General features: G+C 68.7%; 48 protein-coding genes (1 of these 48 cut by a window edge). 23 read left to right on the forward strand and 25 right to left on the reverse strand.

The annotated features are described in order from the left end of the window. Together aspS and ACGFI6_RS38825 are read right to left on the reverse strand one after the other, a co-directional pair. Positions 1–1,196: the 5' portion of an aspartate--tRNA(Asn) ligase gene (aspS, locus tag ACGFI6_RS38820; protein ID WP_393127670.1), read on the reverse strand. The gene continues 88 nt to the left of window position 1, outside the view; 1,196 of the gene's 1,284 nt are visible here — the first part of the coding sequence; it begins with the start codon at positions 1,194–1,196; its stop codon lies off the left edge, out of view. Positions 1,197–1,457: 261 nt separating this feature from the next. Continuing rightward, complete coding sequence (locus tag ACGFI6_RS38825) at positions 1,458–3,776, reverse strand: sigma-70 family RNA polymerase sigma factor (RefSeq protein WP_393127671.1); 2,319 nt, start codon at positions 3,774–3,776, stop codon at positions 1,458–1,460. Positions 3,777–4,061: 285 nt separating this feature from the next. On the opposite strand from ACGFI6_RS38825, the gene ACGFI6_RS38830 reads away from it, so the two are divergent. Beyond that, positions 4,062–4,877: a hypothetical protein gene (locus tag ACGFI6_RS38830; RefSeq protein WP_393127672.1), complete on the forward strand. Its 816-nt coding sequence runs from the start codon at positions 4,062–4,064 to the stop codon at positions 4,875–4,877. A gap of 86 nt (positions 4,878–4,963) precedes the next feature. Here ACGFI6_RS38830 and ACGFI6_RS38835 read toward each other — a convergent pair whose 3' ends face one another. The 4 genes from ACGFI6_RS38835 to ACGFI6_RS38850 all read right to left on the reverse strand — a co-directional run bounded on the left by ACGFI6_RS38835 (position 4,964) and on the right by ACGFI6_RS38850 (position 8,794). Further along, positions 4,964–5,962 carry a hypothetical protein gene (locus tag ACGFI6_RS38835; RefSeq protein ID WP_393127673.1) on the reverse strand — a complete coding sequence of 333 codons (999 nt, stop codon included), beginning with the start codon at positions 5,960–5,962 and terminating at the stop codon, positions 4,964–4,966. Positions 5,963–6,017: 55 nt separating this feature from the next. Beyond that, on the reverse strand, positions 6,018–7,754 hold the full coding sequence (locus tag ACGFI6_RS38840; protein ID WP_393127674.1) for an MFS transporter: 1,737 nt from the start codon (positions 7,752–7,754) through the stop codon (positions 6,018–6,020). A gap of 93 nt (positions 7,755–7,847) precedes the next feature. Further along, the gene (locus tag ACGFI6_RS38845; RefSeq protein ID WP_393127675.1) at positions 7,848–8,336 is read right to left on the reverse strand and encodes a universal stress protein; all 489 of its coding nucleotides are present in this window, start codon (positions 8,334–8,336) and stop codon (positions 7,848–7,850) included. 5 nt (positions 8,337–8,341) lie between these two features. After that, positions 8,342–8,794: a MarR family winged helix-turn-helix transcriptional regulator gene (locus ACGFI6_RS38850; RefSeq protein WP_393127676.1), complete on the reverse strand. Its 453-nt coding sequence runs from the start codon at positions 8,792–8,794 to the stop codon at positions 8,342–8,344. A 78-nt stretch (positions 8,795–8,872) separates the two neighbouring features. Here ACGFI6_RS38850 and ACGFI6_RS38855 point away from each other — a divergent pair, with 78 nt between their 5' ends. From ACGFI6_RS38855 to rsrA, 4 genes are all read left to right on the forward strand, one after another. Next, on the forward strand, positions 8,873–9,658 hold the full coding sequence (locus ACGFI6_RS38855) for an SOS response-associated peptidase (RefSeq protein ID WP_393127678.1): 786 nt from the start codon (positions 8,873–8,875) through the stop codon (positions 9,656–9,658). 46 nt (positions 9,659–9,704) lie between these two features. Next, on the forward strand, positions 9,705–10,346 hold the full coding sequence (locus ACGFI6_RS38860) for an alpha/beta family hydrolase (RefSeq protein WP_393127679.1): 642 nt from the start codon (positions 9,705–9,707) through the stop codon (positions 10,344–10,346). Between the two features lie 123 nt (positions 10,347–10,469). Continuing rightward, positions 10,470–11,132, forward strand: coding sequence for a sigma-70 family RNA polymerase sigma factor (locus ACGFI6_RS38865; RefSeq protein WP_393127680.1), 663 nt, complete (start codon positions 10,470–10,472; stop codon positions 11,130–11,132). Next, the gene (gene rsrA, locus ACGFI6_RS38870) at positions 11,129–11,407 is read left to right on the forward strand and encodes a mycothiol system anti-sigma-R factor (RefSeq protein WP_393127681.1); all 279 of its coding nucleotides are present in this window, start codon (positions 11,129–11,131) and stop codon (positions 11,405–11,407) included. The genes ACGFI6_RS38865 and rsrA overlap by 4 nt, the downstream gene beginning before the upstream one ends. A 12-nt stretch (positions 11,408–11,419) precedes the next feature. On the opposite strand, the gene ACGFI6_RS38875 is transcribed toward rsrA, so the two are convergent. Further along, positions 11,420–13,888, reverse strand: a complete 2,469-nt coding sequence (locus tag ACGFI6_RS38875; RefSeq protein ID WP_393127682.1) for an NB-ARC domain-containing protein — start codon at positions 13,886–13,888, stop codon at positions 11,420–11,422. 257 nt (positions 13,889–14,145) lie between these two features. Next, the gene (locus ACGFI6_RS38880) at positions 14,146–14,220 is read right to left on the reverse strand and encodes a 50S ribosomal protein bL37 (protein WP_369759046.1); all 75 of its coding nucleotides are present in this window, start codon (positions 14,218–14,220) and stop codon (positions 14,146–14,148) included. Between the two features lie 352 nt (positions 14,221–14,572). On the opposite strand from ACGFI6_RS38880, the gene ACGFI6_RS38885 reads away from it, so the two are divergent. Together ACGFI6_RS38885 and ACGFI6_RS38890 are read left to right on the forward strand one after the other, a co-directional pair. Further along, positions 14,573–15,850 carry an HD-GYP domain-containing protein gene (locus ACGFI6_RS38885; protein WP_393127683.1) on the forward strand — a complete coding sequence of 426 codons (1,278 nt, stop codon included), beginning with the start codon at positions 14,573–14,575 and terminating at the stop codon, positions 15,848–15,850. After that, the gene (locus ACGFI6_RS38890) at positions 15,847–17,130 is read left to right on the forward strand and encodes an HD-GYP domain-containing protein (protein ID WP_393127684.1); all 1,284 of its coding nucleotides are present in this window, start codon (positions 15,847–15,849) and stop codon (positions 17,128–17,130) included. Before ACGFI6_RS38885 ends, ACGFI6_RS38890 begins: the two co-directional genes overlap by 4 nt. On the opposite strand, the gene ACGFI6_RS38895 is transcribed toward ACGFI6_RS38890, so the two are convergent. The 3 genes from ACGFI6_RS38895 to ACGFI6_RS38905 form a co-directional block, all read right to left on the reverse strand. Beyond that, complete coding sequence (locus ACGFI6_RS38895) at positions 17,092–17,775, reverse strand: DUF5317 domain-containing protein (protein WP_393127685.1); 684 nt, start codon at positions 17,773–17,775, stop codon at positions 17,092–17,094. The genes ACGFI6_RS38890 and ACGFI6_RS38895 overlap by 39 nt on opposite strands. A 136-nt stretch (positions 17,776–17,911) precedes the next feature. Continuing rightward, positions 17,912–19,492 carry a monocarboxylate uptake permease MctP gene (gene mctP, locus ACGFI6_RS38900; RefSeq protein ID WP_393127854.1) on the reverse strand — a complete coding sequence of 527 codons (1,581 nt, stop codon included), beginning with the start codon at positions 19,490–19,492 and terminating at the stop codon, positions 17,912–17,914. A gap of 62 nt (positions 19,493–19,554) precedes the next feature. Further along, positions 19,555–19,821 (reverse strand): DUF3311 domain-containing protein, encoded by a 267-nt coding sequence (locus tag ACGFI6_RS38905; protein WP_393127686.1) that lies wholly within the window; start codon positions 19,819–19,821, stop codon positions 19,555–19,557. Positions 19,822–19,904: 83 nt separating this feature from the next. On the opposite strand from ACGFI6_RS38905, the gene ACGFI6_RS38910 reads away from it, so the two are divergent. Further along, a complete protein-coding gene (locus ACGFI6_RS38910) occupies positions 19,905–20,873 on the forward strand; it encodes an endonuclease/exonuclease/phosphatase family protein (RefSeq protein WP_393127687.1) in 969 nt (322 codons plus the stop codon). On the opposite strand, the gene ACGFI6_RS38915 is transcribed toward ACGFI6_RS38910, so the two are convergent. Next, a complete protein-coding gene (locus ACGFI6_RS38915) occupies positions 20,870–21,772 on the reverse strand; it encodes a DUF2785 domain-containing protein (RefSeq protein WP_393127689.1) in 903 nt (300 codons plus the stop codon). The two genes, ACGFI6_RS38910 and ACGFI6_RS38915, sit on opposite strands and share 4 nt — an antisense overlap. A 105-nt stretch (positions 21,773–21,877) precedes the next feature. On the opposite strand from ACGFI6_RS38915, the gene ACGFI6_RS38920 reads away from it, so the two are divergent. Then, the gene (locus ACGFI6_RS38920; RefSeq protein ID WP_393127690.1) at positions 21,878–23,356 is read left to right on the forward strand and encodes a sensor histidine kinase; all 1,479 of its coding nucleotides are present in this window, start codon (positions 21,878–21,880) and stop codon (positions 23,354–23,356) included. Between the two features lie 843 nt (positions 23,357–24,199). On the opposite strand, the gene ACGFI6_RS38925 is transcribed toward ACGFI6_RS38920, so the two are convergent. Further along, positions 24,200–24,451, reverse strand: coding sequence for a WhiB family transcriptional regulator (locus ACGFI6_RS38925; RefSeq protein WP_130383822.1), 252 nt, complete (start codon positions 24,449–24,451; stop codon positions 24,200–24,202). Between the two features lie 463 nt (positions 24,452–24,914). Between ACGFI6_RS38925 and ACGFI6_RS38930 the strand changes: the two genes are divergently transcribed. Continuing rightward, on the forward strand, positions 24,915–25,250 hold the full coding sequence (locus ACGFI6_RS38930; RefSeq protein ID WP_393127691.1) for a hypothetical protein: 336 nt from the start codon (positions 24,915–24,917) through the stop codon (positions 25,248–25,250). A 2-nt stretch (positions 25,251–25,252) separates the two neighbouring features. Here ACGFI6_RS38930 and ACGFI6_RS38935 read toward each other — a convergent pair whose 3' ends face one another. The 8 genes from ACGFI6_RS38935 to ACGFI6_RS38970 all read right to left on the reverse strand — a co-directional run bounded on the left by ACGFI6_RS38935 (position 25,253) and on the right by ACGFI6_RS38970 (position 31,777). Next, a complete protein-coding gene (locus ACGFI6_RS38935; RefSeq protein ID WP_393127692.1) occupies positions 25,253–26,032 on the reverse strand; it encodes an RNA polymerase sigma factor SigF in 780 nt (259 codons plus the stop codon). Next, positions 26,029–26,421, reverse strand: coding sequence for an anti-sigma regulatory factor (locus ACGFI6_RS38940; protein ID WP_393127693.1), 393 nt, complete (start codon positions 26,419–26,421; stop codon positions 26,029–26,031). The genes ACGFI6_RS38935 and ACGFI6_RS38940 overlap by 4 nt, the downstream gene beginning before the upstream one ends. Before the next feature lie 96 nt (positions 26,422–26,517). Next, positions 26,518–27,294 carry an amino acid ABC transporter ATP-binding protein gene (locus tag ACGFI6_RS38945; protein ID WP_393127694.1) on the reverse strand — a complete coding sequence of 259 codons (777 nt, stop codon included), beginning with the start codon at positions 27,292–27,294 and terminating at the stop codon, positions 26,518–26,520. Continuing rightward, entirely contained in the window at positions 27,294–28,265 is a 972-nt protein-coding gene (locus ACGFI6_RS38950) for an amino acid ABC transporter permease (RefSeq protein WP_393127696.1), read from the reverse strand. The genes ACGFI6_RS38945 and ACGFI6_RS38950 overlap by 1 nt, the downstream gene beginning before the upstream one ends. 6 nt (positions 28,266–28,271) lie before the next feature. Next, a complete protein-coding gene (locus tag ACGFI6_RS38955; RefSeq protein WP_393127697.1) occupies positions 28,272–29,186 on the reverse strand; it encodes an ABC transporter substrate-binding protein in 915 nt (304 codons plus the stop codon). Between the two features lie 175 nt (positions 29,187–29,361). After that, on the reverse strand, positions 29,362–30,117 hold the full coding sequence (locus ACGFI6_RS38960; RefSeq protein ID WP_393127698.1) for an amino acid ABC transporter ATP-binding protein: 756 nt from the start codon (positions 30,115–30,117) through the stop codon (positions 29,362–29,364). Beyond that, positions 30,117–30,941 (reverse strand): amino acid ABC transporter permease, encoded by an 825-nt coding sequence (locus ACGFI6_RS38965; RefSeq protein ID WP_393127699.1) that lies wholly within the window; start codon positions 30,939–30,941, stop codon positions 30,117–30,119. The genes ACGFI6_RS38960 and ACGFI6_RS38965 overlap by 1 nt, the downstream gene beginning before the upstream one ends. Then, the gene (locus ACGFI6_RS38970) at positions 30,938–31,777 is read right to left on the reverse strand and encodes an ABC transporter substrate-binding protein (protein ID WP_393127700.1); all 840 of its coding nucleotides are present in this window, start codon (positions 31,775–31,777) and stop codon (positions 30,938–30,940) included. Before ACGFI6_RS38970 ends, ACGFI6_RS38965 begins: the two co-directional genes overlap by 4 nt. Before the next feature lie 199 nt (positions 31,778–31,976). Here ACGFI6_RS38970 and ACGFI6_RS38975 point away from each other — a divergent pair, with 199 nt between their 5' ends. The 9 genes from ACGFI6_RS38975 (at position 31,977) to ACGFI6_RS39015 (ending at position 40,763) form a co-directional block, all read left to right on the forward strand. Continuing rightward, the gene (locus ACGFI6_RS38975) at positions 31,977–33,188 is read left to right on the forward strand and encodes an NADP-dependent malic enzyme (protein ID WP_393127701.1); all 1,212 of its coding nucleotides are present in this window, start codon (positions 31,977–31,979) and stop codon (positions 33,186–33,188) included. Positions 33,189–33,366: 178 nt separating this feature from the next. After that, on the forward strand, positions 33,367–34,521 hold the full coding sequence (locus ACGFI6_RS38980) for an extracellular solute-binding protein (protein ID WP_393127702.1): 1,155 nt from the start codon (positions 33,367–33,369) through the stop codon (positions 34,519–34,521). Then, positions 34,518–35,462 (forward strand): ABC transporter permease, encoded by a 945-nt coding sequence (locus ACGFI6_RS38985; protein WP_393127704.1) that lies wholly within the window; start codon positions 34,518–34,520, stop codon positions 35,460–35,462. The genes ACGFI6_RS38980 and ACGFI6_RS38985 overlap by 4 nt, the downstream gene beginning before the upstream one ends. Further along, the gene (locus ACGFI6_RS38990; protein ID WP_393127705.1) at positions 35,462–36,271 is read left to right on the forward strand and encodes an ABC transporter permease; all 810 of its coding nucleotides are present in this window, start codon (positions 35,462–35,464) and stop codon (positions 36,269–36,271) included. The genes ACGFI6_RS38985 and ACGFI6_RS38990 overlap by 1 nt, the downstream gene beginning before the upstream one ends. A gap of 7 nt (positions 36,272–36,278) precedes the next feature. Further along, a complete protein-coding gene (locus tag ACGFI6_RS38995) occupies positions 36,279–37,304 on the forward strand; it encodes an ABC transporter ATP-binding protein (RefSeq protein WP_393127706.1) in 1,026 nt (341 codons plus the stop codon). Continuing rightward, entirely contained in the window at positions 37,301–38,848 is a 1,548-nt protein-coding gene (locus ACGFI6_RS39000; RefSeq protein ID WP_393127707.1) for an inositol monophosphatase family protein, read from the forward strand. Before ACGFI6_RS38995 ends, ACGFI6_RS39000 begins: the two co-directional genes overlap by 4 nt. 46 nt (positions 38,849–38,894) lie before the next feature. After that, entirely contained in the window at positions 38,895–39,863 is a 969-nt protein-coding gene (locus tag ACGFI6_RS39005) for a zinc-binding dehydrogenase (RefSeq protein ID WP_393127708.1), read from the forward strand. Then, positions 39,864–40,367, forward strand: coding sequence for a GNAT family N-acetyltransferase (locus ACGFI6_RS39010; RefSeq protein ID WP_393127709.1), 504 nt, complete (start codon positions 39,864–39,866; stop codon positions 40,365–40,367). Between the two features lie 96 nt (positions 40,368–40,463). Then, on the forward strand, positions 40,464–40,763 hold the full coding sequence (locus ACGFI6_RS39015; RefSeq protein WP_393127710.1) for a WhiB family transcriptional regulator: 300 nt from the start codon (positions 40,464–40,466) through the stop codon (positions 40,761–40,763). A 47-nt stretch (positions 40,764–40,810) separates the two neighbouring features. On the opposite strand, the gene ACGFI6_RS39020 is transcribed toward ACGFI6_RS39015, so the two are convergent. Beyond that, positions 40,811–42,037 carry a sodium:proton exchanger gene (locus ACGFI6_RS39020; protein ID WP_393127711.1) on the reverse strand — a complete coding sequence of 409 codons (1,227 nt, stop codon included), beginning with the start codon at positions 42,035–42,037 and terminating at the stop codon, positions 40,811–40,813. 114 nt (positions 42,038–42,151) lie between these two features. On the opposite strand from ACGFI6_RS39020, the gene ACGFI6_RS39025 reads away from it, so the two are divergent. Continuing rightward, entirely contained in the window at positions 42,152–42,502 is a 351-nt protein-coding gene (locus ACGFI6_RS39025) for a helix-turn-helix transcriptional regulator (protein ID WP_134109011.1), read from the forward strand. On the opposite strand, the gene ACGFI6_RS39030 is transcribed toward ACGFI6_RS39025, so the two are convergent. Genes ACGFI6_RS39030 through ACGFI6_RS39040 form a run of 3 tightly spaced genes read right to left on the reverse strand, consistent with a single transcriptional unit; the run spans position 42,499 to position 47,193 of the window. Continuing rightward, positions 42,499–43,215, reverse strand: coding sequence for an AAA family ATPase (locus tag ACGFI6_RS39030; RefSeq protein ID WP_393127712.1), 717 nt, complete (start codon positions 43,213–43,215; stop codon positions 42,499–42,501). The two genes, ACGFI6_RS39025 and ACGFI6_RS39030, sit on opposite strands and share 4 nt — an antisense overlap. A gap of 14 nt (positions 43,216–43,229) precedes the next feature. Then, entirely contained in the window at positions 43,230–43,406 is a 177-nt protein-coding gene (locus tag ACGFI6_RS39035) for a DUF6104 family protein (protein ID WP_393127713.1), read from the reverse strand. A 1-nt stretch (position 43,407) separates the two neighbouring features. Then, complete coding sequence (locus ACGFI6_RS39040) at positions 43,408–47,193, reverse strand: multifunctional oxoglutarate decarboxylase/oxoglutarate dehydrogenase thiamine pyrophosphate-binding subunit/dihydrolipoyllysine-residue succinyltransferase subunit (protein WP_393127714.1); 3,786 nt, start codon at positions 47,191–47,193, stop codon at positions 43,408–43,410. 471 nt (positions 47,194–47,664) lie between these two features. On the opposite strand from ACGFI6_RS39040, the gene ACGFI6_RS39045 reads away from it, so the two are divergent. From ACGFI6_RS39045 to ACGFI6_RS39055, 3 genes are all read left to right on the forward strand, one after another. Beyond that, the gene (locus ACGFI6_RS39045) at positions 47,665–48,336 is read left to right on the forward strand and encodes a FadR/GntR family transcriptional regulator (RefSeq protein ID WP_393127715.1); all 672 of its coding nucleotides are present in this window, start codon (positions 47,665–47,667) and stop codon (positions 48,334–48,336) included. A 16-nt stretch (positions 48,337–48,352) separates the two neighbouring features. Beyond that, on the forward strand, positions 48,353–48,559 hold the full coding sequence (locus ACGFI6_RS39050) for a DUF6343 family protein (protein ID WP_393127716.1): 207 nt from the start codon (positions 48,353–48,355) through the stop codon (positions 48,557–48,559). A gap of 150 nt (positions 48,560–48,709) precedes the next feature. Further along, entirely contained in the window at positions 48,710–50,290 is a 1,581-nt protein-coding gene (locus ACGFI6_RS39055) for an ABC-F family ATP-binding cassette domain-containing protein (RefSeq protein WP_393127717.1), read from the forward strand. The last annotated feature ends 179 nt before the right edge of the window (positions 50,291–50,469 follow it).

Here is a 50,469-nt window from a genome sequence, read left to right on the forward strand (position 1 = left end):
AGCCCGATCGCGAACCCGCCGTGCGGCGGCATCCCGTGCTTGAACGCCTGCAGGTACGAGCTGTACGCCGGAGCGTCCGCCGACTCGCCCCGCGCCGCCAGTGCCGCCGCGTATTCGGAGTATCGATGCAGGCGCTGGCCGCCCGTGACCAACTCGACGCCGCGGAACAGCAGGTCGAACGAGTTCGACCAGCGGGGGTCCGACGGCTGCGGATGCGTGTAGAACGGCCGCTTCACCATCGGGTAGCCCTCGACCGCGACGAAGTCGCTGCCGTGCTCGCGCAGCGCCCACTCGCCGATCGCACGCTCGTCCGCGGGCGCCAGGTCCGGCTCGTCCGGGTCCGCACCGGCGATCTTCAGGGCTTCGCTGAAGTGCACCACCGGTACGTCGACCGGGATCGACGGCACCTCGACGCCGAGCCGCTCCAACGCACCGCCGGCCCGCGAACCCACCGCCGACAGCATCTCGGCGATCGTGGACCGCAGGACGGCGAGCACGTCGCGATGGTCGCTGATGAACCCGAACTCGGCGTCCAGCGACACGTACTCCGCCAGGTGCCGAACGGTGTCGTGCGGCTCGGCACGGAACACCGGACCGACCTCGAAGACCCGCTCGAACACGCCGACCATCTGCTGCTTGTAGAACTGCGGCGACTGCGCCAGGTACGCGGGCCCGCCGAAGTAGTCCAGCGCGAACACGTTCGCCCCCGACTCGGTCGCCGTACCGACGATCTTCGGCGTCTGGATCTCCGTGAACCCCTGACCGTCCAACGCACTCCGGAACCCGTGCAGCGCGGCCGCGGCAATCTCCCAGCCGGCCCGTACCACCGGATGCCGCAGCGCGACCGGTGCGTTGTCGAGCACGACGGGCAGTCCGGCCGAAACGGTCGGACGCCACAACTCGATCGGCGGGGTCTCCGCCGGTTCCGTCAGAAGCGAGATCACCGGGTCGACGATCTCCGCGCCACCAGGAGCCTGCGGGTTCGCGGCGACCGTACCGGTCACCTGAACCACTGTCTCCTCGGTCAGCTCGTCCAGCTGCTCCTGCGGACCCTTGACGACGATCTGCGCCAGGCCGGAACGGTCTCGCAGGATCAGGAAACTGACGGCTGCGAGCCGTCGTCTTCGGTGCACCCAGCCGGCCACCGTGACGGACTGGCCTACTGCTGAGGGGATCTCATGGCTGAGAATGCGCATCTGCTGTTTCACCTCCAGGTCATTTCTCGAACCCCGGAGGTGTGGGCGAAGGGGAATCTCGCGGTGCCACCACACCTTCACCAGACCTGCACAGCTCAGGTCGGTCTGGCCTCTTGCACAGCAGTCGCTCGGGAGTGTCTTCGCCACCGCTGCACGTATCGCCTTCTCAGCTACCGGCGACTCTCTCGGACGTGCAGTACGGGACTACTTGGTTCCGTCAACGCGAACAACAACCAGGATAGGCGATCCTGCAACCCGGTTTCACCGCCGGGACTGCGAGGGTGGGATCTGCGCCGTGTCGGTGTCCTCGCGGCCGCCCACCCTGGCGTGCACGGTGAACTGGTTGTTGGACCCGGTCCCGGGCAGCCACGCATTCCACTCCGAGTTGAGCGGCTTCTTGTAGTTGTTCGTCCAGCAGGTCGCGCGGCGGATGTCGCTGGTCCGGTCGCAGGTCCAGCCCAGGTCCCACGACGGCAGGAAGGTCAGGTTGCGGCCCCAGGAGATGTCGAGCTCGACCCGCCGGCCTTGGGCGCCGTTCACCTTCAGGAACCTGTTGTAGACGAAGGGGTTCGGGTCGGTGTGCGGGGTCGGCGTGAGGATCTGCAGCAGCGACTCGTCCTGCTGCAGCGCCGGCAGCACCTCGGAGTCGACGTCGCTGACCAGGTCGGCCTTCGCCGTCACAGTGAACGTCCGCGCCGCGGCCGACGACTTGTCCGGTACGTCGAAGCTCGCGGGCAGCGGAGCCGGCTTGTCGGGGTTGGCCGCCGTACAGGTCGCGGTGGATCGCGAGCACTTCCACCCGGCCGGGCTGGCCGCGATCGGCCACTCCAGTGCGGAACCGTACGCGAGCTTCAACGTCACGCTGGTCCGGCCGGTGCGCGGGGCAACGGTCAGGATCCGGTGGTGTACGTCCGGGTCGGCCTTGCCGTCCACGATCTTGAGCAGGTTCTCGTCGGTGCTGGCCGCGGCGTTCACGGTCGCCGAGTCGTCGTCGTACAGCCGGCCGGTGCGGGCCGAGACGGTGAACGTCCGTTGCGCGGCGGTGCCGCCGGTCGGCGCGGCGAACGTGACCGCCATCGGCTGCGGGTTCGTGGTGCTGCTCGCCGTGCATTTGCCGGTCGACTGCACACAGGTCCAGCCCGGCGGGTTGCCGGCCAGCGGCCACTCGAGCTCGCTGCCGTACTTGAGGCCGATCACCACCGGGTTCTTGTTCCCGGCGGGGGTCTTGATCGTGATCGTGAACCGGACGCCGCCGGCCTGCGCACCGTCGGCCCGCGCGGACCGGGTTGTTGGCCGGTCCGCCGGAGCGGGGCCGCCGCCGCTGTGCGGGATGCTGATCGTCACCAGGCCCTCGTCGAGAACCGGCGTCGTCGGGGTCGGCTTCGGCGGCGTACTCGGCGGAGGTGTCGGCGTCGGCACGGGCGTGGTCGGTGCCGGAGTTGTGGGCGCGGTCGTCGGGGGCGCGGTCGTGGGGGCCGTGGTCGGTGCCGTCGTCGGCTTGGTCGACGGCGGCTTCACGGTCGGCGGCTGCACTGTGGGTGGTTTCACCGTCGGTGGCTTGACCGGCGGTTGCGTCGGGTTGGTCCCCGGCGGTTGCGCCGACTGGGTCGGCTTGGGCGGCTGGTCGATCGCGGCCGGGGGAGTGTCGTTGCCGGTGAGCGCCATCGCCGCCAGCACCGCCGCGACTGCGACGACCACAACGGCGCCGGCGCCGACCGCGGTGCGGGTGCTGTTCTCGGTGACCTTGCGCCAGCCGGTGACGAAGAAGCCGACCAGGCCGATCTTCGCCCCCGAGGCAGCGGCCAGGTAGCCGAGGCCCGCGGTGCCCAGCAGGGCCGGGGCGAGCAGCGCCGGCAGCGCACTGTTGACCTCGACGAGCTCGAGGTACACCGCGGTGCACTTGGCGCAGTCGTCCAGGTGCTCGCGGACGTTCTTGTTCTCGCGCTTGGTGAGGCCGCCGCGGACGTACGCGCCGAGGCGCTCGGTCGTCCAGCGGCAGCGGTCGCCCGCGACGTCGGCCAGGTGCTGCTGCAGGTACGCCTGCCGCAGGCCCTCGCGGGCCCGGTAGGCGAGCGCGGACACGCCGTTCGCGGTCATGCCGAGCAGCGGCGCGATCGCGGCCGGCTTCTCGCCCTCGACCTCGGTGTGCCACAGCACGGCCTGCCAGCGCTCCGGCAGGCTCGCGAACGCCTTCGCCGCCGCACCGCTCTCGAAGCCGGTGACGGTCGGGTCGTCGAACGTCTCCGGCTCCCGCTCGTACGCGGCGATGTCGCCGGTGGACTGCACCTTCTTGCCGGAGCGGATCCGGTCGACGTGCACCCGCCGGACCGTCGTCAGCAGGTAGGCCCGGAACGAGACGTCCGGGCCGCCGCCGGCGCGGAGCGCGTCCAGGACCTTCGAGAACGCGTCACTGGCCAGGTCGTCGGCGTCGTTGGCCGGTACGAGCTGGCGGGCCATCCGTTCGGCGGCATGGTGGTGCCGCGCGTACAGCTCGCCGTACGCGTCCAGGTCGCCGTTGCGGACACGCGCGATCAGCTCGGCGTCGCTCGGTGCATCCGGCTGACCGTCCGGCGTCTCCATCCGTCTCCCCGTGGCTCTGTGACAACTCTCCGTGCGGCAACGTGACGGTGCGTCACTTTTAGTTGCCGAGGACAAGGCTCCCACGTGTGACGCCCGAACGCATCATCTCTGACGCGGGAACTGTGCCTCTTTCCTTACGACAGCGCCAGTCCCGAAGTTACGCGAAAAAAAGTGCCGAGAAATTTCTGCGAATCCGCGTCATGAACCGGCACCGGGTCTGTCTCATCGCCGTACGACGCTTCCGGCCGGCCGGTCGGGAGACTGACGGGACACCTGAGGAGGGCCATGTCGCTGTTCGCGGACATCCGCCGACGGCTCGACCTGCGTCCGAGCAAACCGTCCCTGAACCTGGCGGGGTCGCCCGCCCGGCCTGCGCCGGAGGCGTCGTCAACCGAACCACCGAGCGGGCGGAGGGATCCGCTCGGCACACCTGGTACCGATCACAGCGCCTATCTCGCGATCGCCGAGGCGCTCACCGACGGTGCCGATGTCGTGCCTGCATCGGACGAGACCGGACGCCGCCTCGCGGCCGATGGAGTCTCACTGGTGGAGGCACTTGATGGGCTGAGTGCGTTGTACCGCTCGATCGCCGGGGGCGAGCCGGCTTTCGCGGCGGTACGCGCACTCAGTTCCAGCTGGGCAGATGCCTCGCTTGTCTACCTGCACTCGCTGTCCTGCGAGGACCCGCTGACCGGGCTGTCCAGCCTGGCGCACCTGCGGTCCCGGCTCGGCGAGCTCTACCGAGAGGCGGAGTTCCGTGGAACTTCCGTACCGCAAACCCATGCACTGGTGGTTGTCGAACCGCTCGATCCCCCGGGCACGACGCCGTTCGACCGCGAGCTCCGCCTCGTCGACGTGGCGGAGTGCCTGCGGATCGTCTTCTGCGGCGGTGACGTACTGGGCCGCGTCGGCACACACCGCGCGGCGGCGGTCGTCGGCCGCGAGCCGAACCTGCCGGAGCAGGTCGCGACGGTACGAGCCCTGATCACGCAGTGGCGGCTGGACACCGACGTACCGCAGCTGGCCCGGACCTGGATCGAGGGCCTGCCCGCCAGTGACGCCATGGCCGGGCGGTTGCTCGACGAACTGGCCAGACCCTGAACTTGCGCCCGGACGCCTACAGGGGGGCGCCCGGGCGCATCACACCGGCGGCGGATCGCTCAACACGGGGTGGGCGATCCGCCGCCTTATGTCTCCAGCAAGCGCTCGATCAACTCGGCGTATCCGATGCCGGCGCCGGCCGCGGCGACCGGGACCAGGCTGCCGGGGGTGAGCCCGGGCAGCGCGTTGACCTCGAGGCAGTACGGCGTACCGGCGGCGTCGCAGCGGAAGTCCGCGCGGGAGTACGAGCGACCGAAGCCGAGGGCGTGGTGCGCCCGGACCGCGAGCTCCTGCAGGTGCTCGGCCAGCTCCGCGGGAATCGCTGCCGGGCAGACCTCCCGGACTGCGCCCGGCTGGTACTTGGCCTCGTAGTCGAACAGCGGCGTCGTCAGCTCGATCTCCGTGACCGGCAACGGGCTCCCGCCGATCACTGCGACGGTGAACTCCCGCCCGCTCAGGAACGGCTCGATCAGTACGGGACTGTCGGCCGTGACGTCCTCGATCGAGTGCGCCAGCCGGACCGCCACACTGGAGCCCTCGGCAACCGGCTTCACGACCACTGGCCCGTTCGCGAGCAGATCCTTGATGCCGGCCGGCGGCTCCGGCTGCTCGGCCGGGTCGAACTGCACCCGGGGCGGCACCGGGACCCCCGCCGCTTCGAGCACCGCCTGGCTGCGGCCCTTGTGCCAGGTGATCGCGCAGACGTCACTGCCGGCTCCGGTGAACGGGATGCCTGCCAGTTCGAGCATCGCCTGCACGTGGCCGTCCTCGCCCCAACCGCCGTGCAACGCCACGAAGACCCGGTCGGCGTTGCGGAGCTGCTCGTGGACCGGGCCGCTGGTGAGAGTCGCGTACATCCGTCGGCCGAGCGCAGCGCGCTCCGACGCGGCCGGTGGCACCGACGGCACCAGTACGGCGGCGTCGTCGGCGGACACCCGCTCGGCGAGGACCGGCTGCTCGGCGGCCGGGTCGACGAGCATCACCTCGTGGCCGCGCTCGGTCAGCGCCTTCGCCACTGCCCAGCCCGACGAGCGGGACACGTCCCGCTCCGAACTCTCGCCGCCGCACAAAACCACGACTCGCATGACAACTCCTTACTGCTGACTACTGTTGACGCTCGGAGCCGCCGGGAAGTTCGGATCAGGTCTCCTGCACGGCGGCTGCCGGCAGGGGTTCGGGCTCGAGGTGAATGTAGCGCGGGCCGCGGAACAAGGATGCGGCGGCGCCGACCAGCGACATCCCGATCGCGACCGCGAACACGATCACCAGACCGTGGTGGAACGGGCCGGAGATCAGTTCCGGGAAGAACTGCTTGCTGGTCAGGGTACTGAGGTCCGCGCCCTTGATCGCCGACGCCGGGACGGCCCCGAGGGCGGTCCCGATCGGGTTGTAGCCGAGGAACGCCGCGAACAGGCTGCCCACCGGCGGCTGGTTCCCGATGCTCGCGGCAACGGCCTGCGGTACGCCGTGCGCGTGCAGTCCGTCGGTGAGCGTACGGGGGAGTGTCTGTGCCAGCCCGGCGATCATCATCGTGAAGAACACGCCGATCGACAGCGACGTCCCCGAGTTCAGGAAGGTGCCGCGCATGCCGGAAGCCGCGCCGCGCCGGTTGGCCGGCACGCTGTTCATGATGGCGGTGGTGTTCGGCGCCGAGAACAATCCGGAGCCGACGCCGTTCAGTACCAGCAGTCCTGCGAACGCCCAGTAGCTGAAATCGGTTGGCAGCACCATCAACCCGGCGAAACTCAGCGCGACCAGGAGCAGCCCGCCGGTGGCCAGGGTCCGTGCGCCGAGCCGGTCGGAGAAGTAGCCCGACAACGGTCCCGCGATCAGGAACGCCACCGTCAGCGGCAGCAGGTAGATGCCGGCCCACAGTGGCGTGCTCTCGAAGCTGTAGCCGTGCAGCGGCAGCCAGATGCCCTGCAGCCAGATGATCAGCATGAACTGCAGCCCGCCACGACTGACCGACGAGAGCAGGCCCGCGAGGTTGCCCGCGGAGAACGCCTGGATCCGGAACAGCGACAGGTCGAACATCGGGTCCGTCGTACGCGCCTCGACCACGCAGAACACCACCAGCAGCGCAACGCCGGCGATCAGGCCGGTCAGCACCCACGGGCTCGTCCAGCCCATCTCGTGCCCGCCGTACGGCTGGATCCCGTACGTGATCGCGACCAGGATCGCGGTCACGCCGACCGCGAACAACGCGTTGCCCCACCAGTCGATCCGGGCCGCGGTCCGAGTACTGGTCTCCTGCAGGCTGCGGTACGACCAGATGGTGCCGAGCAGGCCGAACGGGACCGAGACGAAGAACACCAGCCGCCACTCGACCGGTGCCAGCACACCGCCGACGATCAGCCCGATGAACGAGCCGCCGATCGCCGCGACCTGGTTGATCCCGAGCGCGAAGCCGCGGCGGTCCGCGGGGAACGCGTCGGTGAGGATCGCGGTCGAGTTCGCGAACAGCATCGCGGCGCCGACACCTTGCACGATCCGCCACAGGATCAGCCAGAGCGCGCCGCCGCTCTGCGTCAGTGGATCGAACACGAGCGCCACGGAACCGGCCGTGAAGACCGCGAACCCGAGGTTGTAGATCTTGACCCGGCCGTAGATGTCGCCGAGCCGGCCGAGCGTCACGACCAGGACGGCGGTGACGACCAGGAAGCCCATCAGCATCCAGAGCAGGTAGCTGACGTTGCCCGGACGCAGCGGGTCGAGCTTGATGCCACGGAAGATGTCCGGCAGCGAGATGATCACGATCGAGGAGTTCACGGTCGCCATCAAGACGCCCAGCGTGGTGTTGGACAGTGCCACCCACTTGTAGTGCGGGTGATCCCGTTCGACCGCGAAACGACGGACGGAGTTGTCGCCTGAAGTCACAGGAGCACTTCCCCAGAGAGAGGTAATTTGCTTAGCAAAGCTAAGTATATCTCGTACCCGGAGGCTGACCTCCGCTGGGGGGTTACGGCGCGGTTATGGCACCACGACGACGACCGGGGCGTCCTTGCGGCAGGTGAGGCGGTGGCCCAGGGAGCCGGTGAGGCGGTGCCAGCGCTTCGAGGAGCGGCCGACGACGACCAGGCGGGCGTCGACCTCGCGGGCGACGTCGGACAGCGTGCCGATCGCGTCGCCGTACTCGCCGACGAAGCTCAGCTGGACGCCGGCCTCTTGGGCTCGGCGGCCGGCCTCGGCCTCGATCTCGGCGGCGAGTTCCTTCTGGGTGTCGCGGGCGGCGGCGAAGTCGTACGGAACGCCGAGCGCCGCGGTCGGATCGGAGTACGGCATCACGTACACCGCGACCAGGCGGCCGTTGGTCCGGAGCGCCTCGCCGGCCGCCCACGCGAAGGCGTCCCAGCTGGTCGTCGAACCGTCGAGGCCGACGACGATCGCCGGCTCCGCGGTGGGAAGGTCCCGGGGGAGGCGGCGCGAGAGAGGTTCGCGGGCTTCGGCGTCGTAGTTCATTCTGGTCACCTCTTCGGCAACGGGGTGCGGCTGTCCTGGCTCTCGCCGGCGAGCTGGATGAGGCGTGCGAGCGCCGGTACGGCGGCATGCAGGGCCTCGGCGTCGGTGTCGTCGAGCTTGTCGATCAGGTCGGTGAGGGTCGACGCGCCCTCGGTCCGCATGTCGCGGAGCCGGGCGCTGCCGGTGTCCGTACTGGCAACGAGGACGACGCGGGCGTCCGCGGCATGGCGGCGGCGCTCGACCAGACCGAGGTCGGCCAGCTGCGTGACCAGCGCGGTCATCGACGGCTGGGTCACCTCTTCGCTGACGGCCAGGTCGGTCAGTCGCCGCGGCCCGGTGCGCTCCAGCGTGGACAGTACGGAGGCTGCCGTCAGGCTGAGCGTGCGCGGGCGGCGCCGGATCGCAACCGTCGCCAGACCGAAGAGAGCCTCGCCCACCGTGGCGCTGCGGGTACTCATACGACAAGTATAGGCACAGTTATATAGCTCAAGCTATGTGATCTGCAGCGTGTCGGTGCAGGTGTCTAGGCTGGTCGCATGTGCGGTAGGTATGCGTCCGGGCGGGCGCCGTCGGATCTGGTCGCGGAGTTCGAGATCGAGGCGGGCAACGTGCGTGAGTCCGTCGAGGACCTCGGCGAGAACTACAACGTCGCGCCGACCAACCAGGTGATCGCGGTCGTCGAGCGGAAGAACCGCGAGCAGCCCGACGAGACGGTCCGGAAGCTGACCACGGTCAAGTGGGGTCTGGTGCCGTCCTGGGCCAAGGACACCTCGATCGGCAGCCGGCTGATCAACGCGCGGATGGAGACGGTCGCCGAGAAGCCGGCCTTCAAGAAGGCGTTCGCCACCCGGCGCTGCATCCTGCCCGCCGACGGGTACTACGAGTGGTACACCGCCGAGGAGAAGCTGAACGGGAAGCCCGTCAAACAGCCGTACTTCATCCACCCGCCGGACGGCAGCGTCCTGGCGATGGCCGGGCTGTACGAGATCTGGCGGGACAAGTCGGTCGAGGACGCGGACTCCGACGACGCCTGGCTGTGGACTTGCACGGTGCTCACCACGTCGGCCACCGACGACCTCGGCCGGATCCACGACCGGATGCCGCTGCTCGTCGAGCGCGAGCGGTACGACTCCTGGCTCGACCCCCTGTCCTCGGACCCCGACGAGCTGATCGAGCTCCTGGTACCGGCCGCTCCCGGCCGTCTCGAGGCGTACGCCGTCTCCAAGGCCGTCGGCTCCGTGAAGAACAACGGCCGCCACCTCATGGACCCGCTGCCGCCCGACGGCCAGGACCCACAGGACGGCCCGAGCACGCTCTTCTGAGCTCTTCTGGGTTTCGCTCCCACGCTCCACCGGTCCTGATGACAGGATGGGGCGGGTGACCGACGAACGGATTGTGGGGACGCCGCACGGAGAGGCGCGGATCGTGGCGCATCGCGCCCGCCGCCCGGTGGCGACGCTGGCTCTCGGTCACGGTGCCGGGGCCGGGATCGAGTCCGGTGACCTGACCGCCCTGGCCGCCCGGCTGCCGAAGCAGGACATCAACGTGTTCCTGATCGAGCAGCCCTGGCGCCGGGCCGGCCGCAAGCTCGCCCCGGCGCCGAAGCTGCTCGACGAGGCCTGGATCTCGATCATCGGCCAGCTCCGGGTCCGGACGCCGCTGGTGATCGGCGGCCGCAGCGCCGGCGCGCGCGTCGCCTGCCGGACGGCGAGCAGTCTGGGCGCGTCCGGCGTACTGGCAATGGCTTTCCCGCTGCACGCCCCCGGGAAGCCGGAGAAGTCGCGGGTCGGTGAGCTCCAGGGCGCCGGCCTGCCGACGCTCGTCGTCCAGGGGGAGCGGGACCCGTTCGGTACGCCGGAGGAGTTCCCCCCGCTCACCGAGATGGCGGTCGTCCCGGACGCCGACCACGCGTTCAAGGTGCCGAAGCGCGCCGAGCTGGACCAGCAGGAGACGTACGACCTGCTCGTCGAAGCGGTGTTCGAATGGGTGATCCGCGAGATCTCCGGCTGACGGCTCGAAGGGCCCTGTACGCCCGGGAATGCGCCTGCGACGGGGCGTGTTGTGACGTACATGATGGCGACGAGACAGGCTCCGGAGCGGACTGCTGGGAAGATGCCGGTATTCTCGATCCCGATGCCGACTCCCACCACGACCGAGACACCCGAGCAGCGCACCGCGCGGTTCGAGCGTGAAGCGCTGCCGTTCCTGGACCAGATGTACGCCGCCGGGATGCGGATGACCCGCAATCCGGCCGACGCCGAGGACCTCGTACAGGACACCTTCGCGAAGGCGTACAGCTCGTTCCACCAGTTCACGCCGGGCACCAACCTCAAGGCGTGGCTGTACCGGATCCTGACCAACACGTTCATCAACGGCTACCGGAAGCGTCAGCGCCAGCCGACGCAGTCGCCGACCGAGGAGATCGAGGACTGGCAGCTCACCGCCGCCGAGTCGCACACTCCCGGTGGACTGAAGTCGGCCGAGGCGGTCGCTCTCGAGCACCTGCCAGACTCCGACGTCAAGTCGGCCCTGCAGGCCATCCCGGAGGACTTCCGGCTGGCTGTGTACCTGGCCGACGTCGAGGGCTTTGCCTACAAGGAGATCGCCGAGATCATGGGCACACCGGTAGGTACGGTGATGTCGCGGCTGCACCGCGGGCGGCGCCAGTTGCGTGAGCTGCTCGGCGACTACGCCCGGGACCGCGGTCTGATCCCCGAGCCGGACGAGAGCCCGGACCAGAGCACGGACGCGGCCGCGTCGAGCACCGACTCAGCTGCGAAGAAGGAGGAGTCGTGAGCTGCGGCGAGCCCCACGACGTCGACTGCGGGGAGATCCTGCAACGGGTCTACGTCTTCATCGACAACGAACTCGAAGACGCCAGTTCGGACGAGATCCGGCAGCACCTCCAAGAGTGCGCCCCGTGCCTGGACGAGTACGACCTGGAACGCTGCGTCAAGAAACTGGTCCACCGCTCCTGCGGCTCCGACCATGCGCCCGACGCGCTGCGCCAGAAAATCCTCCTGCGCCTAACCCAAATCCAAATCGAAACAACGATCACGACGACCGATTGATTTGATCAAACGTCAGATCGAGTACACGACGACCTGGTAGTGGTCGATTTCCCCGCGGTGGAGTTTCGCGAGTAGTTCACGGGCGTCGGCGTAGTAAACGTCGGCTCCATTCCGGAGCATCGTCATTGCGGTATGCAACTGATCGGCCGCCGAGGCCCGGTCACCACGCGCCGCATTGATTCTGGCGAGTTCGACGTACAGCCGCCCTTCGCGTTCTGTGTCATGGGCGGTACGGGCCATCTGCAGGCCCGACTCGATGTGGCCGGCCGCGGCAGTGAAGTCGCCTTGGGCCGCGTGCGCGATTGCCAGCAAGTGGTGGCTCTCGCCCTGGAACGTCGCGTCGCCCGCGTATTCGACCACGTGCAGCGCGTACTCAGCCATCCGTACCGCGTCCTGGTAGCGGCCCACTTGAACGTGGACGAACGACGCGTTGAGGTAGCGCTTGAAGATCGCCCGGGTGTCGTTCGCCTGCTCGGCCAGGTCGATGGCCTGGGCAAACGCCTCGTCGGCCCGCGCGAAGTCCCCGGTACGGTCGTAGAGCCCGCCGACCGCCGTGAGCGAGACACCCTCCAGCGTGGTGTCCTTGATGGTGCGGCTCAGCGAGAGGGCTATCCGGCCGTACGCCAGCGCGTCGTCGATCTTTCCCTCCAGCCCGAGCAGATAGGCCAGCGACGAGCAGCAGCGCGCCTGACCGAAGCGATCGTCGATGTCGGTGAACATCTGCAGGGCGCGCTGGATGCGGGTGACCGCCGCGCCGGCCCGGCCTGTCTCCGCATCCGGAATCGCGTTGTCGTGCTGCAGCCAGGCGGCCACCGCGCGCCGGCCGTGCCGCAGTGCGAGCTCGACCGACCCGGCGCCGAGCTCTCGCATCTCCTGCCAGCGGCGTCGCGACTCGTGATAGCCGAAGAGCGCCAGCGGCATCTCGGCGAGCAGCGCGCTGTCCGCCAGACTCGACTGACGCGCCTGGCGGTAGCGATCCATCAGGTTTCGCTGCTCCAGGTCCAGCCAGCGCAACGCCGCTTCGCGGCCGCTGAAGACCGGAAGCAGCCCGCTGGTACCGACCGTGGCCAGCGGCAACCGTGGGTTGCCTGCGTGGGTGAGTGCTTGGCAGGCCCACGCCGCTTCCGTGTAGTAGCGGAGGACCCGGGACAGGGCCTCGTCACGTTCGGTGGGGGAGAAGGTCTGGTCGGCGACCTCGCGACCGTAGGCGCGGATGAGGTCGTGGAAGCGGAAGCGCGCCGGTGCGACGGACTCCAGCAGATTGAGGTCGACGAGGCGCTCGACGATCGCATCCGCCCGGCGCAGGGGCAGCTCTAGGACCGCGGCGGCGACGCCCGTCGTGAGGTCCGAGCCGTCCGGAACGGCCAGCCACGGCAGGGCCGCGGCGGCCTGGCGGTCGAGATCGCGGTCGCTGGTCGCGAGGAACTGCACAGAGCTGGCGATGCTCGCGCGGACGCCGGTCTCATCGGCCCCGAGGCTGTCGAGCCGGCGCTCCTCGTCCTGCAGTACGTCGACGAAGTGCTGGATCGGCCACGTCGGCCGGGTCGCGAGCCGGCCGCCGACGAGCCGGATCGCGAGCGGCAGCCGTCCGGAGTACGAGGCCAGGATCCTGGTGGCGTCCGGCTCCGCGGCGACGCGGGTCGGCCCGATGACGCCGGCCAGCAGATCCACCGACTCCGATTCCGAGAGCGCGTCGAGCATGATCTGCCGGGACCCCGACAGGTTGGCCAGCGAACCGCGGCTGGTGATGATCGCCGCCGATCCCGGATGGCTGGGCAGCAAGGGCAGCACCTGTGCGACCTCGGCCACGTTGTCGAGCAGCAGGAGCACGCGGCGGCCGGCGAGCTGGGATCGCAGCAGGGCCGTGGCGGCGTCGACCTCGTCAGGGATCGAGCCGACGTCCGAGCCGAGCGAGCGCAGCAGGTGCCGCTGGGCGTCGATCGGAGGCACCGGCTCGCCCGGCCCGTACCCGCGCAGATTGAGGTACAGGTGGCCGTCCGGGAAGCTGTCGACGAGCTTGTGCGCGACGTGCACGGCGAGCGTGGTCTTGCCGATGCCGCCCATCCCGGTGATGGTGACCAGGCCGACCGCCGGAGCTCCGGCACCGGACGAATCGCGAAGCACGGAAAGGATTGCGTCGACCTGGGCCGCGCGGCCGGTGAAGTCCGGAGCAGCGGGCGGCAGCTGCCACGGCGTCGGTACGTCGTCGGTCGCGGCCGCGGGCGCCGGCCTGCGCGGCGTGCCGATCTTGCCCCGGGCAACGGTGTGGAACTGGGTCGCCTCGGCGGTGCTGAGGCTCAGGGCCTCGACGAGGGAACGGACGGTGTCGGCCCGCGGGCGGCTACGGGTGCCGCGCTCGAGCACGCTGATCGCCTGTTCGCTGAGGCCGGCCCGGGCGGCCAGCGCGGCCTGGGTCAGGCCCGCGCGGGTGCGGAAGGTACGGAGCAGCTCGCTCAGCGTCGGCGTCGCCGGCTCGCCCACTCGCTCACCCTCCTTGGATCCAAGGCCCGCTATCGGTCAGTACCGAAATCTTCGGGCCCAACTCTAGGGGGATCCTCCGACGGGTGACGGTCGTTGTCCACAGGTCCCCAACGATCGTTTGAAAGATAGCATTCAGTATGCGGGTGGGGACTCTCCGAATACAGGACCTGTTATATCGCTGGTCTGCTGTAAAGCTGTGACCAAATCGCAAAGACCCCGGATTTCTCCGAGGTCCTCGCTGTCTGTAGCCGCCTGAGTCAGGCGTTCGGGCGCTTGCCGTGGTTAGCGCCCTTCTTCTTGCGTGCACGGCGCTTCCGGCCGGTCTTTCCCATTCCTAAGCCTCCTTGAAACAACTGCAAAGAGTCACAGTCTCTCATACCATGCCCGATCCTCGCGTAGTCGGCGGCCGGTCACGATCGGGCTTACAGTGTTTCGGCGCAGGTTCTAGGAGCAAAATAAGTATCAGTCAGCGAGTTGCTGTCTGCCCTCCTACGCCCTCCAGATCTGCGGGGCGTAAGACTGCGAACGCTGATAGGAGGTGACGTATCATGAGCGGCGACTTCTGGGACTGGTGATCCGGCGCATTCCGGATGGAAGCAGGGTGGTCGAGGCATGAGGCATCAGGCGCTTCGTGTCTTCGTCTCTGCCGCTTCCCTTCTGGCTGTTGTCATCCTTGTGCTGGCGGTGACGCGTGTCACCGATGTCTGGACGCTGGTCGTGCTGTGTCTGCTGATGCTGATCGGCGGATTCCTGCGCTTCTCCGTCGGCAGTAGTTATCTGGCTTCGCTGGACTCGGTCGTGCTGATGACGGTCTACGTCATCAGCGGTCCGTGGGCGGCGATCATCGCGGCCGGGGTCGCGTATCTGCCGCAACTGCGTCGGCGGTTGCCCTGGGAGCGGCGAGCCTTCAATGTGGCTCAGCGCGTTCTGGCCACTGCGGCCGGCGGTATTGCCTACACGCTGGCCAACGGCCCGGTCGGGGACGGGGCCCTCGACCACGAGTTCCGCGCGATCGCCGCGACGATGGCCGCGACGGTCGCGCTGCACATCGCGAACGCGGCGCTGGTGTGCCTGGTGATCTGGATCGACGGCAAGGCAAGCCCCGTGGACTTCTTCCGTCAGGTCGTGGTGCCGACCTTCCTCCCGATGGCGGGGTACGGGTTTCTCGGGCTGTTGCTTGCGGTCGTCTGGCTCGGCGGGCTGGGACCGGTCGCGGGGCTGCTCGTGCTGGTGCCGTTGCTGTTCGCGCGCTGGGCCCTCTCGCAGTACGAGGTGGAGAAGAACGCCCAGGCCGCGACGCTGCGCGCGTTCATCCAGGTCATCGAGACCAAGGACCTCTACACCCGCGGTCATTCCGAGCGGGTCAGCGAAGGCGTCGGCATGCTCGGCCGGCAGCTCCGGCTGTCGCCCGACCGGCAGGCCGCGCTGGAGAATGCCGGCCTGCTGCACGATGTCGGAAAGGTCGGCGTACCGACCAGAATCATCCGCAAGCCGGGAAAGCTCGACGACACCGAGATGGACGCGATCCGGCTGCACCCGGCGCGCGGTGTCGAGCTGATCGGGAACATCCCGTTCCTCGAGGAAGTGAAGTCGGCGGTGCTGCACCACCACGAGAAGTACGACGGCACCGGCTACCCGGCCGGTCTCAGCGGCACCAACATCCCGTACTTCGCCCGGATCATCGGGATCGTCGACGCGTTCGACTCGCTGACCTCGACCCGTTCCTACCGGCCGGCGCGGACCATCGACGAGACGCTGGCGATCCTGGTCAAGGACAAGCTCTCGCATTTCGACCCGGCGCTCGTCGACGCGTTCGTCGACGTCATCCAGCGCGAGGGCTGGAAGGCCCCGGTCGCCGAGCAGCCCGCACCGGACACCAGCGTGCAGATGGCCGTGGACCACGACGACCTCAGCCTCGGCAGCGGCGGCGGCGCCTCCGGGAACGCGGCGGGGCCGCTGTGACGGCACAGGACCCCGCCGACGGCCTGGACGTACGGCGGATGGGCAGCGGCGTCGTGATCGTCGTGGCCGGCCTCGGGGTCGGACTGGTGTCCGCCGTGCTGACCGCGCGCGAGGGCGTCAGCGAGTGGGCGTTCGCGCTGACTTTCGGCGCCCTGATCGCGATCGGCGAGATGGTCCAGTTCAACGTCGACCGGAGCCGCAACCGGGCACCGATCGCCACCAGTGCCGCGCTGGCGTACGCGATGCTCAGAGGCCCGTCGCTGGAGACGCCGCCGAGCGTCGCGCAGATCATCGTCGTCACCACCCTCGCCACCATGATCGGCATCTGCCCCCGGGCGATCGCCGGCTTGCGGTGGGACATCGTCGTGTCCAGCCGGCGAGCCCTGTCGGTCGCCTGTACGGCTTTGGTGTTCTCCGCGGTCATCCCTGTGGACCTGGGCTGGAACGGCTCCTGGCGGCACGCTGCGCCCCTGTGCCTGGCGATGCTGCTGGGTGTCCTGACCGCGGGCGTCGTGGACGCGCTGGTGGGCGCCGGCCAGGCGACCGAGACGGAGAACAAACCTTTCCCGGCCGCCCTGCGCGACGAGCTGACGGTGATGGGCCAGATCGGGATGGCGATGGGCCTCGGCGGCGTACTGCTGGCGGCCGGTACGTCGCTGCTCGGGCTCTGGGCGGTGCCGCTGGTGGTGGTGCCGTTGTTGCTGACCCAGTTCGCGTTCCGGCGGTTCGCGTCGGCGCAGCGGACGTACCGGACGACGGTGCGGTCCATGGCTCGCAGTACCGAGATCGCGGGCTTCAGCAGCCCGGGGCAGAACGCGCGGACGGCGACGCTGGCGGTGGCGATCGGAAACGATCTCGGCCTGACGCCGTCGCGGGTGGAGGCGCTGGAGTACGCGGCCCTGCTGTCGGGCGTCGGGCAGTTGGCGCTGGCGGATCCGAGTCCGGGCGGGGCCTCGTTGTTGCGTACCAGGGAGGAGCGGCAGCGGGCTGCGGCGATCGGGGCCTCGGTGATCGAGCGGTCCGGCGTACTGGACCATGTCGCGGAGATCGTCCGGCACTCCAACGACCCGTACCGGCACGGCCGCGCGAACGACGCGTCGATCCCGGTGGAGAGCGGGATCGTGAACGTCGCACTGGCCTACGAGCAGCTCGTCGGCGAAGGGTCCGGGCAGACGCCGGGCAAGGCGATGGAGTCGATCGGCCTGGGCATCGGCGCCGAGTACGACCCGATCGTGGTCGAGTCACTCCGCCGGATCGTCGGCCGCGGCTTCCGTTTCTGACCTGGCCGTCCGGCCGTGCCGGGCTTGCGGCGCCTCCAGTTCGCGGCTCGCCTTGGGGGACAGGTGAAGCAGCGCGGGCGTACCTGCACATGCTTCGAGGTCGTCCCATACCGGCGCGTTCGTCGTCGGTACGCGGCCCGATCCACCCATGCCGGCGTACAGCAGGAGACCGGCTCCGGCCGCGATCAGTACGTCGCCCGGACTGATCGCCTGTCCCAGTCCGGGCAGGGCCACCGGTACGACATCACCGAGCCAGCGCAGCCGGGTCGCCGCGTCCGCGACCTCGTGCCGCGCGTCGGTCACCATCGTGTTGCCGACGCCCGCGCGTTCCAGCGCCCGCAGCGACACCGGCATCGCACCGTTGAGCGCGACCACCAACGCATTGCTGAGGAACCCTAACGCCAGCAGGCCGACGCCGGGATGCCGCAGGTTCAGCCGCAGGAAGACGACGATGCAGGCCGCGGATCCGATCAGCCCGACCGGGTACGCCGTACCGCCGAAGAGTGCGCCGAGCAGTTGCCCGATCGCCGCGGCCGCGAGCCAGTGCACGCCCGTCAACGTGTTGCCGGCCAGGTTGCCGAACCGTCCGCCGGTCGCGAGTCCCGTCCCGGCGGCGAGCACCATGACGAGGAGGACCAGCAGCACGGAAGAGATTCTGCCGAATCAACGGCCCGAAACCGGGCAAGCTGACCCCGCAGCGTGTCGACTTAACCGCAAAAAGTGACGGCACTCGACAACAAAGCGGCGGCCGGGAAAGCTCCCGGCCGCCGCCACGACCACCCTAGGGCTTGACTGCTGCTGCTCCGCCGTCGTTGATGACGTCCTCGACGCCGGGGTCACCACGGTCCGCGGTGTAGTCCGACGCGTGCGTGGTGTCCACGCCGTCCGGCACCTTGACGGCCCGGAACACGAACGTCAGCACGACCACGACGATCACGTTGATGACGAATGCCGTCAGCGCGATGTACGCCGGGGTGTTGGTGAACGGGATGTTCGCCACCGAACCACCGAAGTGCTTCTTGGTCGCCGGGTTCACCACGTTGTACGCCGACAACGTGCCGAACACCATCGCCACCGCCCAGCCGGCCAGCAGCGCGTACCGGTGGAACCAGCGGGTGTACAGGCCCACCACGATCGCCGGGAACGTCTGCAGGATCCAGATCCCGCCGAGCAGTTGCAGGTTCAGCGCGATCGTCTTGTCCATCCCGAGCACGAACGCCAGCGCTCCGACCTTGACCAGCAGGGACGCGAGCTTGGAGACCTTGGCCTCCTGCTTGGGCGTCGCGTCCGGCTTGAAGAAGGCGCGGTAGATGTTGCGGGTGAACAGGTTGGCGGCCGCGATCGACATGATCGCCGCCGGCACCAGGGCGCCGACCGCGATCGCCGCGAAGGCGATGCCGGCGAACCAGGACGGGAACTCCTGGTCGAACAGCCGCGGGATCGCGAGCTGCGGGTTGGCCAGGCCGTCCAGGCCCTTCACGTTCACGTTCGCCTTGATCGCCATGAAGCCGAGCAGTGCGAGCAGTCCCAGCAGCAGCGAGTACGCCGGGAGGATCGCGGCGTTGCGCCGGACGACGTTGCGCGTCTTCGTGGACAGCACCGCGGTGACCGAGTGCGGGTACATGAACAGCGCCATCGCGGAGCCCAGGGCGAGCGTCCAGTACGACACGTAGCCGCCCTCGGCCGGGATGAACGCCCCGGTCGGCTTGCCGGTCGCCGGGTTCGGCTTGGCCAGCTTCTCCTGCGCCGCGTTGAAGATCCCGTCCCAGCCGCCGAGCACGTGCGGCAGGTAGAAGATCGCGACCAGGATCACCACGTAGATCAAGAAGTCCTTGACGAACGCGATCATCGCGGGCGCCCGCAGACCGGAGGAGTACGTGTACGCCGCGAGCACGGCGAACGCGATCAGCAGCGGCAGGTCCTTGGCGAGCGTGTTGTTGCCGCCGAGACCCATCGTCTCGAAGACCGCCTGCATACCGACCAGCTGCAGCGCGATGTACGGCATCAGCGCGAGGATGCCGGTCACCGCGACCGCCAGCGACAGCAGCTTGCTGCCGTAGCGTCCGTTCACGAAGTCGGCCGGCGTCACGTACCCGTGCCGGTGCGAGACCGACCACAACCGGGCCATGAAGATGAACACGATCGGGTACGCCACGATCGTGTACGGCACCGCGAAGAAACCGCTGATCGCACCGGTCGCGTACATGGCGGCGGGCACCGCGATGAACGTGTACGCGGTGTACAGGTCGCCGCCGAGCAGGAACCAGGTGATGAACGTGCCGAAGCCGCGGCCGCCCAGACCCCACTCGTCGAGGCTCTCGAGGTGACCGCCGCTGCGCCACCGGGCGGCCATGAAGCCCATCGCGGTGACGCCGGCGAAGATCACCACGACGATGATCAGCTGCACCCAGTCGATGTCGGTGTTCACTGGTCGCCCTCCTTCTCCGGGTCCCCGAGTCCCTGGGCCGCGCGCCGCTTACGCTCCTCGCCGCGCACCAGCCAGTAGCTGATGCTGACCAGGATCGCGGACAGGAAGACCCAGAGCAGCTGGTACCAGTAGAAGAACGGGAAACCCCACAGATGCGGATCCTTCTTGGCGTACGTCGGTACCAGCAACGGCAGGACGACGGCCACCACCACAAGTACACCGGAGATCCAGTACGCGGGTTTGACCGCGGACAATCGTGACACTGCAAACCTCCTCGGGACACTGCAGGCGCACCGGAGCACGCTACCGTTCGGAAACCGGTCGTACCAGATCAACAGGGAAGTGCATGGATAACGAAAAGGCATGGTTCGTACGGCGCCTCGTGCTGTCCGTGCTGTTCCTCGTCATCGTTGCCGTGCCGCTCTATCCCGAGCTGTTCGGGCTGGACGAGCTGACGCCGTTCGCGCAGCTGGCCGCGTTCCGCCCGCAGCTCCTCGTCGTCGTCCTGGTGCTGGCGGTCCTGATGCTGATCCGCCGGGGCTGGCGGATCGCGGCGGCGCTGATCGGCGTACTGGCGCTCGTCGGTGTGGCGCTGACCGCACCGCGGCAGTTCTCCGCGGCGCGACCGGCACCGGCCGGGGCGCGGGTACTGACTGTCATGGTCGCGAACGTGCTCGGTGGCGGCGCCCGGGCCGCAGACGTCGCGCAGCTGATCCGGGATCGCAGGCCGGACCTGGTTTCGTTGCCGGAGGCACAGGCCGACGTGCGCGAGCAGATCCGCGCACAGCTGCAGGACCAGCAGTACAAGGGATTCACCGCCCAGCCGACTCGGGCAGTGCCGGGCGCGACGAGCGTACTGGTGTCGGCGGCGCTCGGCGACGTGACGTTCGCGAGCGAGACCGGGACCACGTTCGGGAACATCGTGGTGACGGGCGGCAACCTCGGCTCGATCCGGCTGATCGCGTACCACGGCTACCCGCCGTTGCCGGACTCGGTGACGACCTGGAAGCACGACCTGCTGAAGGTGCGGCAATGGTGCACCCAGGATCCACCGACCGTGATCGCCGGCGACTTCAATGCGGGCGTCGACCACGCGGACTTCCGCGGCGCCCTCGGTGGGTACTGCCGCAGCGTCGGCCCGTCCGTCGGCGGCGGACTGCGCGGCACCTGGCCGGCCGACCAGCCCGCCGTACTACGGACGCAGATCGATCACGTCGTGGTGACCCGGCAGTTCCAGCCCGGCACCTTCACCACGTACCCGATCGAAGGGACCGACCACCGCGCCGTCGTCGCAACGATTGCCCTTGTGCCCTAGGAAGTCGTGGCCGGGCGGTAGATGTACGGCTGGGAAGCCTGTACCGCTTCGGTCAGCATCAGCAGCAGATCCGCGCGCGCCTCGATCGGGCGCCCGAACAGCTCGTCGTCGCCGGGGATCGGGAAACCCTTCACACCGATCGCGAGCTGGCTGAGCAGGACGTGCAGCACCCCGCGGGCGTTGAACACGTTCGGGCTCGGCCACTCCGGCAGCGTCTCGTGCATCAGCGGCTGCTGGCCCGCGGTCGCGGCGATCGGCTTCAGCCAGCGCTCGAGCTCGTCGCTGGTCAGCATGTTGCGGTGCAGGATCGTCATCACCGCATGCGCGACGCGATCGTGCTCCTCGTGCACCCAGCGGTACGGGGTGTCCTTGACGATCCGGTCCGCGAGCACGTCGAGCAGCGCCCGCAGCACACCGGCGTCGCAGTGCCGCGACCGCGCCAGCGCGCCGATCGCATCGGCGCCGTGGGCAACCGCATGCGCCCATCCGCAGTCCTGCACGTACCCGCGCAGGTCGCGCTCGCGCAGCAGCCAGGTCGCCAGCCGGTCACCCCAGCGCATCACCACCTCGTCGTGCACCAGGAACTCGGCGTTGTCGCGGTGGATCACCTCCGCCAGCGTCAGCGCGGTGAACGAGCGGCGGAAGACCGTGTCGGTACCGTCCTCACCGAGCCCGTAGTTCAGGCCGGCACAGAGTCCGTCCCCGAAGCCGGGCAGCAGATCGTCGTACACCCCGCGCTCGAGCCAGGTGGCGAGCGTCGGATAGGCAAGGGCGTCCCGGACCTGCGGATTGGTACTGGCCAGGCCGCGGACGAGCTCCTCGGTGAGATCGGTCAGCGTACGGTCGTGCGGTACCGCGTAGTCCGCGGCCATCACGTCCTGCCAGTACGTCGACTCCACCCGAGCATCCTTTCATCTGTGCCTGATCAATCAACACCTACACACACCCACTTGTCGAGCGAACCACCGCACCGGCTGGTATAAGGCCCTGGGTAGCATCTGACCGTGCCGTCTTTGACCGATGTGGCGCGGAACCACACCACGCTCGACCAGGCCGACCTGGACCGCCTGCAGTTGCTCGTCTCCGACTGGCAGATGCTCGCCGACCTGTCGTTCGCCGACCTGGTGCTCTGGCTTCCCGACACCGAAGGGCTGGGGTTCTGGGCCGGTGCGCAGATGCGCCCGACGACCGGACCCACGGCGTACCTCGACGACATCGTCGGCAGCTTCATCCCGCGCGGGCGCCGGCACCTGCTGGACCAGGCGTACGACGGCGGCCGGATCTGCCGCGAGGGCGACCCGGAGTGGCGCGACGACGTCCCGGTCCGGGTCGAGACGATCCCGGTACGCCGCGGCTCCCGGGTGATCGCGGTGATCGCGCGGAACACCAACCTGCTCGGTGTCCGCACCCCGTCCCGGCTCGAGATCGCGTACCTGCAGAGCGCGACGGACCTGGCCCGGATGATCACCGACGGCATCTTCCCGTACGGCGGCGAACGGCTGTTGTCCACCACCCCACGGGTCGGTGACGGCTGCATCCGGATCGATCGGCACGCAATGGTGACGTTCGCCAGCCCCAATGCGTTGTCTGCGTACCGCCGAATGGGCCTGGTGACCGATCTGGTCGGCTCCCGGCTGAAGGACGTCACCGCGGAGTTGCTGCATTCCGGACACAAGGTGGACGACGTGCTCGCGTCGGTGGTCACCGGACGCGCGGCCAAGGAGATCGAGATCGAGAACTCCGACGCCACCTTGTTCCTGCGGGCGATCCCGCTGCGCGCCGACGGGCAGCACGTGGGTGCCCTGATCCTGCTCCGGGACGTGACGGAGCTGCGCAGCCGGGAACGGGAGCTGGTCACCAAGGAGGCGACCATCCGGGAGATTCATCATCGCGTCAAGAACAACTTGCAGACGGTCGCCGCGTTACTCCGGATGCAGGCCCGGCGGATCTCGGTACCGGAAGGACAGGACGCGCTGGCCGAGGCCGTCCGGCGGGTCGGGTCGATCGCGATCGTGCACGAGACGCTCTCGGAGTCGTTCGACGAGCACGTCGACTTCGACGACGTGGCGGACCGCGTCGCTGCGATGGTCGCCGAGGTGGGGACGGTCGCGACCACCGTCCGGACCCAACGCCGCGGGTCGTTCGGCGTCCTGGACTCCGAGGTCGCGACGCCGCTGGCGATGGTGCTCACCGAGCTGATGCAGAACTCCGTCGAGCACGCCTTCGGCGGCCGCGACGGGGGAGCGGCGAACGGCTCGATCGAGCTCACCGCCGAACGCTCGCTCGGCCGCCTGCACATCAACGTGATCGACGACGGCCAGGGTCTCCCGGCGAACTTCGACTCCGAACTGTCCGGCAACCTCGGCCTGTCCATCGTCCGCACCCTGGTGATCGGCGAACTCGACGGCACCCTCACCTTCGGCAACCGCGCCGACCGCAACCCCGGCACCCAGGTAACCCTGGACATCCCAGTCAAGGACTGACCCGCCCACCCGCGCGTCGTGCCGACCCGCCCACCCGCGCGTCGTGCCGACCCGCCCACCCGCGCGTCGTGCCCGGCTCTCATCTCCTGTTTCGCCCGACCCACCCCCGCATTTGACTGGCAGACCCATCAAATATGGGGTTCCTGTCGTATGTGTGGGTGGACCGACGGCAGGCGGGCGTGGGGTTCCGGTGCGAAACTGGCTCACCAGCCAACCAACCGGGCCGGCTATGGACATTTCGACAGGTAGTGCACCCTGAGACACCGTGCGCGCCGTGCATTTTCACGCTCAGGTGCACTAGCCGCCGGCCAGACGCCGACCGACATGTCCTGTCGAACTGTCGGCCCGCCACCCCCCGCCCCCCCGGCCAGATGCCAACCGACTGTCCTGTCGAGCTGCCCGCCCCACCACCCCCCCGACCAGACCTGCCACCGCCGGGCGGCAGTTGGCGAGGGGGCCGAGCTAAGCGCGACGACTCGGCGCAGGCCTGCACGGAGGGCTGGACGAGGGTGTCGCGGCTCGCGTGCTGCATCAGCCAACCGCCTACTACCCGTGCCCCAACCCGCTGGACGGACGGAATGGGAGTCGTCGGCACCCACACATCGGACACAAGAGCGTCAAATAGGGGGTTCTGCACCGTGGATACGACTGTGGAACCCAGCATTTGCTGGGTCTGCCAGCCAAATTGGCTGGTCTGCCAGCCAAATGCGGAGGGGCGGCACGGCACCGGTGGGGTGGTGGCGTGGCGTGGCGTGGGGTGGGGTGGGGTGGGTGGTGGCGTGGGGTGGGTGGGGAAACAGTAAGGCCCCGCGGAGCGTTCCGCGGGGCCTCGAGAGGACTTGCTCAGGCGGTGCGAATGCGTTGGCGGGCGTTGCGGCGCTTCAGCGCGCGGCGCTCGTCCTCGCTCAGCCCGCCCCAGACACCGTGGTCCTGGCCGGCTTCCAGCGCCCACGCGAGGCACTGCTCACGCACGTCGCAGCGGCGGCACACCTGCTTGGCCTCCTCGATCTGCATGATCGCGGGCCCGGTGTTGCCGATGGGGAAGAACAGTTCCGGGTCCTCGTCGAGGCATACGGCCCGGTGGCGCCAATCCATGGCGGATCCCATCTCTCTCAGTAGTTGACGTATGCTGCCGAGTAGCTCTGTACCCGATCAGCGGTGCTGTACTCGTCGGTTCGTGTCACACGGGGGTCAGTGTGGCGCCTGTTGTGAACGCTTTCACGAACGAGACCATGTTCCCAATCTTGGCGGACCGAAACAAGAGTTCTGCAGTTGTCGATCCGATCACAACGCTTCCTTAACACTCCGAACTGGCACAGAGCGGCTCCCTCCCTCCGGTTATCGGACGAAGCGGCCCATCTGCAAGCACCCGTTCACTGCAAGTAACCGCATCAACCGGCTTTTGGTTACGCACAACCTGGAATCCCTGTGGGGCCTGGGTTCGCGCACCCCCTCGGACCGTCCGCACTAAGCTGGCGAAGTGCCGACCGACTCCCCAGTTGCCGCAGTGCCGAGACCGCTCAAGTTAGCTGCGGCAGTGGTCGCTGTGGAAGGGCTTGTGCTGATCGTTCTCGGAATTGCCCAAGCCTTCACGATCGACGGTTCCCGCCTCGTGCTCGGGCTCACCACGACCGGTTTCTTCCTGTTGTACGGCGCGGGGCTCGTCTTCGTCGCGGTACGCGGGCTCTGGAAGGCGGCTCGCTGGAGTCGCGGGCCGACCGTGTTCACGCAGCTGATCCAGCTCCTGGTCGCGTACAGCCTGTGGGACGGCGGCAGCAAGGCGATCGCGGCCGGCCTCGCCGTACTGGCCGTCGTGATCATGGTGTGCGTGTTCCAGAAGGCCTCCACCGAGGCCCTGACCGGTGGTGGCTCCAACGATCACCCCGTCCTCTAGCCCTACTCCTTGAGCAGCCCCGTCCGGAGTTCGGTGAGGGTACGGGCGAGCAGCCGCGAGACGTGCATCTGGGAGATGCCGATCTCCTCGGCGATCTGGGACTGCGTCATCCCGCGGAAGAACCGCAGCGTGAGGATCCGCTTCTCCCGGGTGTCGAGCTGGGCCAGCAGCGGCTTCAGCGACTCCCGGTACTCGACACTCTCCAGGGCCTCGTCCTCGCCGCCGAGACCGTCCAGGACCGTCGTCGCGTCGGTCTCGTTCTGATCGGGAGCGTCCAGGGACAAGGTGTTGTACGCATTCGCGGACTCCAGGCCCTCGATCACCAGATCCGGCGACAGCCCGAGCCGCTCAGACAGCTCCGCCACGGTCGGCGCCCGGCCGAGCTCCTGGGTCAGCTCGGCGGTCGCGGCGGTCAGCGACAGCCGCAGCTCCTGCAGCCGCCGCGGGACCCGGATCGCCCAGCCCTTGTCGCGGAAGTACCGCTTGATCTCGCCGAGGATCGTCGGGGTCGCGTACGTCGAGAACTCGACGCCACGGTCGGAGTCGAACCGGTCGATGGCCTTGATCAGCCCGATCGTGGCCACCTGGACGAGGTCGTCGTACGGCTCGCCGCGGTTGCGGAACCGGCGGGCCAGGTGCTCCACCAGCGGCATGTGCAAGGACACCAGGCCGTCGCGGGCGATCGGGTACACCGGATCCGTGCGCCCGGCCGCCATCTGCTGGAACAGGTCGGCGGTCCGGGTTCGTAGATCGGGGAACTCCTGGGCCTGTTCGTCGCTCACAGGCTCTCCGTGGCGGTGGCGGTGGCCGTCACGGTGATGGTGAGCCGCCCGTCGATCGTCTCCGCGGCAGCCGACTCCACCAGCGCGGTCAGGACGGTCCAGCCGAAGGACGTGGTGTCGGGCTGCCAGCCGTTCGGTACGACGGCGCTAGTGCGCACGGTGAGCTGCGGCGGCGCGATCTGGAACACGCACTCCAGTACGCCGTCGGCCGACTGCGGCAGCAGCAGTGCGCAGGCCTCGTCGACGGCGATCCGCAGATCGTCGATCGCGTCCAGCGTGAAGTCGTTGCGAGCAGCGAGGTTGCCCACCACCGACCGCGGTACGGCGATGTACGCGCTGTCCGCCGGAATACTCAGACGAACCTCAGCGGCCCCTGCACTGCTACTCACGTGATCTCCCTCGTATCGACCCGCCACGCCGACCATCATCCAACCTCAAAGGGTTTGATGCACGGCGAACGGGGCCGATACGAGGTGAGAAACCATCTAGGGGTGTTCGTGCTCCGAGCGGAGGCGGGTCAGGAAGGCTTGCGTACGGGAGTGCTGGGGGTTGCCGATGACGTCCTTGGGGGGACCGGACTCGACCACTACGCCGGCGTCCATGAAGACGACGGTGTCGGCGACGTCGCGGGCGAACGACATCTCGTGGGTGACCACGATCATCGTCATCCCGTCCAGCGCCAGCTCCCGCATCACCGCGAGCACTTCACCGACGAGCTCCGGGTCGAGCGCGGACGTCGGCTCGTCGAACAGCATCAGCTTCGGCTGCATCGCCAGCGCCCGCGCGATCGCGACCCGCTGCTGCTGCCCGCCGGACAGCTGCGCCGGGTAGGCGTTGCAGCGGTCCGCGAGGCCGACCCGGTCGAGCAGCTTCATCGCGCGCTCCCGGGCCGTCTTCTTGGTCTCGCCCTTGACCTGGGTGGGCGCCTCGACGATGTTCTCCAGCGCGGTCTTGTGCGGGAACAGGTTGAACCGCTGGAACACCATCCCGATCTCGCGCCGCTGCGCCGCGATCTCCTTGTTCTTCAGGCGGTACAGCTTGCCGTTCCGCTCGGTGTAGCCCATCAGCTCGTCGTCGACCCAGATCCGGCCGCCGTCGATCGTCTCCAGCTGGTTGATGCAGCGCAGGAAGGTGGTTTTGCCGGATCCCGACGGCCCGAGCAGACACACCACCTGCCCGCGATCGACATCGAGGTCGATGCCTTTGAGTACTTCGTTGTGGTGGAAGGACTTGGTCACATTGACCGCGTGCACCAGTGGCATCAGGCGCCTCCTGCCCCGGCCGGCCGCGCGGCACGGGGACCACGTGGCGCCTTGGTCCCGAAGCCGCGACCGAAGTGCCGCTCGAGGAAGTACTGCCCGACCATCAGCACGCTGGTCGCGGCCAGGTAGTACAGCGTCGCGGCGACCGCGATCGGGAACGTCTTGTAGAAGTTGCTGCCGATCGACTGCAGCTGGTAGAACAGCTCGCCGATCACGGGGACCGCGAGCAGCAGCGAGGTGTCCTTCAGCATCGCGATCGTCTCGTTGCCGGTCGGCGGCACGATCACCCGCATCGCCTGCGGCAGCACGACCCGGCGCATCACCTTGCCGCTGCTCATCCCGAGCGCCTCCGCGGCCTCGGCCTGGCCCGGGTCCACGCTCATGATCCCGGCCCGGGCGATCTCGGCCATGTACGCCGCCTCGGACAGCCCCAGACCGATGACACCGGCAACGATCCCGGTGAAGACCTGGTTCGCGTCCAGGGTGAAGAACCGCCAGTCGCCGGACATCCCGAGCCAGTCGATGATCTTCCAGTCGAACGGGACGCCGAACGAGATGCCCTGCTGGAACAGGATCCCGAGCGTGCCCATCGTGAACAGCAGGATGTAGCGCGGGATGCTCCGGAAGAACCAGGTGAACACCCAGGACACCCCGGACAGGATCGGGTTGTCCGACAGCCGCATCACGGCCAGCAGGACGCCGCCCCCGACGCCGACGATCATCGACAGCACGGTGACCAGCAGGGTGCCCTTCAGGAACCCGTTGATCACCGGCTGCTGGTTCATCGCCTGGAACACGAACCGCCACTCGAACGCCTTGTTCGTGACCAGCAGGTGCAGCAGCATCCCGGCCAGCACCACGATCACCGCGATCGCGACCCACCGGCCCGGGTGCCGGACCGGTACCGCCTCGATCCGCCCCGGGCGCTCCGGCACCGCGTCCTGCGGCGGGGCTTCGGTCTCAGCACTCATGGCAGCTCACGGATTCACGGCGAAGGTGGTGATCGCGCCCGAGTCGTTGTTCCACTTCTGCAGGGTGCTCTTGTACGTGCCGTCGGTGTTCAGCGACTGCAGCGCCTGGACGAGCGCCTGCGCGAACGCGGTCTGCGCCTTCGGGACGACATAGCCGTACGGCGCCGCGTCGTAGATCTCACCGACCTGGTCGAGCTTGCCGCCGGTCTGCTTGATCGCGTCCAGTACGACCGGGGAGTCGGCGAGCATCGCGTCCGCCTTGCCGCTGACCAGGTCCGCGGTGGCCTGGTCCTGCTTCTCCCGGACGACCAGCTTGATCTCCGGCTTGCCGGCCGACTTGCACTTGGCCTGCCGCTTGGGCATGTCGTCGTCGAGCTGCGTCGTACCCTTCTGGACCGCGACGGTCTTGCCGCACGCGTCGTCCGGGTTCACGCCCTTCGGGTTGCCCTTCGCGGTCGCCCACAGGGTGCCGGCGTTGAAGTAGCTGACCATGTTGACCTGCTGCTTGCGCTTGTCGTTGATCGTGAACGACGAGACGCCGACGTCGTACTTGCCGCCCTGGACGCCGGTGATGATCGTGTCGAAGTTGGCCGGCTGCCACTCGACCGTGACGCCGAACTTCTGCGCGACCGCGTTGAACAGGTCGACGTCCATGCCGACCACGGTCTTCCCGCCCTGCAGGAACTCGTTCGGGCGGTACGTCGCGTCGGTGCCGACGACGATCTTCCCGGCGGCCTTGATCTTCGGCGGCAGCGAACCGCTCAGGTCCGGACCCGCACTCGACGGAGCGCTGGAGGGGGCGCTCGAGGGGGCGGTCGACGGGGAGGTGGACGAACCACCTTCGAGAGAGTTCGAACCGCAACCGGCGGCCGCGAGAACCAGGACGCCGGACAGCACCAGCGTCCTCCGCAGGACAGACATCTAGTCCTCCAAAACCGGGCACCGGTCGGGCCCGGTGCCATGTGTCCGCATCTTGACACAGCGACCTGCGGGCAGCGCACGGACCAACCCCGAACAGAGACCTATTCGTAGTCTGGCCGCCTGAACGCTGCGTATCCGTCGTTCAGGCGGACACGCAGCGTCACCGGGAGGTGGCTCAGCTCGTCGGTTCCACGTGCGTCGGATCGAGGACCCGGCGCAGGAACGTCCGGGTGCGTTCCTCCTTCGGGTCGCCGATCACCTCGGCCGGCGGGCCCTGCTCGACGATCACGCCGCCGTCCATGAACACCACCCGGTCCGCGACCTCGCGCGCGAACGCCATCTCGTGGGTGACCACGAGCATGGTCATCCCGTCCAGCGCGAGCTTGCGCATCACCGTGAGCACGTCGCCGACCAGCTCGGGATCGAGCGCGGACGTCGGCTCGTCGAACAGCATCAGCGCCGGGTCCATCGACAGTGCGCGAGCGATCGCGACCCGCTGCTGCTGACCACCGGACAGCTGCGCCGGGTACGCCTCGATCTTGTCGCTCAGGCCGACCCGCTCGAGGTTCGCGCGGGCGACCTTGTCCGCGTCGCCGGCGGTGCGCCTGAGAACGGTGCGCTGGGCAACGGTGCAGTTCGCCAGGACGGACAGGTGCGGGAACAGGTTGAACTGCTGGAACACGATCCCGATCTGCTGCCGGGCCGCGTCCAGGTGACAGTCCGGGTCGGTGATGTCCTCGCCGCGGACGATCACCTGTCCCTCTTGCGGCTTCTCCAGCAGGTTGACGCAGCGCAGCAGCGTGGACTTCCCGGACCCGGACGGGCCGATCACGCACACCACTTCGCCTTCTTCCACGGTGAAGTCGATGCCGCGCAGGACGTGGTTGCTGCCGAACGACTTGTGCAGGTTCTTGATTTCGACCAGTGCCATCAGCGGGTCCTTGCCGTACGGGCTTCGAGTCTGCGGGCCAGGATGCCCAGCGGCAGGGTGATCACCAGGTAGCAGAAGCCGCAGACCACGATCGGGGTCAGGTTCGAGTCGGTGTTCGCCAGGTCGCGGCCGAAGCCGGTGAGCTCGTACCCGTCCGCGGCGACGCCGATCATGAACACCAGCGAGGAGTCCTTGACGAGCAGGATCAGGTCGTTGGTCAACGGCGGCAGCACGATCCGGAACGCCTGTGGGAGCACGATCTTGCGCATCGCCAGCCCGGCCGGCATCCCGAGCGAGCGGGCCGCCTCGACCTGCCCCTTCGGCACCGCCTGGATGCCGGCCCGGATCACCTCGGCCATGTACGCCGACGCCACGATGCCGAGCGCCAGCCAGACGACGCCGTACGGGTCCCAGGGAATCGTCATGCCCGGGAACGCCAGCGGCAGCAGGCTGAACGCGATGAACACCACGATCGCCGGCAGCCCGCGGAAGAACTCGATGTACGCGGTCGCGATCCACCGGTACGGGCCGACCTGGCTGAGCTTCATCAACGCCAGCAGGGTGCCGCCGGCCAGACCGATCACGAACGCGCCGGCCGTGTACTCGAGGGTCTTCACCAGCGCCTGCAGGACGCCGTTCTCGAACGTCGACTTGATGAACGCCGGGCGGAAGAACACGTCGGCGACCTGATGCCAGTCCGCGCTGAACACGGCGGCCAGCACCAGGACGACGAGGATCGCGTACTGGATCCAGCGGGAGCGCTGCGCCCGCTGCCGTGGGCTCAGCCCTCGCCGCTGAACAGGAGTGCCGGTGGAAGTAGTCACTTCTTCGGCTCAACCCCGAACCACTTCTTGTAGATCTCGTTGTACTTGCCGTCCGACTTCGCCTTGGTCAGCAGTTCGTTGAACTTCGTCACCAGCTTCGGGCCGCTGCCGTCCTTGAGCGCGCCGAAGCCGTACTGCTCGCCGGTGTTGAACTCGGCGACCACGGCCATGTCCGGGTTGTCCTTGACATAGGGGTAGAGCACGCCGTTGTCGTTGATCGCGGCGTCCACCCGGCCGGACTTCACGTTGTTCTCCTGCAGGGCGAGGTCGTTGAACGGGATCACCGTGTACCCGTTCGCCTTGGCGTTCTCGTCGGCGTACTTCTTGCCGGTGGTGTCGGCCTGGGCGCCGAGCTTCTTGCCCCGCAGGTCGGCGAGCGTCTTGATGCCGGAGTCCTTCTTCGTCATCAGCACCTGGGTGGCGTCCATGTACGGGTCGGTGATCGCGATCGCCGCCTGACGCTCCTTGGTGATCGTCATCGCGCCCATGCCCATGTCGCACTTCTTCGCCTGGAACGCGGCGCCCGAGGTGACCTGCGACCACTCGATGTTGACCACGTCGTACTCCACGCCGAGGTCCTGGGCGACCAGGTCGAGCAGGTCCACGTCGAAGCCGACGACCTTGGTGCCGTCCTTGTACTGGAACGGCTTGTACGGCAGGTGGGTGCAGATGGTCAGTTTGCCGGGCTTGACCAGCGTGATGCCGGCCGCCTTCGCCTTGTCGTCGGACCCGCCGCCGCTGTCACTGCCGCCACAGGCGGACAAGGTGAGCGCGAGTACGGCGACCGCAGCGGCAGCGTGCGCCCGGCGCTTGCGGAGAGTGGGGACGATGTTCATCGCGGATTCTCCTCGACAGGGGTTGTGAATCCCCGCATCCTGGCACACCTCGCGGGATGTGGGGCCTCTCACAGCAGACCAGTGGTGCATGTGGTTTACTCGTCGCGACGGGTGACCCCCTGGCAACGGAGCCGTTCGACGCACCCTCATCGAACGCTCACCACTTCAATCCGCTCGCTTTCTCCCGAAGGGTCCCCGCATGGTCGCCCAAGCCGTTGAACCCACCATTTCCTCAAGGTCCACCGACAAGTACGCCGGTGACCCGGTCTTCGACCTGCACCGCGGCGGCAAGATCGAGGTCACGTCCACGATCCACGTCGACAACGCCGACGACCTCTCGAAGGCGTACACGCCGGGTGTCGCGCGGGTCTGCACCGCGATCGCCGAGGACCCGTCGCTGGTCCGCCGCTACACCTGGAGGTCCAACGTGGTCGCGGTCGTCACCGACGGCACCGCGGTCCTCGGCCTCGGCGACATCGGCCCGGCCGCGTCGCTGCCGGTGATGGAGGGCAAAGCCCTGCTGTTCAAGGAGTTCGGCGGCGTCGACTCGGTGCCGATCGCGCTGGACTGCACCGACGTGGACGAGTTCGTCGAGACGGTCGCGCGGATGGCGCCGTCGTTCGGCGGCATCAACCTCGAGGACATTTCCGCGCCGCGCTGCTTCGAGATCGAGCGCCGGCTCAAGGAGCGTCTCGACATCCCGGTCTTCCACGACGACCAGCACGGTACGGCGGTGGTCGTCCTCGCCGCGCTCCGCAACGCGCTCCGCGTCACCAACAAGTCCATCGAGGACATCCGCGTGGTGATCTCCGGCGCCGGCGCGGCCGGGGTCGCGTGTGCCCGGATCCTCTTGCAGGCAGGCGTCGGCGACCTCGCGGTGGTCGACAGCAAGGGCGTACTGCACGAGGACCGCCCCGACCTGAACCCGGTGAAGCTCTCGCTCGCCCGCGACACCAACACCGGCGGGATCTCCGGCCGGCTGGTCGACGCGCTCGCCGGTGCCGACCTGTTCCTCGGCGTCTCCGGCGGTACGGTCCCCGAGGAGGCCGTCGCGCAGCTGGCCGACGACGCGATGATCTTCGCGCTCGCGAACCCGAAGCCCGAGGTGCACCCGGACATCGCCCACCGGCACGCCGCCGTGGTCGCCACCGGCCGCTCCGACTTCCCGAACCAGATCAACAACGTGCTGGCGTTCCCGGGCATCTTCCGCGGCGCCTTCGACGCGAACGCCTCGCGGATCACCGAAGGGATGAAGCTCGCCGCCGCGGACGCCCTGGCCGGCCTGATCCCGGAAGCCGACCTGCACCCGGGCTTCATCATCCCGTCGCCGTTCGACGAACGGGTCGCTCCCGCTGTGGCTGCCGCCGTCGCCGCGGCCGCCGAGACCGACGGTGTCGCCCGCCCCGCCTGAATCGCCGGCACCAGGACGGTTGCGCTGAGCAACCGTCCTGGTGAACTCTTGGTTGGTTTCCGGCAGGTTCGAACGTGTCTTGGAAAGCTATTGACTTGACATAGTGCCGAGGCCACGATTGGTGCGGTCTCGCCCGCCGGGGAGTGGGCGGCCACCGGATTCCTAGCTGGAGGCTTCGATGAAGCTCAGGACTGCCTTCACGGCGTTCGCGGCCGTCACCGCCGCGGCCCTCGCCTTGAGCGGGTGTGCGCAGAAGAGCACCGCCTCGAACGGTGGTGGTGCCGGCGATGTGAAGACGGTCAGGGTCTTCATCAGCGGCGACACGAACATCCAGAAGCTCTGGACCGACGACCTCGGACCCGCGTTCGAGAAAGCCAACCCCGGCTACAAGGTGCAGATCACACTCGACCTGCACGGCGAGCACGACGCCCAGACGATGGCGAAGCTGTCGGCGTCGGTGACCCAGAAGAAGGACCCGGGCTTCGACCTCGTCGACGGCGGATTCGTGCCGAAGGCATCGGCCGCGAACTTCCTCGATCCGGTCGACACCTCGAAGATCTCCGCGCTCGGCGAGATTCCGGCCGATGTGGTCAAGGCCGGCGGCACCGGTGGCATCCCGTACCGCGGCTCCTCGGTGCTGCTCGCGTACGACACCAAGGCGGTCCCGGCGCCGCCGAAGACGCTGGACGACCTGCTCGCGTGGATCAAGGCGCACCCGGGCAAGTTCACGTACAACTCGCCGAAGTCCGGCGGTTCCGGCGGATCGTTCGTGGCGACCGTGCTCGACAAGTACGTCCCGGCCGACGTACGGCAGAAGATGACGGTCGGCTACGACAAGAGCCTCGAACCCGCGTGGGACCAGGGCTTCGCGACGTTGCACGGCCTGAACCCGTACGTGTTCCAGAAGGGCGTCTACCCGAACGGCAACCAGCAGGTGCTGGATCTGCTGGCGAGCGGTCAGATCTCGATGGCCCCGGTCTGGTCCGACATGTTCACGACCGCCGTCGCGAACGGCGCGATCCCCGCGACGGTGAAGGCCACGCAGATCTCCGGCCCGTCGTTCACCGGCGGCGCGGCCTACCTCGGCGTACCGGCGAGCAGCCCGAGCAAGGACGCGGCCCTCAAGGTGGCGAACTTCGTCCTGCAGCCCGAGCAGCAGGCGCTGATCGTCAAGGACATCTCCGGCTACCCGGCGATCTCGCTCGACAAGCTGCCGCAGGAGTTGCAGACGAAGTTCGCGAACGCGGACACGAACAACCTGCGCAAGGGCTACTTCGATTCGATGACGAAGGACCTGAACAACCTCTGGGACCAGAAGGTTCCCGGCAAGTGACGGCGGAGGCGGAAACCCGCCCCGCGGTGATCCGGCCCGCCACCGCACGGGCGACGGCGGGCAGTACGCGCGGCTTCCTGATGGCGCTGCCGCCGATGCTGCTGATCGCGATGTTCATCGGCTTCCCGGTGATCCTCGCGCTCGGCTTCAGCCTCGGCTTCACCGGCGGCCTGAACCGCACGGTCGCGCTGATCGGCCAGAACGTTCACAGTGCCCACGGCATCGTTCCGACGTTCGCGGCGTACGCCGAGATGTTCACCAACGCACGTTTCCTCGGCGACCTGTTCGTGACCGTGGTGGTGACGCTGATCAGCACCGCACTGGTGATCTTGCTGGCGGTCGGGATCGGGCTGTACCTGAAGTTCTCCGGCGGGCTGATCGGCAAGATCCTCTCCACCCTCGCGGTCGTACCGTTGTTCATTCCGGTGGTGATCGCGTCCTGGGCCATCCTCGGCTTCTACTCCGCGAACGGTTTCCTGCGCAGTGTCGCTGCCCAGTTCGGGCTCGGCTTCCCGGTCTGGTCGTACACGCTGGTGACCGTCGTGATCGGCTCGGTGTGGACTTCGCTGCCGTTCGCGACCCTGCTCGTCACCTCGGGTCTGCAGGCCGTTCCGCAGGCGATGATCGACGCCGCCCGGGACGCCGGTGCCGGGTTCTGGCGGGTGGTCGTGAGCGTCGTGGTCCCGATGGCCGGCGTACCGATCATCATCGCGACGACGTTCACCGCGATCGGGGTCCTCGGCTCGTTCACGGTGCCGTACTTCACCGGCCCGAACTCGCCGAACCTGCTCGGCGTCGACATGTCGAACTACTTCTCAGCGTTCAACCAGCCGCAGCAGGCCGTGGTGATCGCCTTCATCGTGTTCGTGATCGCATCCGGGATCGCCGCGGTGTACGTGTGGGCGAACTTCCGCTCCGCCAAGGAAAGCGGGGCGGTCTGATGGCCAAGGCAGGTACCCGGGCGCTGGTCGTCCTGTTCGCCGGCATCCTGGCGCTGTTCATCATCGGGCCGCTCGCGTGGCTGGCCGTCCGGGCGTTCGCCTCGAGCTGGACGTACCCGAACCTGTTCCCCGACGGCCTGACGTTCCGCTGGTGGAGCGTCGTGTTCAGCGACCACGCGCTCGGGGTCGCCGTACAGAACTCGTTGTTCTTCGCACCGATCACGGTGGTCGTCTCCGCGGTGATCTGCCTGCCGGCGGCTTACGCGTTCGCGCGCTTCGAGTTCCCGGGACGGCGGTTCTTCCTGATCGGGGTCTTCGCGGCGAACGCGTTCCCGAAGATGGGGCTGTTCGTCTCGCTGGCGGCGTTGTTCTACGCGCTGAACCTGATGAACACGATCCTCGGCATCCTCGTCGTGCACCTGCTCGGCACGGTGGTGTTCATGACCTGGATCCCGGCCGCCGCGTTCGCCGCCGTACCGCGCAGCCTCGAGGAGGCCGCGCGGGACGCCGGGGCCTCCAAGCTGCGCACGTTCTTCAGCGTGACGCTGCCGATGGCGCTGCCGGGCATCCTGGTGGCCGCGATCATGAGCTTCCTGGCGTCGTTCGACGAGGCGCAGGGTACGTACCTGGTCGGCGCTCCGGACTACATGACGATGCCGACCCAGATGTACACGCTCGTGCTCAACTATCCGACCCAGGTCGCGGCGGTGTTCTCGATCCTGCTCGCCATCCCGTCCGTCGCGCTGCTGCTGGCCGCGCACAAGCACATCGTCGGCGGACACCTCGCCGAGGGCTTCCAGATCAAGTAGGGGCACCATGATCACAGACGTTTCCGGCGGTCTCGACATCGAGGGCCTGCACAAGACGCTCGGCGGGCGGAGCATCATCGAGAGCCTCGACATGGTGGTCCGGCCGGGCGAGCTGGTCTCGCTGCTCGGCCCGTCCGGCTGCGGCAAGACCACGACGCTGCGGATGATCGCGGGCTTCCTGACGCCGGACGCGGGCTCGATCAAGGTCGGCGGCCGCGAGGTCGTGCACCTGGGCCCCGAGCATCGTCCGAGTGCCATGGTGTTCCAGAACTACGCGCTCTGGCCGCACATGACCGTGGCGAAGAACGTCGGCTTCCCGCTGAAGCTGCGCAAGCGGCCGAAGGCGGAGATCGCCGAACGTGTCGACGCCGCGCTCACGCTGGTCAACCTGATGCACCACAAGGAATCCCGTCCGGCGCGGATCTCGGGTGGCGAGCAGCAGCGTACGGCGCTCGCGCGGGCCCTCGTCCAGGAGCCGGAGCTGCTGCTGCTCGACGAGCCGCTCAGCAACCTCGACGCGAAGCTGCGGGTCAAGGTCCGCGAGGACATCCGGGAGATCCAGCAGCGGCTGGGCATCACCACCGTCATCGTGACGCATGACCAGGAGGAGGCGATGTCGGTCTCGGACCGGATCGCGGTGATGAACAACGGCAAGATCGAGCAGTTCAGTACGCCTGCCGAGCTGTACAGCGCCCCGGCGACGGAGTTCGTGGCGACGTTCATCGGCGCCCTCAACCGGCTCGAGGGCCGCGTCGAGGACGGCCGGATCGTGGCCGGCGACGGCGTGATCGGCATCCGGCCCGAGGACGTCGTCTTCGGGGCCGACGAGCAGGACGGCGGCCTCGCCGCGACCGTCGAACGGACCGTCCCGCGCGGGCACTTCGCCGAGCTCCACCTGCGTCGCGAGGATGCGGAGCTCCGCGCCTACGTGACCGGTGTCCCGCCCGTTGCCGGCACCAAGGGCTGGGCGCGGATCGAGAAGTGGCTCGAATTCGAGGACGGCCGGCTCGTCCGCCACGGAGTACCGGCATGAGCCCGGACATGAGCCCCGCATCGGTGCGGACCACACAGACGACCGCACACCGCGGCGATGTCGAGCGGTACCGGGAGAACACGATCGCGGCGGTGCGTTCCGCCGTCGAGGCGGCCGCCGATTACGTCGAGATCGACGTACGGGTGACGCGGGACGGTCGCGCCGTACTGCTGCACGATGCAACGCTCGAGCGTCTGTGGGGCCTTGATCGGGAGGTCTCCGAGCTGGACTGGGCGGACGTCGCCGCGCTCGGTGAGGGCGAGAACCGGATCCCGCTGCTCGCAGACGTACTGACCGTCGTCGCCGGGACGCCCTCTACACTCCTGATCGACATCGGGACGCCGGAGGTCGCCGCAGTCGCCGTCGAGGTTGTACTGGACTCCGGAGCTGGGGCGCAGGTCGCGTGGTGCGGCGTTCTTGCGGCCATGCAGGTCGTCCGGGACCTCGACCCGGAAGCGCGGATCTGGCTCCCGTGGGACCGCCGTGACGTACCGTCGGCCGAGGTCCTCGCGAGCCTGCGGCCCGACGTCGTGAACTCCGAGTACGTCGTCCTCAGCCAGGAGTTTGTCGACGCCGTCCACCGCGCCGGGCTGTCCGTCGCCTGCTGGACGGTCGACGACGAGGACGCGATGCGCTGGGTCCTCGCGCTCGGCGCCGACGCGGTCACGACCAACCGGCTCAGCGTGTTCCGGAAGGTCCTCGCCGAAGGCGCAGCCCCCTGGGAACACGCGCCCGCGCCGACCAGGCTGGCCGGTGCCGAGCTCCGCGCCGCCGTCGTCGTCGCCCGTGAGCTCGCCGAGTGGGCGAACGAGTTCACCCGCAACGCCGATCTCGGCGACATCCGGACGAAGGCGAATGCCGCGGACCACGTGACGGCCGTCGACGTCGCCGTCGAGGAGCACGTACGCCAGGTCATCGCCGAACGCCTGCCCGGCCATCTCGTGGTCGGCGAGGAGCTCGGCGGTACGTCCGCGCCGGGCGTGCCCTGCTGGTACGTCGATCCCGTCGACGGGACCGCGAACCTGGCCAACGGCGTGCCGTGGACCGCGTTCTCGCTCGCACTGGCCGTGGACCGCGAGCCGCTCGTCGCGGTCGTCGGCGATGTGTGGCGCGGCAAGGTGTTCGCCGCGGTGGCCGGCCATGGTGCGGAGCTGGACGGGCGCCGCCTCGATCTCCCCGGCGGTACGCCGTCCGGCCTCGAGGGGAAGATGGTCAGCACCGAGCTGCTGAACCATTCGCCGTGGCCCGGGATGAACGAGTTCGTCGACGGGCTCCGCGACCGGTTCTGCACCGTCCGCGTGATGGGGTCAGGGACGCTCACCCTCGCCGGACCGGCCGCGGGCCGTGGCGCCGGAGCCGTGATCGAACGGTTCAGCCCCATCGACCACCTGGCCTCCGCACTCGTCGTCCGCGAAGCCGGTGGCGTGCTCCTCGACGACAACGGCGACGAAACCGTCTGGCCCGAGTCCGGCGGCATTCTTGCCGCCGCACCCCAGTACGCCGCCGCGCTCTACGACGTCTGGTCAACCGCGCGCCGCCGGTGACGTCGGTTACTGAACAAGCCGGTCCGGGGCGCCTAAGGTGGGCCGCATGCTTGCTGCCTACGCTGCCAAGTTCGATGCCGAGAACCCGATCGCCGCGCTGGAGGTGGGGGAGCGGCCGGAGCCTGAGGCCCGTGATGGGTGGGTGACCATCGACGTACGGGCGACTGCGCTCAACCATCACGACCTGTGGTCGCTGAAGGGCGTTGGCCTGGCCGAGCAGAACCTGCCGATGATCCTCGGGTGTGACGCGGCCGGTGTCGACCCGGACGGGAACGAGGTCGTCGTGCACGCGGTCGTCTCGGACCCGGCATGGAAGGGCGACGAGACGCTCGACCCGAAGCGGTCGCTGCTCAGTGAGCGGTACCAGGGCACGCTGGCGCAGAAGGTCGCCGTACCGGCGCGGAACGTCGTACCGAAGCCGGCCGGGATGAGCTTCGAGCAGGCGGCCTGCCTGCCGACGGCGTGGCTGACTGCGTACCGGATGCTGTTCACGCAGTCGGGCCTGAAGCCGGGCGACACTGTGCTCGTGCAGGGTTCCGGCGGCGGTGTCGCGACAGCGTTGATCACGCTCGCGCGCGCCGCGGGGATCCGGGTGTGGGCGACGTCGCGCGACGAGGGCAAGCGTTCCCGTGCGTTGGAGATCGGGGCGCACGACGCGTTCGAGTCCGGGGCGCGGCTGCCGGAGCGGGTCGACGCGGTGATGGAAACCGTCGGCCAGGCGACCTGGTCGCACTCGCTGAAGTCGCTCAAGCAGGGCGGCACCCTGGTGATCTCCGGCGCGACCAGCGGCCAGGCGCCCAAGTCCGCCGAGCTGAACCGGATCTTCTTCCTGCAACTGCGCGTGCAGGGCTCCACGATGGGCACCAGGACGGAGCTCGCCGAGCTGGTCCAGTTCATGGCGAACGCCGGCATCACACCGCACATCGACTCGGTCCTCCCGCTCGCCGACGCCCGCGACGGCTTCGCCCGCATGAACGCAGGCGACGTCTTCGGCAAGATCGTCTTTACTGTCTGAGTGAATCCCGAGATCAGACCCGCCACAGTCGAGGATGCTGAAGCTGGTGCGTGGTGTCATTTGTTGTGCTGGCGGGAGGCGTACGCCGGGCTGGTGCCGGCCGAGGCGTTGCTGGAGCGTACGTCGAACATCGAGCGCCGGACCGAGCGCTGGCAGACGCAGCTGACCGCGGGACGGCAGCGGTGGATCGCGCTGAACCCGGATCCGGCCGCAGCGCTGGAGGATCGTGTCGCCGGCTTCATCGCCACCGGGCCGGGGCACGACGACGACGCGCCGGTGCCGTTCGAGCTGGAGGCGATCTACACCCGGCAGGCGTTCTGGAGCACCGGGCTCGGCGGCCGGTTGCTGGACGTTGCCGTCGGCAAGCAGGCCGCGTTCCTCTGGGTGTTCGAGGACAACGAGCGGGCGCGGGCGTTCTACCAGCGGCACGGGTTCGAGCCCGACGGCGTGCGCAAACACGATCCGTACTTCGACCTCTACGAGATCCGGCTCGTCCGGCACTAAGTTTCACGCCGGAAACATGGGCGTCGCACCGGGGCAATGCGCCGGGGTCAGTCTGTTCCTACCGATCCGCCCGATCGATGAGGAACAGGGGAGCGCATGAGGCCTACTTTGACGGTGATCGTTGACCCGGCCGACAACTGGATGGCGAAGGCTGCGTGCGTCGGCCAGGCGCCGTCGTACGACGAGACGGCCAGCCAGTGGGAGCAGCGCAAGGCGCAGGCGATCTGCCTGACGTCCTGCCCGGTGATCGACCAGTGCCGCGAGTGGGCCCGCCGGACCAAGTTCACCGGCACCGCCGCCGGCGAGAAGTTCCTGGCCGGCCGCCGCCGCGGACGCCCCGGCCCCCAAGAACGCCGAGCCCGCCCCACACCCCTCGAAGAGCAGCAGGCGAGCTAGCTTTCCGGAACTTTTCCGTCACCAGCTGACGGAAAAGTTCCGCAAAGTCAGACCTTGACCAGCTCACGGTCGGGGTCGGCTGCGGTTGTGCGGCGGAAGGGGGCGGTGATCGTGGGGATCAACTGCTTGCGGTTGTGGATCGCCGCGCCGATGGCCAGCAGCAGGTAGATCACGCTGATCACGTAGCGCCCGGTCTGACCCGGGACGGCGAACTGGACCGCGAACAGGCCCAGCAGCGTCAGGGCCGCCCAGCGCGGGAAGCGCAGGTTCAGCAAGATCGCAATGCCCAGGACGGTCTGCGTCGCGGTGAGCAGGAACTCCTCGACCTGTCGCCCGTCGAGATGCAGTGCGGCCCCACCGCCACCGATCCCGTACGCGATCGGCAGGCTCCCGATCAACAGGGTCCACTGGTTCACCTTGGCCGAGATCAGCAGGCCGAGCGCCGCCGCGCCCTTGCCACGCCAGGCGAACAGGATCGCCACGATGAACTCCGGCGCCTCCGAGGCCAGCGGCGCCAGCCACTGCACAAGCAGGAACTGGTCGATCCCCAGCGCCCGCCCGCCGGCCACCAGCGAGTCCGCGAACGGCTCCGCAGCGGCCAGGATGACACCGGCCGACACCAGGAACATCGCGGTCACGGTGATCCGGCGCTGCAGCTTCGGCAGCGCGCCGATCGTTGCCGCGGGCCCGATCAGGTCCGGCTCGTCGTCGTGCTCGGAGGTCGCGGCCCGGTACAGATAGAAGGCGAAGAACGCGAGCAGCAGGATCCCGAGCAGCAGGTGGATCTCGCCGGTCACCGGGATCACGAACGCCACCACGCCGGCGACCGCGAGGAAGCCCAGCTCGCGGCGGTAGCCCGACTCCAGCACCAGCGCCTTCACAGGGCGGCCGCTGCGACGCGAAGCGACGTACAGGCTGATCAGGACGACGGTCGACCAGCCGAGGCCGAGCAGCAACCGGTTCGACCCGGTCATGTTGGCGGCGGCGAACTGCACGTAGTCGGGGTTGGAGCCGGCGGTGTGCGCGAAGTACAGATCCACTGCGTACTCCGGGAGGACCGCGATGACTGCGAGCAGTGCGATCGCCAGACCGCCCGAAATGTCCATCTCCGCCGCCTCGGCCGCCCACGCCAGCACGAAGGACGCGGCGACCACGGCGAGGCCGAAGATCGCCATCGCCGCCAGCGCCGGGGGATGGGTGCCGGTGAGCCGCAGAACGACAGCGGGGACCGTCGCCAGCAGCAGCAACAGCACGGGGCGGAGGGCTCGAAGCATGGTTCCAGCCTGCCACCGTTTTGATACTTTCGCAATTGCGAAAGTATGAGACCGTGCTCACCCCGGCACGCCGGACTGCCCGATCGCCGATCCAGCAGTCACAATGACTGCGCGATGACGAATCCTGAACCGACGAAGGCGCAGCTCGATTCCGCCGCGGGCACCTTCGCGATGCTCTCCGCTCCGGTCCGCCTGCACCTGGTGTCGCTGGCGGCCCAGGGGGAGTACGACGTCGGCACTCTGGCGGAGCGCGTCGGCGTGAGCATCGCCACCGCGAGCCAGCACCTCGGCAAGCTCCGGCTGGCCGGCATCATCACGGCACGCCGCGAAGGCCGTCGGCACATCTACACCGTCGACGACCCGCACGTGCTCAACCTGGTCGACCAGATCTTCGAGCACATCGCCCCGGACGGCTCCCTCGCACCCGACCCACCCCGCCGTACGAGACCGCCGCACACGGACTAGAGGATGTGCCGCAGGTAGCGTTCGGGAGCCTGCAGGTACGCCTTCCAGTTCTGCACGAGCCGCAGGTCGTCCCACGTCGTACGCCGCAAGCCCCACTCGCCGACCTCGAGGATCGTGGCGCCGGGCAGGGCCGCGATCACGGGCGAGTGGGTCGCGCACAGGACCTGGGAGCCGGACTCGGCCAGACGGTTCAGTACGCCGACCACGGCCAGGCTGCTGGAGAAGGACAGCGCAGACTCGGGCTCGTCCAGGCAGTAGAAGCCCTGCCGGACGAAGCGGTCGTTGATGAGGCTCAGGAAGCTCTCGCCGTGGCTGAGTTCGTGAAAGACGGGCTCGGGGCCGCCTGGGTTCTGCTCCAGATAGGTGTAGAAGCCGTGCATCGTCTCGGCGCGGAGGAAGAAACCGGCGCGCTTGCCGCCGACGCCGCGGGTCAGTTGCAGGTCGTCGGCCAAGGAGGACTCGGTGGCGCGGGTGGTCAGCCGGGCGCCGGTGGAGCCGCCCTCAGGAGACAGGCCGAACGCGACTGCGATCGCCTCGACCAGCGTCGACTTGCCCGCACCGTTCTCGCCGACCAGGAACGTGACGCCCGGCTCGAGATCCAGACCGTCCGTCAGCAGCTGGTGGACGGCCGGAATCGTGTGCGGCCAGTGCCCGGACACACGAATGCCCTCCGCCGCAGCAACCCGACGTACGGGCTGCGAGGCGAAGGGCATCCGGTCACTCTAGTTCAGTCGTCCTCGTCGTCCAGGCGAGCGAGCCAGGTGGCGAAGCGCTCGACAGGCGTCTCGAACTCCGGGTTCAGGTCGACGAACTCGCGCAGCCGCTCGGCGACGAAGGCCAGTGTGACCTCCTCCTCGCCGCGCCGCTTCTCGAGCTCCTCGATCCCGCGATCGGTGAAGTACATGTCAGCTGAACGCCTGCTTGAGCAGCGTCGCCTGCTCGGTGCCGTGCACACCGTGCGAGCCGACCGCCGGAGCGGACATCGCCGGCCGGGAGACCCGGTAGAACGGCTTGCCGCCCAGGTGCTCGGTCAGGTTCAGCGCCATGAACGGCCACGGGCCCTGGTTCGCCGGCTCGTCCTGCACCCAGCGGATCTCGGTCGCGTTCGGGTACTTGGCCAGCTCGGCCGTGATCTCGTCGACGGGCAGCGGGTAGAGCTGCTCGACCCGGAGGATCGCGGTGCTGATCTTGTCCGGCTCGACCTTCTTCCGCTCCGCGAGCAGGTCGTACACGATCCGGCCCGAGGACAGGATCACCCGCTCGACGGCGGCCGCGTTCTCCTCCGCCTGGGCGTCGCCGAGCACCGGTCGGAAGGTGCCGTGGGTCAGCTCCTCCGGCTGCGACACGGCCTCCTTGCGGCGCAGCAGCTGCTTCGGCGTGAACACGATCATCGGGACGTGCTCCTCGCCGAGCGTGTGCCGGCGCAGCAGGTGGAAGTACGACGCGGGGGTCGACGGCTGCGCGACGGTCATCGCGTTCTCCGCGCAGAGCAGCAGGAACCGCTCGATCCGGGCCGACGTGTGGTCCGGCCCCTGGCCCTCGTAGCCGTGCGGCAGCAGCAGCACGACGCCGGACTTCTGGCCCCACTTCGCCTCACCGGACGAGATGTACTCGTCGATGACCGACTGGGCGCCGTTCACGAAGTCGCCGAACTGCGCCTCCCAGAGCACCAGCGCCTCCGGCCGCGCCACCGAGTACCCGTACTCGAAGCCGAGCGCGGCGTACTCGCTGAGCAGCGAGTCGTAGACGTAGAAGTTGCCCTGGTTACCCTCGTCCAGGTGCTGCAGCGGGACGTGGTCCTGACCGTTCACCCGGTCGATGACCGCGGCGAACCGCTGCACGAACGTACCGCGGCGGCTGTCCTGACCGGCCAGCCGGACCGGCCGGCCGTCGAGCAGCAGCGAACCGAACGCGGTGATCTCTGCGCTCGCCCAGTCCAGCGGGCCCTCGGTGATCGCGTGCGCCCGGCGCTGCAGCTGCGGCTGCACCTTCGGGTGCACGGTGAAGCCCTCCGGCAGCGTGGTGTACGCGTCGGCGATCTTCTTCAGGTCCTCGCGGCTGATCGCGGTCGCGTCCGGGCCCTCGGGCTTGTTCGGGTACTCCGGGGCGGTGACGTACGGCGGCGCGGTGTCGGGCTCGTTCTTCGCGTCCCGGACCTCGGCGAACACCCGCTCGAGGCGCTGCTGGAAGTCCTGCATCGCCTGCTCGGCCTCTTCGATCGTGATGTCGCCACGACCGATCAGGGCCTCGGTGTAGAGCTTGCGGACCGAACGCTTCTGCTCGATCAGGTCGTACATCAGCGGCTGCGTGAACGACGGGTCGTCGCCCTCGTTGTGACCGCGGCGGCGGTAGCAGACCAGGTCGATGACGACGTCCTTGTTGAACGCCTGGCGGTACTCGAAGGCCAGGTCCGCGACCCGGATGCAGGCCTCGGGGTCGTCGCCGTTCACGTGGAAGATCGGCGCCTGCACCATCCGGGCGACGTCGGTGGAGTACATCGACGAACGCGACGAGGCCGGCGAGGTGGTGAAGCCGACCTGGTTGTTCACGATCACGTGGATCGTGCCGCCGGTACGGTAGCCGCGCAGCTGGGACAGGTTCAGCGTCTCGGCCACGACGCCCTGGCCGGCGAAGGCTGCGTCACCGTGCACGAGCAGCGGCAGCACCGGGAACGCGGCGCCGCGGTCCAGGATGTCCTGCTTGGCGCGGACGATGCCCTCGAGTACCGGGTCGACGGTCTCCAGGTGCGACGGGTTCGCCGCCACCGACACCTTGATCTTGTCGCCGAACTCGGAGACGAACTCGCCCTCGGCGCCCAGGTGGTACTTGACGTCGCCGGAGCCCTGCACGGTCCGCGGGTCGATGTTGCCCTCGAACTCGCGGAAGATCTGGCCGTACGACTTGCCGACGATGTTCGCCAGCACGTTCAGCCGGCCGCGGTGCGCCATCCCGATCGCGACCTCGTCCAGGCCGGCGCCGGCCGCCTCCTCGCAGAGCTCGTCGAGCAGCGGGATCGTGGTCTCCGCGCCCTCGAGCGAGAACCGCCGCTGACCGACGTACTTGGTCTGCAGGAAGGTCTCGAACGCCTCGGCCTCGTTCAGCTTGGCGAGGATCCGGAGCTGCTCCTCGCGGGGCGGCTTGGTGTGCGGGCGCTCGACCCGCTCCTGGATCCACTTGCGCTGCTCGGGGTCCTGGATGTGCATGTACTCGATACCGGTGGTCCGGCAGTACGAGTCGCGCAGGATGCCGAGGATCTCGCGGAGCTTCATGAACCGCCGGTCGTTGCCGCCGAACGAGCCGGTGGCGAACTCGCGGTCCAGGTCCCACAGCGTCAGGCCGTGGGTGGCGACGTCGAGGTCCGGGTGGCTGCGCTGCTTGTACTCCAGCGGGTCGGTGTCGGCCATGATGTGGCCGCGGACCCGGAAGGCGTGGATCAGCTCGAGGATCCGGGCCTGCTTGCTGATGTCCTCCTCGTGGCTGTGCGGGAGGTCGGCGGCCCAGCGGATCGGCTCGTACGGGATCCGCAGGCTCTGGAAGATCTCGTCGTAGAAGCCCTCGCCGCCGAGCAGCAGCTGGTGGATCCGGCGCAGGAACTCACCCGACTGGGCGCCCTGGATGATCCGGTGGTCGTACGTCGAGGTCAGCGTCATCACCTTGCTGACCGCGAGCTTGGCCATCGTCTCCTCGGCCGCGCCCTGGTACTCCGACGGGTACTCCATCGCGCCGACGCCGATGATGCAGCCCTGGCCGGACATCAGCCGCGGCACCGAGTGCTGGGTGCCGATGGTGCCCGGGTTGGTCAGGCTGATCGTGGTGCCCTGGAAGTCGGGCAGCGCGAGCTTGTTGTCCCGGGCGCGCCGGACGATGTCCTCGTAGGCCATCCAGAAGTCCGCGAAGGACATCTCGTCGGAGGCCTTGATCGACGGCACCAGCAGCTGCCGGGTGCCGTCCGGCTTCTGCATGTCGATGGCCAGGCCGAGGTTGATGTGGGCCGGCTGGACGTGCGTCGGCTTGCCGTCGGTCTCGTCGTACGACGCGTTCATCTCCGGCAGCGTCTTGAGCGCCTTGACCAGCGCCCAGCCGATCAGGTGCGTGAACGACACCTTGCCGCCGCGGGCGCGCTTGAGGTGGTTGTTGATGACGATCCGGTTGTCGATCAGCAGCTTGACCGGCACCTGGCGGACGCTCGTCGCGGTCGGGACCTGGAGGCTGGTCTCCATGTTCTGCGCGGTCCGCGCCGGGGCGCCGCGGAGGATCTTTCGCTCGGCGTCCGAGCTGGTCGCGGGCGCTGCCTTCGGCTGCGCGCCGGGCGGCTGGTTCACCGTGCCTCCGGTGGGAGTGGCCGCCTTCGCAGCCGGGGCCTGTGCTGCGGGCTTGGCCGGTGCTGCGGCCGGCGTCTGGGTCGCGGCGGCCGCGGCCGGGGCGTTCGGGGCGGGCACGGTCGGCATGGTGCCGCGGCTCGGCGCCTCGGGCGTCTTGTTGTCGGACACTGCGTCCGGCCGGGGAGCGTCGGCCGGGGTGGTTGTCACCGGCGCCGCGTCATCACCTGGCTTGTACGTCTTGAAGAAGTCCAACCACGCCGGATCCACCGAATTCGGGTCCTGCAGGTACTTCTCGTACAGCTCGTCGACCAGCCATTCGTTCGCACCGAAGGCTGCTAGGGGATTGGTGTCTGATGGCTCGGTGGCCACTTGGCAGTTCGCCTCTTCCGATTTCGGGTCCGGTACCGCAGTGCTTAATGCTGATGTTATGGGTGGTGTCCCAAGCAAAGGCTAATAGCACGCGGACGACTTCCACAGCCGGGGACCACCGGACCAGTGTGTCGAGTGGTCGGGCCCCGGCGAGCCGATCCGCCGGCGCCTGAAACACCGCCCACAAAGGTGTTTCAGGCCACACGCCTCCGGTTCGCCCCGGCCGGATGCGGAGAGCGACGGCCGGGACTGCGGGACCCCTTGCAGAGGTGGCCTTTCCGGCCCGCACCCGAACCGCACGCCGACGGCGCTCTGAGCGTGACTGCCCACTGTATGCAGTTGTCCACTCGCCACCCGTGACGATCAGCATCGCGCAGAAGTGTGGCCAACGTCACGCACCGCATCAGTCCACCTCGACGTGATTGGCCTTCAAGCTCCCTGGCCGGACACCCCCGGCGCCATACTTGCCGGATGGCGCTGACGGATGAGGCGATCGTCAAGATCAAGGCGATGATCACCTCGGGGGAGCTCGGGCCGGGGGATCGGCTGCCGAAGGAGGCGGACCTGGCCGCCCGGCTCGGCCTGTCGCGGAACTCGCTGCGGGAGGCCGTCAAGGCGCTCACGCTGGTGAACGTGCTCGACGTCCGCCACGGCGACGGGACGTACGTGACCAGCCTCGACTCGGCGCACCTGCTGGACGCGCTGAGCTTCATGGTCGACCTGCACCGCGACGACTCCGTGCTGCAGTTCTTCGAGGTACGCCGGTTGCTGGAGCCCGGTGTCGCCGCGCTGGCCGCGACCCGGATCACCCCGGAGAAGCTGACCGAGCTCCGGCTGCTGTGCAGCGACCTGGCCGCCGACGCCGGCGTCGAGGAGCTGGTCGAGAACGACCTGCAGTTCCATCGCGGGATCGCCGAGGCGACCGGGAACCAGGTGGTCTGTTCGCTGCTCGACGGCGTCTCCGGCGCGACCCAGCGGGCCCGGATCTGGCGCGGCGTCACCCAGGCCGGCGCGGTCGAGCGCACCCTGTCCGAACACGCCGCGATCCTGGACGCGATCGAGATCCGCGACGCCGAGGCCGCGCGCGCCTGGATGACCGCCCACATCGCCGGCGTCGAAACCTGGCTCCGCAAGGCCCCTTAGGCGTTACATCGGAGGTATGTACGAACCGCCGCCGCCCCGGAGTGCGTTGACGCTGCGGATCGTGCTGTCGGCGTTCGGGGTGGTGCTGTTTGCGGTCGCGACCGTGCTGGCGGTCGCCTACGACCTGCCCGGCGGCTGGGTGGTCGCCTTCGGGGCGTTCACGGTGGTCGCGCTGGTGGACCTGGTGGTCGTTGCCTGGCGCAAGCGTTCCGAAAAGAGTTGATCAGCCCGGGCTCGGTCCGTAAGCTTTCCGGTGTCACATTCCCGGCGTCAGGGGTTCGAGTTGTCGAACTGAGGTTCTCTTCGTAGCCGATCGATCGCCACCGTTGCGGTGCGCGGTCTCGTCCGAGACCTCAGCTGGAGTCGACAACTCATGAGTTTTTCCCTGTCCTGTACGGACCTCTTCTTCGCCTGGCCCGACGGCGAGGTGCTGTTCGACGGCCTCACGTTCGTGGCCGGTCCGGTGCGTTCCGGCCTGGTCGGCCGCAACGGTGCCGGCAAATCGACGCTGCTCCGGCTGATCGCCGGCCGGCTCACCCCGCAGCGCGGGGCGATCCGCGTCAGCGGCGAGCTCGGGTACCTGCCACAGGACCTGACGCTCGACACCTCGTTGCGGGTCGACCAGGCGCTCGGCATCGACGCGGTCCGGCGGGCCGTCGTCGCGATCGAGTCCGGTGACGCCTCCGAGGAGAACTTCGCGATCATCGGCGACGACTGGGACGTCGACGAACGCGCCGAGGCGCTGCTCGGCAAGCTCGGGCTGGGCGCGGTCGGCCTGGACCGGAGCGTCGGCGAGCTGTCCGGCGGCGAGACGATCCTGCTCGGGCTCGCGGCCGAGCTGCTGCGGCGTCCCGACGTACTGCTGCTGGACGAGCCGACCAACAACCTCGACCTGCGGGCGCGCCGGCACCTGTACGACGCCGTCGACCAGTTCCGCGGTGCGCTCGTGGTCGTCAGCCACGACCGGGAGTTGCTCGACCGGGTCGACCAGATCGGTGACCTGCGCAAGGGCGACGTCACCTGGTACGGCGGCAACCTGACCGCGTACGAGGAGGCGGTCGCCGTCGAGCAGGAGGCCGCCGAGCGGATGCTGCGGGCGGCCGAAGCCGACGTACGCAAACAGAAGAAGGACCTGATCGACGCCCGGATGAAGATGGACCAGCGCCGGGCCCGCGGACAGCGCGCCTTCGAGCAGGGCGGGATCCCGAAGATCATCGCCGGCGGGCTGAAGCGGTCGGCGCAGGTGTCGGCCGGGAAGCACCTCGGGATGCAGTCCGACCGGCTCGACTCGGCGCAGGAAGCGCTCGCGGACGCGGAGGAGAAGGTCCACGACGACGACGCGATCCGGGTCGACCTGCCGAAGACCGCCGTACCCCCGGGTCGCATCGTGCTGCGGCTCGAGGACCACGTACTGCGGACCGGGGCGCACGTCGACCTGGAGATCCGTGGTCCCGAACGGATCGCCCTGACCGGGCCGAACGGCGCCGGGAAGACAACACTGCTGCAGTCGATCGTGACGGGGGAGCTGCCGGTGGTGCCGTTCCGGTACCTGCCGCAGCGGCTCGACCTGCTCCGGGACGACCTGTCGATCGTCGACAATCTGGCGCTGCTGGCCCCGACGACCGAGAACCAGGAGCGGCGGTCGCGGCTGGCACGGTTCCTGTTCCGCGGGCGGTCGGCGGATCAGCTGGTCAGTACGTTGTCGGGCGGCGAACGGTTCCGCGCGACGCTCGCCGCACTACTGCTCGCCGAGCCCCCGCCGCAGCTGCTGATGCTCGACGAGCCGACCAACAACCTGGACCTCGCCAGCGTCGCTCAACTGAAAGACGCCCTCGCCTCGTACAACGGCGCCCTTGTCATAGCCAGCCACGACCTCCCGTTCCTCCGCGAAATAGGCATCACCCGCTGGCTCGACCTAACCCCCGAGTCCCTCACCGACATAGACCCCCTCTAGCCGTCGCCCGCACTCAAACGTCGCCCCGCGCCGGACGTGGACTCGCGCTGGACGTGGACTCGCGCTGGACGTGGACTCGCGCTGGACGTGGACTCGCGCCGGACGTGGACTCGCGCCGGACGTGGACTCGCGCCGGACGTGGACTCGCGCCGGACGTGGACTCGCGCCGGACGTGGACG

The sequence above is a fragment of the Kribbella sp. NPDC048928 genome, assembly GCF_043197975.1.
In the GTDB taxonomy this organism is placed as follows: Bacteria; Actinomycetota; Actinomycetes; order Propionibacteriales; family Kribbellaceae; genus Kribbella.

Bases quoted from the DNA above. Each gene is read 5' to 3' on its own strand.
- ACGFI6_RS38945 (WP_393127694.1), bottom strand. From the start codon at position 27,294: ATGCCACTGGTGCACGCGGTCAATGTGACCAAGTCCTTCCACCACAAC.
- ACGFI6_RS38825 (WP_393127671.1), bottom strand. From the start codon at position 3,776: ATGGAGACGCCGGACGGTCAGCCGGATGCACCGAGCGACGCCGAGCTG.
- ACGFI6_RS39015 (WP_393127710.1), top strand. From the start codon at position 40,464: ATGAGGCCTACTTTGACGGTGATCGTTGACCCGGCCGACAACTGGATG.
- ACGFI6_RS38865 (WP_393127680.1), top strand. From the start codon at position 10,470: ATGCCGACTCCCACCACGACCGAGACACCCGAGCAGCGCACCGCGCGG.
- ACGFI6_RS39020 (WP_393127711.1), bottom strand. From the start codon at position 42,037: ATGCTTCGAGCCCTCCGCCCCGTGCTGTTGCTGCTGCTGGCGACGGTC.
- ACGFI6_RS38925 (WP_130383822.1), bottom strand. From the start codon at position 24,451: ATGGATTGGCGCCACCGGGCCGTATGCCTCGACGAGGACCCGGAACTG.
- ACGFI6_RS39000 (WP_393127707.1), top strand. From the start codon at position 37,301: ATGAGCCCGGACATGAGCCCCGCATCGGTGCGGACCACACAGACGACC.
- ACGFI6_RS38910 (WP_393127687.1), top strand. From the start codon at position 19,905: ATGGATAACGAAAAGGCATGGTTCGTACGGCGCCTCGTGCTGTCCGTG.
- ACGFI6_RS39005 (WP_393127708.1), top strand. From the start codon at position 38,895: ATGCTTGCTGCCTACGCTGCCAAGTTCGATGCCGAGAACCCGATCGCC.
- ACGFI6_RS38845 (WP_393127675.1), bottom strand. From the start codon at position 8,336: ATGAACTACGACGCCGAAGCCCGCGAACCTCTCTCGCGCCGCCTCCCC.
- ACGFI6_RS38975 (WP_393127701.1), top strand. From the start codon at position 31,977: ATGGTCGCCCAAGCCGTTGAACCCACCATTTCCTCAAGGTCCACCGAC.
- ACGFI6_RS38980 (WP_393127702.1), top strand. From the start codon at position 33,367: ATGAAGCTCAGGACTGCCTTCACGGCGTTCGCGGCCGTCACCGCCGCG.
- ACGFI6_RS38830 (WP_393127672.1), top strand. From the start codon at position 4,062: ATGTCGCTGTTCGCGGACATCCGCCGACGGCTCGACCTGCGTCCGAGC.
- ACGFI6_RS39055 (WP_393127717.1), top strand. From the start codon at position 48,710: ATGAGTTTTTCCCTGTCCTGTACGGACCTCTTCTTCGCCTGGCCCGAC.
- ACGFI6_RS39050 (WP_393127716.1), top strand. From the start codon at position 48,353: ATGTACGAACCGCCGCCGCCCCGGAGTGCGTTGACGCTGCGGATCGTG.
- ACGFI6_RS38995 (WP_393127706.1), top strand. From the start codon at position 36,279: ATGATCACAGACGTTTCCGGCGGTCTCGACATCGAGGGCCTGCACAAG.
- ACGFI6_RS39025 (WP_134109011.1), top strand. From the start codon at position 42,152: ATGACGAATCCTGAACCGACGAAGGCGCAGCTCGATTCCGCCGCGGGC.
- ACGFI6_RS38970 (WP_393127700.1), bottom strand. From the start codon at position 31,777: ATGAACATCGTCCCCACTCTCCGCAAGCGCCGGGCGCACGCTGCCGCT.
- ACGFI6_RS38855 (WP_393127678.1), top strand. From the start codon at position 8,873: ATGTGCGGTAGGTATGCGTCCGGGCGGGCGCCGTCGGATCTGGTCGCG.
- ACGFI6_RS38860 (WP_393127679.1), top strand. From the start codon at position 9,705: ATGGGGCGGGTGACCGACGAACGGATTGTGGGGACGCCGCACGGAGAG.
- ACGFI6_RS39045 (WP_393127715.1), top strand. From the start codon at position 47,665: ATGGCGCTGACGGATGAGGCGATCGTCAAGATCAAGGCGATGATCACC.
- ACGFI6_RS38850 (WP_393127676.1), bottom strand. From the start codon at position 8,794: ATGAGTACCCGCAGCGCCACGGTGGGCGAGGCTCTCTTCGGTCTGGCG.
- ACGFI6_RS38950 (WP_393127696.1), bottom strand. From the start codon at position 28,265: ATGAGTGCTGAGACCGAAGCCCCGCCGCAGGACGCGGTGCCGGAGCGC.
- ACGFI6_RS38960 (WP_393127698.1), bottom strand. From the start codon at position 30,117: ATGGCACTGGTCGAAATCAAGAACCTGCACAAGTCGTTCGGCAGCAAC.
- ACGFI6_RS38835 (WP_393127673.1), bottom strand. From the start codon at position 5,962: ATGCGAGTCGTGGTTTTGTGCGGCGGCGAGAGTTCGGAGCGGGACGTG.
- ACGFI6_RS38990 (WP_393127705.1), top strand. From the start codon at position 35,462: ATGGCCAAGGCAGGTACCCGGGCGCTGGTCGTCCTGTTCGCCGGCATC.
- ACGFI6_RS38955 (WP_393127697.1), bottom strand. From the start codon at position 29,186: ATGTCTGTCCTGCGGAGGACGCTGGTGCTGTCCGGCGTCCTGGTTCTC.
- ACGFI6_RS39035 (WP_393127713.1), bottom strand. From the start codon at position 43,406: ATGTACTTCACCGATCGCGGGATCGAGGAGCTCGAGAAGCGGCGCGGC.
- ACGFI6_RS39030 (WP_393127712.1), bottom strand. From the start codon at position 43,215: ATGCCCTTCGCCTCGCAGCCCGTACGTCGGGTTGCTGCGGCGGAGGGC.
- mctP (WP_393127854.1), bottom strand. From the start codon at position 19,492: ATGGGCTTCATGGCCGCCCGGTGGCGCAGCGGCGGTCACCTCGAGAGC.